The following is a 56486-nucleotide window of genomic DNA, read 5'->3' on the forward strand; positions in this document are numbered from 1 at the left end:
ACATGTCCGCGCGCTCGTCGGGGTTGATCCCGTGGTTGAGCGTCGTCAGGGTGCTGCCGTGGCCGATGAGCGCACCGTCCCCAACGGTGATGCCGCCGGTGTCCTGGAAGCGGCAGCCGATGTTGATGAAGACGTCCTTGCCCAGGGTGAGGTTCTTGCCGAACTCGCTGTAGAACGGCGGGAAGACAGCGACTGACTCGTGCACGGTCTTTCCGGTGAGTCGAGCCAGCAGGGCGCGCACCTCCTCGGGGGTGCGGTATCCGGTGTTGATCTCGGCCACGGTCCGCAGCGCCTCCTGGGCGGCGCCGTGCATGAACTGGTGTTGTTCGGAGCCGGCTTCGATCAGCGCGCCGCGGTTCACGTGGTCCAGGAAGTCCTGCAGCTCCATCGTCCGGATCCTGCCACTCAGCGCTCGTCGTGGTGCCGCGGTGCCTCAGTGATCACTGGGACGGGGACTTCTGGGGCGTGCCGGGTGGCCCTGTCCACAGCGGGCGGAGTCATCCACAGGTCACAGCCGCACCACAGGGCTCGCGGGGGAGTCCGCCCACGCTGACTGTCATGACCACCACGGCCCCACGGATCCTCGCTCTGCTGTCCGCCGAGTCGCTGCAGGAGGAGGCGCTGCGCCTGGCTGCCGCCGCGGGCTGCGAGCTGGAGCTCTGCCTGGACCCCGGCGGGGCGCGGCTGTCCTGGGGCAGCGCGCCGCTGGTGCTGCTCGACGACCGGGCGGCACAGGGCTGCGTCGTGACCGGGCTGCCGCGCCGACCCGGGGTGGTGGTGCTGGGCGAGGGACCGGTGGGCGACGAGCCCTGGCGCAGCGCCGTGGCGGTGGGGGCGGAGCACGTGGTGACCCTGCCCGAGGGCGAGCGGTTCCTGGTGCACCTGATGAGCGAGCAGCAGGAGACTTCGGCTGGTGCCGGGCTGGTGGTCGCCGTGCTCGGCGGACGCGGCGGAGCGGGGGCCTCGGTGCTCGCGGCTGCGGTGGCCACCGCAGCGGTGGCGGAGGCTCACCGCTGCCTGCTGGTGGACTGCGACCGCCTGGGCGGCGGGTTGGACCTGGTGCTCGGAGCCGAGGACCGCGCGGGCCTGCGGTGGTCCGGGGTGGCCCTGACCGGCGGCAGGGTGGCGGCCGGTGCGCTGCGGGAGGCGCTGCCCAGCGCCGACGCCCGCGGTCTGCTCACGGTGCTCTCCTGCGGGCGGCAGGAGAGCGTCCCCTCGGCCGAGGCGGTGGCGGCAGTGGTGGACGCCGGGGCGAGGGGTGGCGAGGTGGTGGTGTGCGACCTGCCGAGAGACCCGGGCCCCGTCACCGCCGCAGTGCTCGACCGCGCGGACCTGGCTGTGCTGGTGGTACCGGCCGAGGTGCGGGCGTGCGCCGCAGCCGCCGCCCTGGTGCAGGCGCTGGGGGCGCACGGCGCAGGGCTGCAGCTGGTGGTGCGCGGCCCGGCACCCGGTGGTCTCCGCGCGGTCGACGTCGGGCAGGCCCTGGGGCTGCCGCTGCTGACGACCATGCGCCCGCAGCCGGGGCTGGGTGCAGCGCTGGAGCGGGGCGGGCTCAGCGAGACGCGGCGCTCGCCGCTGTTCAGCGCGGCCCGGCAGGTGCTCGCCGCGCTGGAGACCGCCGGTGGCCGCGGGTGGGCGGCGTGAGCGCGCTGCTGGAGCGCGAGGAGCTCCTGGACCGGGTGCGCCACCGCCTGGCCGAGGTTCCCGGGGAGCTGAGCCCGGCGGTGGTGGCCGCGGCGATCCGCGCAGAGTCCGGTGGGGTGCTTGGGGACACCGACCTGCTCGCCGCGCTGCGGATGCTGCAGACCGAGCTCTCCGGTGCCGGGCCGCTGGAGGGGCTGCTGCACGAGCCTGACGTCGCCGACGTCCTGGTGACCGCGCCGGACGCGGTGTGGGTGGACCGCGGCGCCGGGCTGCGGCGCAGCGAGGTGCGCTTCGCCGACGAGGCTGCCGTCCGCCGCCTGGCCCAGCGGCTGGCGCTGTCGGCCGGGCGCCGGCTGGACGAGGCTCAGCCGTGGGTGGACGGTCGGCTGCCCGACGCGGGCTACGGCGGGGCCGGGGTTCGGCTGCACGCGGTGCTGCCACCCGTCGCCGCCGATGGCACCTGCCTGTCGCTGCGGGTGCTGCGCCCGGCAACCCAGGGCCTGGACGCGTTGGTGGCCGGCGGCGCCGTCAGCGTGGAGGGCGCGCAGCTGCTGGCGGCCATCGTGTCCGCGCGCCTGGCCTTCCTCGTGGTCGGCGGCACCGGCGCCGGCAAGACGACCCTGCTGGCCGCCCTGCTCGCCCGGGTGGACGCCGCCGAGCGCATCGTCTGCGTGGAGGACGCTGCCGAGCTGGCGCCCCAGCACCCGCACGTGGTCCGCCTGGTCGCGCGTGCGCCCAACGTGGAGGGCGTCGGTGAGGTGACCGTGCGCCAGCTGGTGCGCCAAGCCCTGCGGATGCGGCCGGACCGGGTGGTGGTGGGGGAGGTCCGCGGCGCGGAGGTGGTGGACCTGCTCACCGCCCTGAACACCGGGCACGACGGCGGAGCCGGCACGGTGCACGCCAACTCCCCGCAGGAGGTGCCCGCCCGGCTGGAGGCACTGGCCGCGCTGGGCGGGCTGGGGGCCAGCGCGCTGCACAGCCAGCTGGCCGCCGCGGTGCAGGTGGTGCTGCACGTGCACCGCGGCGCCGACGGGGCCAGGGGGTTGACCGGCATCGGCGTGCTCACCCGCTCACCCGGCGGCACCGTCTCGGTGCTGCGGGCGTGGACCCGCGACGACGGCGCCGGCGCGGGCATGGGGCTGCTGGTCGAGCTGCTCGCCCAGCGCGGGGTGCCGCTGTGACCGCCACCCTCGCCCTCGCAGCCGCCCTGCTCGTGCTGCCCGACAGCGGTGCCCGAGCGCGGCTGCGTGGGCTGGGCCACGACGCAGCTGCGGCACGCCGCCTCCCGACGCTGTCGGCGGCCGGGGTGGCTGCGGCCGCTGCGAGCGTCGGCGTGCTGGCGGGCGGACCGCTGCCGGCCGTGGCGGCGCTGCTGCTGGCGGTCACCGCCCACCGGCGCTGGCGGCTGCGCCGACGGTCCCGCGAGGACGCACTGGCCTCTGCCACGCTGGTCGCGGCGCTGGAGGTGCTGGTCGGCGAGCTGCGGGTGGGTGCCCACCCGGCAGCAGCGTGCGCCGCGGCGGCTGCGGAGGTCAGTGGTCCGGTGTCGGTGGTGCTCGCCGAGGCCGCTGCCCGCGCCCGGCTGGGTGCCAGTGCCGCGTCCGGGTTGCGCTCGCGCCGACCCGGGCTGGACGCCGAGCTGGACCGGGTGGCCGCCGCGTGGCGGGTGGCCGACGAGCGCGGGGTGGCGCTGGCCGAGCTGCTCGAGGCGGTGCGCCGCGACCTCGCGGGCCGGTTGCGCTTTCGCAGCCGCACCGAGGCCGGGCTGGCCGGTGCCCGCTCCACGGCCGCGGTGCTCGCGGGTCTGCCGCTGCTGGGCATCGCGCTGGGCCAGGCGATCGGCGCGCACCCCGTGCGGCTGCTGCTGCGCGACACCACCGGCGGACTGCTGCTGGTCACCGGCACGGTGCTGATCTGCGCGGGCCTGGCCTGGACCGGGCGCATCACGGCCAGGGCCGTGCGGTGACGGCCACGGCGGTGCTGCTCGCGCTGGCTCTGCTGGCGGCGCCCACGGTGCCGTCCCGCGCCCGGGTGCAGGCCCTGCTCAGCGCCGCAGACCCGAGCCAGTCGAGTCGGGCTGACGCGGTGGCCCCGGTGTTGGTGGCTGTACTGCTGGGGCTCGCGGCCGTGCTGGGCATCGGCGGTGCTGCCGGAGCGACCTGCGGGGTGCTTCTGGCGACGGGTGGCTACGTGGGGATGCGCCGAGTCAGTCGCGGTCCCGCCACTCCGCCAGACCGGCTGGGTGCGGCGGGTGCCTACGACCTGCTGGCCGCGTGCCTGCACTCCGGGCTGCCGGTGGCCACCGCCGTGCTGGTGGTGGCCCCCTCGGCGCCCCCGGCGATGGCTGCGGCGCTGCGCCAGGCGGGCGAGCTGCTCCGGCTGGGTGCCGACCCGGCAGCGGCCTGGGCCGCGGCGGCGGAGCAGGAGGACACCGAGCCGCTCGCCCGGCTCGCCCGCCGCTCCGGGCGCTCCGGTGCGTCGCTGGCCGGGGGCGTGGCCGAGCTGGCCGAGCTGCAGCGGGCGGCCGCCGAGGACAGCGCGGCCGCGGGGGCCGAACGCGCGGGCGTGCTGGTGGCCGGGCCGCTGGGGCTGTGCTTCCTGCCGGCCTTCGTCTGCCTCGGCGTCGCGCCGGTGGTGGTGGGGCTGGCCGGGCCGCTGCTGCAGGGCGGGCTTGTCTGAGCCACGAGTTGTCCACCGTGGATGGTCCACGGTGCGCAGAAGGGGGACGTGATGACCAGAACCACGCAGGACGTGCGGAAGCAGGATGGCGCAGGAGCGAAGGGCACGGGGGAGACGATCAGCCTCAAGCAGCGGCTGACCACCAGGCTGCTGCTGGCAGCGGCGCAGGACGACGGGATGTCCACGGCCGAGTACGCCATCGGCACCATCGCCGCCGCAGCCTTCGGGGCGGTGCTCTACACCGTGGTCACCGGTGACTCGGTGGTCGGTGCGCTCACCGGCCTGGTGCAGCGAGCGCTGTCCACCAGCGTCTGATGCGAGCCGTCGGTCGGGCCGCCGTCCGCGATGACCGTGGCGGGGTCACGGTGGAGGCAGCCATCGCGCTGTCCTCGCTCACCGTGGTGCTGGTGGCGGGGATGGGCGCGGTGCTCGCGGTGGCGATGCACGTGCAGTGCCTCGACGCTGCGCGGGAGGCGGCCCGGCTGACGGCGCGGGGAGAGGGAGAGCGGGCGGTGTCGGTGGCCGAGCAGGTGGCGCCCCGCGGAGCGGCGGTGTCGGTGCGCACCGAGGGTGACACCGTGGTGGTGCGAGTGGAGGCCACCAGTGCCCTGCTGCCCGCGGTCGACATCTCCGGGGAGGCGGTGGCGGTGCTGGAGCCCTCTGCCGGAGAACCCAGCGCCGCGCCGGTCGGGCCGTGAACGAGCGGGGTTCGGCCACCGTGTGGACGGTGCTGGGCATGGCCACGCTGCTGGTGTTGGTCGGCGTGGTGGTGCAGCTCGGTGCTGCAGTCGGCGCCCGCCACCGTGCGGAGGCCGCTGCCGACCTCGCGGCGCTGGCCGCGGCGAGCCACGTGCTGGAGGGGGAGGCCGCTGCTTGTGGGCGGGCGGCGGTGGTCACCGACGGGATGGACGTGAGCCTGGCGTCGTGCCGCCTGGACGGCTGGGACGCGGTGGTGGAGGTGGACGCCGCCGGACCCGCCTCGCTGGGCTCCGCCCACGGCCGAGCCCGCGCCGGCCCGGTGCAGGGCGAGTGAGCGGGGGCTGGGCGGAGGTGGCTAGGCGGAGATCGCGGCGAGCACGGCGTCGAGCACCCGCACCGCGCCCGCCTTGTCCAGCGGGTCGTTGCCGTTGCCGCACTTGGGCGACTGCACGCAGGACGGGCAGCCGCTGGTGCACTCGCACGCCGCGATCGCGTCCCGGGTGGCCTGCAGCCACCGCGGCAGCTCGGTGTGCCCGCGGTCGGCGAAGCCCGCCCCGCCGGGGTGGCCGTCGTGCACGAACACCGTGGGCAGCCCGGTGTCGGGGTGCAGCGCCGTGGACACCCCGCCGATGTCGCCGCGGTCGCAGGTGGCCACCAGTGGCAGCAGCCCGATGGCGGCGTGCTCGGCGGCGTGGAGCGAGCCCGGCACGTCAGCGGGAGCCACCCCGGCCCGGGCCAGCAGCTCCTCGGTGACGGTGTACATCACCGCGCGGGTGCGCAGCGTGTTCGCCGGCATGTCCAGCTCCACCGACTCCAGCACCTCCCCCGACGGCGCGCGGCGCAGGTAGCCGGTCACCTGGCTGGTCACGTCCACCTCGGTCAGCGCCACCGACACCTCGCCGTGGTTGGTCTGCTCCAGCACCTTGACGATGGCGATGTCGCTGGCCTCCCGGGCCGAGGTGGACCAGTCGGGGTCCTCGGCGTGCACCAGCGCCACCCCGTGCTCCAGGTCCAGGGCGTCCACCACGTACGACTCCCCCTGGTGCAGGTGCACCGCGCCGGGGTGCACCTGGGCCGGGGCCTGCCCGCTCTCCACCGTGCCCAGCATCCGACCGGTGGACTCCTCCACCACCGCCACCAGCAGGCCACCGGAACCACGCAGGTCCAGCTCCTGGTGCGGGTGCTGCCCCGCGGCCAGGTACCAGCCGCGCGGGCGTCGGCGCAGCACGCCCAGCTCGCACAGCTCGGCCAGCAGCTCGGTGGGCGAGCCCCACAGCTGCTCCACCTCGGCGTCGGTCAGCGGCTGCTCCGCGGCGGCGCAGGCCAGGTGCGGGCCCAGGATGTAGGGGTTGGTCGGGTCGGTCACCGCCGCCTCCACCGGGCGGTCCAGCAGCGCCGCGGGGTGGTGCACCAGGTAGGTGTCCAGCGGGTCGTCCCGGGCCACCAGCACCACCAGCGAGCCCTCGCCGCGCCGCCCGGCCCGGCCGGCCTGCTGCCAGAACGACGCCACCGTGCCGGGAAAGCCCGCCACCACCACCGCGTCCAGGCCGGCCACGTCCACCCCCAGCTCCAGCGCGTTGGTGGTGGCCACCCCCAGCAGGGTGCCGTCGTTGAGCGAGCGCTCCAGCTTGCGGCGGTCCTCGGCCAGGTAGCCGGCCCGGTAGGCGGCCACCCGCCCGGCCAGCGCGGGGTCGACCTGTGCCAGCGCGCGCTGCGCGCCCAGGGCGGTCAGCTCCGCCCCCCGGCGGGAGCGCACGAACGTCATGGTGCGGGCGCCCTCCACCACCAGGTCGCTCATGATCCGCGCGGCCTCGGTGCCCGCGGGCCGGCGCACCGGGGCGCCGTTCTCCCCGGTCACCTCGGCCAGCAGCGGCGGCTCCCACAGCGCCACCGTGCGCGGTCCGTGTGGCGAACCGTCCTCGGTCACCGCCACCACCGGTGCGCCCACCAGCCGCGACGCCGCGGGACCTGGGTCGGCGGAGGTGGCGCTGGCCAGGATGAACACCGGCTCGGAGCCGTAGCGCGCGCACAGCCGCTGCAGCCGGCGCAGCACCAGGGCCACGTGCGAGCCGAACACCCCGCGGTAGGAGTGGCACTCGTCCACCACCACGTAGCGCAGCCGGCGCAGGAAGCGCACCCAGCGCTCGTGCCGGGGCAGCACCCCGCGGTGCAGCATGTCCGGGTTGGTGAACACCCAGCGCGAGTGCGCCCGCACCCAGTCGCGCTCGTCCAGCGGGGTGTCGCCGTCGAACATCGCCGCCCGCACCTCCCGGTCGCCCAGCGCCTGCGCCGAGCGCAGCTGGTCCGCGCCCAGGGCCTTGGTGGGAGAGAGGTACAGCGCGGTGGCCCGCGGGTCCTGGGCCAGCGCGGTGAGCACAGGGAGCTGGTAGGCCAGCGACTTGCCCGACGCGGTGCCGGTGGCCACCACCACGTGCTGCCCGGAGTGGGCCAGCGTGGCCGCGGTGCTCTGGTGGGTCCACGGCTGGGCCACCCCTCGCTCGCCGAGCGCGGACACCAGGGCGGGCGTCACCCAGCCGGGCCAGGCGGTGTGGGCAGCCACCCGGGCAGGCAGCTGTGCGACGTGCGTCACAGGTGACTGTGCGCCGGGAACGCCGGCCAGCACCCGGTCGAGCAGCTCGGAGCCGTACGTGCCGGGTGAGCAGGGCAGAGAGGTAGTCATCTGGGTGCGACCCTAGTCCCGCCCGCACCCCTGCACGATCACCCACGAGCGGCGCGGATGGGGTGTGCATCACAGAGATTTGGGGTGATTTCTGCCCGTGGGGTGTCGCCGAGGCGAAGATCGTGGTTCACTTGTACTCGGTCGCAGCTTCTGTGTTCGTGAGGTCTTGAGAAAGCACACGCGCTCGCAGGATCGGTGTTGCGGGTGTGGTGTCTTTCGGGGGGCCCACTCGTTACCGACCCGGTAGGTCGTACGTGCGGCCGACTGAAATCATTTTGCAAGAGGAGATACAGGCATGGCACAGGGAACTGTGAAGTGGTTCAACGCGGAGAAGGGGTTTGGCTTCATCGCCCCCGAGGACGGTTCGGCTGACGTCTTCGTGCACTACTCCGAGATCTCGGGCAGCGGCTTCCGCACCCTCGAGGAGAACCAGCGCGTGGAGTTCGAGGTCGGCCAGGGCACCAAGGGTCCCCAGGCGACGGGCGTCCGCGCCCTCTGAGTTTTCCCACTCAGCTTCACTGAGCCCCCACCGTCCTCGACGGTGGGGGCTCAGTCATTTCTGGGCACGGGCGCCGGCGGGCCCGTCGACCGTGCCGCGTCAGCTCAGCACACAACCGGGGGACATGAACGATGCGGGGCAACACCAGCTGTCGAGGGCAGGGCCGGCGGTGACCGACCAGCTGTCCTTCTTCTCTGCGGACATGGCCGTGCCCGCGGTGAGCGACCTGGCGGGCCTGCTGGTCGCGCACGGGCAGGCGTTCCGCGCTGGGGGGCGCACGCGCGTGTCGGTGGTGCTCGATGCGCCGTGGCGTGCCGTCGCGGTGGCTGAGCTGGTCCGGGAGACCGGACTCACGGCTGAGACGGACGTCTCCGAGCAGGGTGCGCCGCTGGTGCGCACCGGTGGCTCCGACGGGCTGGCCGCGCTGGGCCGGGCCTGGACCAAGGGGGCGGTCAAGGCCGTGCCCCGCGGCTGGGTGCCCGACGGCCGGGCGCTGCGCGCGTGGGCCCTGGCAGCGGGCCGCTGCCAGGACAACGACTACGTCCTGGGGCTGGACCCGCACGCGCCGGACACCCACCAGGCCGCGGCCGCCGCGCTGGCCCGCGCCGGCCTCGCCTCCATCCTGCTGGGCGCCCGTGGGGGTGGCCCGAGCCTGCGGGTGAGCGGGCGGCGACGGGTGCTGCGCCTGAGCGAGATGCTGGGTTCGGCACCGTCGGCAGTGCCCGCCAGCGGGTACTGGCCGGTCGCGAAGCGCTGAGACTCAGAGCGCACCGCACCCGGCCGCCTACTGTGGTTGTGGGCGTCGTGTGCCACTCTGTGCTTGCCGCAGGGCTCGGGCAGTGAGCGCGTGGCACGTCGGGGGCAGCAGGAAGGTGCGGATCTAGTTGGCAACACGCAGCAAGGCGGCAGGCAGCGGCACGCGCCGGTTGGTGATCGTCGAGTCACCCACCAAGGCGCGCAAGATCGCCCCCTACCTGGGTGCTGACTACGTCGTCGAGGCTTCCAGCGGGCACATCCGCGACCTTCCCCGTGGTGCCGCCGACGTTCCCGCCAAGTACAAGGGCGAGGGCTGGGCTCGGCTGGGCGTGGACGTCGACCACGACTTCGCCGCCCTCTACGTCGTCAGCCCGGACAAGAAGAGCAAGGTCGCCGAGCTCAAGCGGCTGCTGGCCGACGTGGACGAGCTCTACCTCGCCACTGACCCCGACCGCGAGGGCGAGGCCATCGCCTGGCACCTGCAGGAGACCCTCAAGCCCAAGGTGCCGGTGCGCCGCATGGTGTTCCACGAGGTCACCGAGAGCGCGATCCGTGAGGCCGCCGCCAACACCCGCGAGCTGGACACCGACCTGGTCGACGCCCAGGAGACCCGCCGCATCCTCGACCGCCTCTACGGCTACGAGGTCAGCCCCGTGCTGTGGAAGAAGGTCATGCCGCGGCTGTCGGCCGGCCGCGTGCAGTCGGTGGCCACCCGCATCATCGTGCAGCGCGAGCGGGAGCGCATGGCGTTCCGCTCCGCCTCGTACTGGGACATCTCCGCCACCATGGACGCCGGCGCCGACGCCACCCCGCAGACCTTCGGCGCGCGGCTGTACAGCGTCGACGGCGCCCGGGTGGCCACCGGCCGCGACTTCGGCCCCGACGGCCAGGTGAAGTCCTCCTCCACCGTCACGGTGCTGGACGAGGCGCACGCCCGCCGCCTGGCCGAGGCGATGCAGGGTGTCGGGCTCACCGTCACGTCCGCCGAGGACAAGCCGTACACGCGCCGTCCCTACGCGCCGTTCATGACCTCCACGCTGCAGCAGGAGGCCGGCCGCAAGCTGCGCTTCTCCAGCGACCGGACCATGCGCATCGCCCAGGGGCTGTACGAGAACGGCTACATCACCTACATGCGCACCGACTCCACCACGCTGTCGGAGTCGGCCATCAGCGCAGCCCGCACCCAGGCCCGCGAGCTCTACGGCGAGGCCTACGTGCACCCGCAGCCGCGCCAGTACACCAAGAAGGTGAAGAACTCCCAGGAGGCGCACGAGGCAATCCGCCCCGCCGGGGAGCGCTTCCAGACCCCGGGCGAGCTGCACTCCACGCTCACCCAGGACGAGTACCGCCTCTACGAGCTGATCTGGCAGCGCACCATCGCCTCCCAGATGGCCGACGTGCGCGGCACCACGCTGAGCCTGCGCATCAGCGGCACCGCCGGCACCGGCGAGGAGTGCGTGTTCGCCGCCTCCGGCCGCACCATCACCTTCGCCGGCTTCCTCAAGGCCTACGTGGAGACGGTGGAGGACAGCTCCGACGCCGCCGCCGACGACGCCGAGTCGCGGCTGCCGCAGCTGACCGAGGGCCACGTGGTGACCGCCGCCGACCTCGAGGCCGACGGCCACACCACCAGCCCCCCGGCGCGCTACACCGAGCCGAGCCTGGTCAAGGCGATGGAGGAGATGGGCATCGGTCGCCCCTCCACCTACGCGGCCATCATCAAGACCATCCAGGACCGCGGCTACGTCTACAAGCGGGGTAGCGCGCTGGTGCCCTCGTGGGTGGCCTTCGCCGTCATCGGGCTGCTGGAGGGGCACTTCGGCAGGTTGGTGGACTACAACTTCACCGCCTCCATGGAGGACGACCTCGACAGCATCGCCGGGGGCCGGGAGAGCCGCATCGACTGGCTCACCTCCTTCTACTTCGGCGGCCAGGACGGCGACGCCGACTCCGTGGCCCGCACCGGTGGGCTGAAGAAGCTGGTGGGGGTGAACCTGGAGGGCATCGACGCCCGCGAGGTCAACTCCATCCGGATGTTCGACGACTCCGAGGGTCGAGCGGTCTACGTCCGGGTGGGGCGCTTCGGCCCGTACCTGGAGCGCACCGTCACCGGGGAGTCCGGTGAGCCGGAGTCGCAGCGGGCCAACTTGCCCGACGACCTCTCGCCCGATGAGCTGACCCTGGAGGTGGCGGAGAAGCTGTTCGCCACGCCGCAGGAGGGCCGCAAGCTCGGCACCGACCCCATCAGCGGGCACGAGATCGTGGCCAAGGAGGGCCGCTTCGGCCCCTACGTCACCGAGCTGCTGCCCGAGCCGCCGGCCGAGGCAGAGGCCCCGGCGGTGGCGGCCGAGGAGCCGGCCGCGACGACCGCGACCAAGACGGCAACCAAGACCGCAGCCAAGAAGACCGCTGCCAAGAAGACGCCGGCCAAGAAGACGGCGAAGAAGGCGGCCGGCCCCAAGCCGCGCACCGCCTCGCTGCTGAAGTCGATGGACCTGTCCACGGTGACGCTGGAGGACGCCCTGCGGCTGCTGTCGCTGCCCCGGGTGGTGGGCGTGGACCCGGACAACGGTGAGGAGATCACCGCGCAGAACGGCCGCTACGGCCCGTACCTCAAGCGCGGCACCGACTCTCGCTCGCTCACCGACGAGGAGCAGATGTTCACCGTCACCCTGGAGGAGGCGCTGAAGATCTACGCCGAGCCCAAGCGGCGGGGACGGCAGGGTGCGGCCAAGCCGCCGCTGCGCGAGCTGGGCAAGGACCCCAACACCGACCAGCCGATGGTGATCAAGGAGGGCCGCTTCGGTCCCTACGTCACCGACGGTGAGACCAACGCCAGCCTGCGCAAGGGCGACGCGGTGGAGAGCCTGACCGACGAGCGGGCCATCGAGCTGCTCGCCGAGCGACGGGCCCGGGGTCCGGCACCCAAGAAGTCACCCGCCAAGAAGGCCCCGGCGAAGAAGGCGGCGGCCAAGAAGGCGCCTGCCAAGAAGGCTGCAGCCAAGAAGGTCGCTGCCGAGAAGTAGCACGGGCACGAGGCAAGAGGTGGAGTTCAGGTGAGCGGAGTCTTCGACCGGCTCGTCGGCCAGCAGGCCGTGGTCGACGGACTGTCAGCTGCTGCCACGGCCGCCCGGTCGGCGACCGCCGCGGCCGGTGGCGACTCGGCCATGACGCACGCCTGGCTGTTCACCGGCCCGCCCGGCTCCGGCCGCTCGGTGGCCGCGCTGTGCTTCGCGGCGGCGCTGGAGTGCACCGCACCGGGCGAGCCCGGCTGCGGGGTGTGCCAGGCCTGCCACACCGTGCAGGCCGGCACCCACGGCGACGTGCGCCGGGTGATCCCCGAGGGCCTCACCATCGGGGTGGCCGAGATGCGGGCCATCGTGCAGATCGCCTCGCGCCGGCCCAGCACCGGGCGCTGGCAGGTGGTGGTGGTGGAGGACGCCGACCGGCTCACCGAGGGTGCGGCCAACGCGCTGCTCAAGGTGGTGGAGGAGCCCCCGCCGCGCACCGTGTTCCTGCTGTGCGCGCCGTCGGTGGACCCGCAGGACATCTCGGTGACGCTGCGCTCGCGCTGCCGGCACGTGGCCCTGCGCACCCCGTCGGCCGACGCCATCGCCCAGGTGCTGCGCGAGCGCGACGGCCTGGAGCCCGAGCGTGCGCAGTGGGCAGCCTCGGTTGGCGGTGGCCACGTGGGCCGCGCCCGGCGCCTGGCCACCGACGGCGACGCCCGCCAGCGCCGCGCCGCGGTGTTGCAGATCCCGCACGCCGCCACCAGCCCGCGCACCGCCTACGCCGCGGCGGAGGACCTGGTGGCGGCCGCCGAGGCGGAGGCCAAGGCCGCCTCTGCCGGCCGCGACGCCGCGGAGACCGAGGAGATGCGCACCGCCCTGGGTGCCGGCGGTACCGGCAAGGGGGCGGTGGGGGCGCTGCGCGGCTCGGCCGGGGTGCTCAAGGACCTGGAGCGCCGGCAGAAGTCCCGGGCCACCCGGGCCCAGCGCGACGCCATGGACCGTGCCCTGGTGGACCTGGCCGGCTACTACCGCGACGCCCTGGCTCGCGCCTGCGGAGCCCAGGTCAGCGCCACCCACCCCGACCAGGCGGACGCGGTGGGCCAGCTGGTGGCCCGGTCGACGCCGGAGGGGCTGCTGCGCTGCCTGGAGGCCGTGCTGGCCTGCCGGGAGGCGCTCGCCGCCAACGTCAAGCCGCGCATCGCGGTGGACGCGATGGTGGCCACACTCGGGTCAGCCGTCCGCTAGGAGCCCGGGTTGGGCCCGCAGCCCGGGGGCTCGCTACACTTGCCGCGCCCTCAGGGGCACGCCGCCTTAGCTCAGTCGGTAGAGCATCTCACTCGTAATGAGAAGGTCGTCGGTTCGATTCCGACAGGCGGCTCCACCATCTCCCTCGGTCACGCTGGTTTCATCGACGGCGAGGTCGGGGGATTATTCATTGAAGGTAACCACGGGGCAGGAACTTTGATGGACCCCGCAGAGCTCGAGATCCCGGTCCGCGGCGGACCGCGTCCCGCGACCACATCGACCAACCCGCACGTGCAGCTTGATCAGAACGCCCCGGTCGGGCTGCAGGACCAGCTACGTGACCACGCCCTGTCACTGCCGGGCGTCAGCCGCGGCGAGAGCCGGGTCTCCGTGCCCGGTACCGTCGCCTTCTTCCTCAACGATCCGGCGGAGCCGCCGGCGCTGCCCGACATCCTGGGCGGTGAATGGGGCCACATTCATCCCCACCTCGATGGCAGCCTGCATCTCCACGTCCCGACCGCCCTGGCCGAGCGGTTGATCGCGGCCGGCTGGGCGGAGTACCACTGCCTGGTCGCCCCAGGCTTCGTGCCGCCGATCGTGATCATGCTCTACGGGCCCCGCGACGAAGAGGAGCTCGCCGTCTGCGCAGCCATTGTCGAGGAGGCCTACCTGGCCGCCGGCGGCCACACCAGCGATCAGGACGGGCGCGCCCTGGGGCTCGACGAAGGCTGACCAGTGCATCCGGCCGCCCTCCGGTCCGGTCCGGAAACTGCTCGATCGCGGCGTCGTCCCCGCCCTGCGCGAGCTCGTCGCGCAGCGGCGCGACGCTGCCACGCAAGACCACTGAGTCGGCACGCTGTGATCATCCCTCGCCGGCTCTCGCCATCCCCTGTTAGTCGCGCCGCACGGCGTCCTCGGTGTGGCGCAGCACCAGCCGCAACGCGGCCTCCAGCTGCTCCCGATCACCGGTGTCCAGCCCGGCCAGCAGGCTCTCGTCCAGCGCCAGGCAGGCCGGCAGCTCCCGCTCCACCAGCGTGCGCCCGGCCTCGGTCAGCTCCAGCAGCACCACCCGGGCGTCGCGGTCACCCCGCGAGCGCCGCACCAGGCCCGCCTCGGCCAGCCGGGTGGTCAGCTTGGTGGTGGAGGCGTTGCTCAGCAGCGTGGCGGCAGTGACCTCGCTGGCCCGCAGCGGACGGTCCGCGCGGGCCAGCGAGCACAGCAGGTCGAGCTCGGTGCGCGAGACGCCGGCCGGGCGCAGCCGACGCTCCTGCGCCTGGTGCCACAGTGCCGCGATGCGCCCCATCCGGGCGATCAGCTCCATCGACGAGGTGTCCAGCGTCGGGCTGGCCTCGGCCCACGCCGCCCGGGCGCGGTCGACGAAGTCCCCGGTGGAGCCGGAGTCGGTAGTCATGGGAGGTCCTGCTTCCAGCACGGCGGCGCGAATACGTTTCAGGGATAGTTTACCGGTGTATTATCAGCGGAGTGCCGGTTCCCGCGTCGATGACCACCGCCCGAGTCCAGCACACCCGGAGCGCCCTGGCGCACGCCTGGTCCCCGCACGCCTGGCGGGACGTGCTCGCTGTCCGCCCCGCCGACGCGGCTATCGTGCCAGCCCTGCGGGTGGCCGTGGCCATGCTGGTGACCCTGTGCGTCGGTGGACTGGTGGGCCAGCAGCAGCTGGCGGCCATCGCCACCCTGGGCTCGCTGTGCTCGGCGTTCTGCCGCTACGAGGCCTACCCCTACCTGGCGCGGCGCCTGGTGCTGGTGGGGCTGCTGCTCGTCGCCAGCACCGCGGTGGGCGGCGGGCTGGGTGCCGTGGAGGCGCCCATCGGCGTGCAGGTGGGGGTGCTCGCCGTGCTGGGCGCGGTGGCGCTGGTGGTGCTCACGGCCTTCCGCATCCTCGGCCCCGGACCGGTGATCATGATGTTCGCCGCCTCGGCCGGAGCCGGCTTCGCCGACAGCGCCGCCGACGTCGGACGGGTCACCCTGGCCACCGGCCTGGGCGTGGCGGTGGGCGCGGCCTGCTGCCTGGTCGGGGCGCTCTGGCTGCCGCTGGGGCCTGCACGCCTGGCCGTGGCCCGAGCGCTCGGTGCCCTCGACCGCCACGCGCCGGGGGCGAGCGTCGAGCCGGTGCGGCAGGCCATCGCTGCTGCTCGCACCACCGTCGCGTGGAGCCCGGCCGGCCCCCGCACCGACCCCCGCCGCCGCGTGCTGTGGGCCCTGCTGGACCAGGCCGAGCAGGTGCTGGCCACCGACGGCCTGGCGGGGCGCCAGCGGCTCACCCGCCACGAGCCGGCCCTGCGGCGGCTGTGGCCGATCCCCCTGGACACCGAGCACCTGGACGCGGACCTGCTCGCCCACGCCGACCAGCTGGGCACCCCGGCCCGCACACCGGGACTGCTCGCCCAGTCGTTGCACCGCCTGTTGGACGCGGAGCTGCTGCGCGGGTCCGTCCGGGTGCTGGCGGGCGCGGCACTGGCCGGGCTGCTCGCGGTGGATCTGGGCCTGGCTCACCCGCTGTGGGCGGGGATGGGGGCGATGGCGGCGCTGCAGGGCCTGACCTACCACAGCACCCTGCAGCGGGGCGTGCAGCGTCTGTCCGGCAACGTGGTCGGCGGGCTGGTCGCGGCTGGTCTGCTGGCGCTGGACCTGGGCTACTGGCCGCTGGCCGCGATCGCCGTGCTGCTGCAGCTGCTGGTGGAGCTGATGGTCGCCCGCAGCTACCTGCTGGTGCAGGTGGGGGTCACGCCGATGGCGCTGCTGCTGGCATCGCTGGGCAGCCCGTTCGGCCCGAGCATGGCGCTGGACCGGGTGGGCGACACCCTGGTGGGCGTGCTCGTCGGCGCGGTGGTGGGCGTGGCGACCATCTCCCTGGCCGACCACCACCACCTCCAGGTGCGCCACCAGTAGCTCAGCCGAACACCCGCTCGCCACCCACCAGAGTCATCCGCACGGCGTCGGCGCGGGGTGCGGCCAGGACCTCGGCCAGCGGGGCGTGCAGCAGCACCAGGTCAGCCGGTACGCCCGGACGGACGCGGCGCGCCGGGCCGCCGGGGTCGTCCAGCGGCCCGAGGTAGCCGGCCAGCGCCTCGGCCGGGGTCAGTCGTTCGGCGGCACCGACCACCGCGCCGGACTCTGCGCGTCGGGTGACCGCCGCGGCCAGCGCCGCCCACGGGTCCAGCGGCCCGTAGGGGGCGTCGCTGGACAGCGCCAGTGGCACCCCGGCGTCGAGCAGCGTGCGGCAGCGGTACAGGTCGGGGAGGTCGCGGGCGTCGACGTGGGCGAGGTAGTCATCGCCGCGGTCGGCGAGGAAGCCCGGTTGGGTGATCACCCGGAGCCCGTGCCGGCGCAGCTCGGTGAGGCTCTCCACCGGCACGAGTGCCGCGTGCTCGACGCGGTCGCCCGGTCTCGCTCCCACCTCCTCGAGCGCCGCGAGCAGGATCAGCAGCGCCTCCCGGGACACGCAGTGCGCCGCGATCGGCCGCCCCTGGCCGTGCACCTCGGTCACCAGCGCAGCCAGCGCGGACGGCTCGGGCAGCCCGGAGTCGGCGAGCACGATCTTGTACGGGCCCACGGTGAGGCGCTCGGTCGCAGCCATCCCGGTCGGGGCGCCCAGCAGCTGCACCCGTTGCGGCAGCTGACCACCCTGCACCGCCTCGGCGATCGCGCGCACCGACTGCTCGGTCAGGTCGGGGGAGGCGTCGGTGACCGCGGTGATGCCCAACCGGGACAGGTCCGCGCCCACGCCCGACAGCGGGGGCGGACCGCTGGCCGGCAGCCGCTCGCGCAGCCAGTCGTCGGCGCGCCACACCCGTCCGGTGGGCCGTCCGGCGGTGTCGCGCTCCACCCCGGGGTGGGTGGCGGTGTCCAGCCCGACGGCGGCGGCGGCCAGGTTGTTGAGCACCCACAGCGCGCCGCTGCGGTGCTGCAGCCGCACCGGGCGCTGCGCGCAGAGGGCGTCCAGGGTGTCGCGGTCGAGGTCGCCGGCCACCCCCTCGTGGTAGCCGACCCCGCGCACCCAGCCGTGGGGGTCACCGGCCGCGGCGTGCAGGGCCCGGGCCAGGCCGGTGGCGTCGGTGCACCGTCCACACCGGACGGACTGCGCGTGGGCGGTCAGGGCGTGCAGGTGCAGGTGGTGGTCGGCCAGCCCGGGCAGCAGGGCACCGGCGCGGACGTCCACCACGAGGCGCCCTGGGGTCGGCTGCAGGCCACGGCCGACCTCGGCCACCACTCCCGCCACCACGTGCACGTCCACCCCGGCCTGGCCGTCCACCTCACAGTCGCGCAGCAGCAGGCTGGTCACGGAGCGGCGATCCCGAGGCCGCGCAGCACCTCGTTGGTGCTCGCCCCGCTGGTCGGCGCGAGCCCGCGTGGCGGCCGGGCCCGCGGCAGCGCCACCGGCACGTCCTCCTCACCCCGCACCACCCAGCCGTGCTCGCCCCGCGCCACTCGTCCCTCCGGTGCCGGCCCGCTCAGGGTGGCCGCGACGACGTCGGCCATCGACACGTCCCACAGCGCCCCGCCGCCGCCCAGTGGGTCGGACATCGCCAGCGCCGCCGCGGTCAGGCCGGTGAGCGGATCGGCCAGGGCGTCACCCACGAACACCGGAAGCCCGGCCGCGTCGTGAGCCACCAGGCCGCTGGACGCCGCCACGTCGTCGCCGAAGCCGACGCGATCACTCGCCCGGCCGGCGGCGGTGATGGAGACCCAGGTGCCGCCGCCGGACACGTGCTCCGTGGCGCTCAACCCGAACCGGGCCAGTGCCCGCGGACGAGAGGACTCGATGACGATGTCGGCCCGTCGCACCAGGGTCTGCAGGGACTGGCGGCCCCCGGCGGTGGCGGGGTCGAGCACCACCGAGGCGTGCCCGCCGTGCAGCAGGCGGTAGAAGTCGGGGTTGCCGCGGCGCGCGCCGTCGGGACGCTGCGGGGTCTCCACCGTGACCACCCGCGCCCCGGCCAGGCCCAGCAGGTGCGCGCACAGCGGTCCCGCCCACAGCGCGCTGAAGTCCACCACCAGCAGCCCGGCCACCGGTCGGGGACGCGCGGGCCAGAGCGGCGCCGCAGCGCGAGGGTGCACCGGTGCGGCCGGCACGCCCAGCAGCTCGGCCCGCTCGGCCAGCTCGGCACCGGCGGTGATGCGCAGCCAGGCCGCCACCGTGGGCCACGGGTCCTCGCCCAGCGTCTCGCCCACCAGCGCACCCAGCAGCAGCGGGTCGCCGGGCCGGGCGCACGAGACGGCCGCCCAGCCGTCGGCGGTGGGCAGCAGCCTGCAGCTGCCGCCCAGCGAGGTTGCGCCCTGGCGCTGGTGGCCAGTGAGGGCGGCGCGCTCGGCGAGCAGCGCGCCCCCGTCCACCTGCACCGTCCCGCAGGTGGCGTCGGCGATCCAGGAGGCGAGCCGGCGGGCGGTGGTGGCGGCGTGGCCGGGTGGCAGCAGCGGCGGCCCGTCCCGGTGCCCGGTGAGCGCGAGGACCCCGCTGGCGGCCCAGTCGCGCACCACTTCTCGGCTGTCCGGTGCAGTCTGGTGTCGACCTGTGGGCAGCGGTCCCGGCACAGCGGCGATGTTACGCTCCGCCACAGGTCAGGCACCGCGAGTCGGCCGGTGAAGGGGGTTCGCGCATGGCGTCCCCGCTGCGACGACTCACCCCGCGCGAGCTGGCCGACGGCGCCGCCGAGTGGCCGCCGCTGCTGGACGGCGCTGGCCTCGTCGACCCCCTGGTGGTCGTCGACCTCGACGTGCCCACCGGCGCCGACACCGCCCGCCGGGCCGCCGAGCGGGCCGGCAGCGTCGACCGGCTGCTGGTGGGGGTGCGCACCCGGGGCCAGGTGCCCCCGGAGCTCGCCGTGCTGACCGAGGCCCTGGACACCACGCTGGCCCCGACGGGCGGACGCACCGTCGTGCCCAGCGCTGACCCCGCCGCCGCGCTGACGCTGCTGCAGGCCGCGGTCACCGTCCACCCCCAGCCGGTGCTGGTGCTCGGCCAGGTGCTGCGGACCTCGGAGCACCTCAGCGTGGACGCCGCGCTGGACGTGGAGTCCTACGCGTACTCCACCCTGCTGGGCGGGCCCGACTTCGCCCACTGGCTGGGCGAGCGCGGACCGCGGCCGCTGCCACCACCGGCCGTGCGGCCGCCGCTGCTGGTGCGCCGCGCCGGCGACACCCTGCACCTGACGCTCAACCGGCCCGAGCGGCGCAACGCCTACGGCGCCCAGCTGCGCGACAGCCTGGTGGAGGCGCTGCGCCTGGCCGTGCACGAGGAGACGCTGCAGGTGGTGCTCGACGGGGCCGGGACCTCCTTCTGCGCGGGCGGTGACCTGGACGAGTTCGGCACGACCCCCGGCCCGGGCACGGCGCACCTGGTGCGCACCCGCGGCGGCGCCGGCCGGCTGCTGCACCGGCTGGCCGAGCGAACCACGGTGCACCTGCACGGCAGCTGCATCGGTGCGGGGATCGAGCTGCCGGCCCTGGCCGGGCGGGTGCTCGCCCACCCCGGCACGGTGTTCCGGCTGCCGGAGGTGGGGATGGGGCTGATCCCAGGGGCCGGTGGAACGGCGAGCCTGCCGCGCCGCATCGGCCGGTGGCGAGCCTTCCACCTGTGCGCCACCGGCGTGGCGCTGGACGCCGCGACCGCGCTCGCCTGGGGGCTGGTGGACGCGCTCACCGGCGATACGGTGGGCTGATGAACGGCGAGATCGACCTGTACCGGCACGTCTACGGCAACGTGACCGCCCCGATCACCGTGGTGGAGTACGGCGACTTCGAGTGCCCGTACTGCGGGGCGGCGGCGCCGGTGCTGCGCGAGCTGGTGGACACCTCCGACGGCGCGGTGCGGCTGGTGTTCCGGCACTTCCCGCTGTTCGAGGTGCACCCCTTCGCGCTCACCGCAGCGCTGGCGGCAGAGGCGTCCGGGGAGCACTTCTGGCAGCTGCACGCGCTGCTCTTCACCCACCAGGACCACCTGCGCGACCCGGACCTGCAGAGCCTGGCCGACAAGGTGGGCGCGGGGCCGGTGACGGGGGAGGCCGCGCAGGCGTTCCAGCCCGCAGTGCAGGCCGACTACGCGGCGGGGATCGCCGACGGCGCGCGGGGCACGCCCACGCTGTTCATCAACGGGCGCATCTACACCGGGCGCACCGAGCTGCGGGCGCTGCAGGCCGCGCTGGTCTGAGGGCTCACGACCGGGCGCGGGCGGTGGGATCCACCCACGGCCCGGACGGCAGCGGCGGTGGGCCGTCGGGGTCGCTCACCTCGCACAGCGGCAGCCGCTCACCCAGCACGCGCAGCACCAGCGAGCCCAGCACCGCCGCCACCAGCGACCCGACGAGCACGCCGATCTTCGCCTCCTGGCGCAGCTGCTGGTCGTCGAAGGCCAGCCCGGTGATGAACAGCGAGATGGTGAACCCGATGCCCGCCAGCATCGCTCCACCCACCAGGTGCCCGTAGCGCACCCGCCCGGCCAGGGTGCCCACCCCCATGCGCAGCACCAGCCCGGCGGTCAGCGAGATGCCCACCGCGTTCCCGGCGACCAGGGCCACCACGATTCCGATGGTCACCCCGGACTGCGCGGCGTCGCGCAGCGCGTCCCAGCTGAGCAGCACCCCGGCGTTGGCCAGCGCGAACAGCGGCAGCACCAGGTACGCGCTCACCGGGTGCAGCGCGTCCTGCAGCCGGTGGTTGGCCGAGACGGTCGCCCGGGCGGCGGCGGTGGCCAGTCGCACCCGCCGCGGATCGGCGTTCTCGAGCACCGCCCGCCCGTAGAACGGCAGGTGCTTGCGGGCCTCGGGCCCGACCGCGGCGGCCGGCACGAGCAGGCCGACCAGCACGCCCGCCAGCGTGGGGTGCACGCCCGACTCGTAGACGGCCAGCCACAGCCCGAGCCCCACCAGCAGGTACGGCGTCAGCTGCCACACCTGCGCCTGGCGCAGCACCACCAGCGCCGCCACCAGGGCCGCGGACACCAGCAGCGCCACCACCGAGACGTGGTCGGTGTAGAACACCGCCATCACCACGATGGCGCCGATGTCGTCCACGATGGCCAGGGTGAGCAGGAACAGCCGCAGCTGGTCGGGGCAGCGCGGGCCGAACAGGGCCAGCACCCCCAGCAGGAACGCGGTGTCGGTGGACATGGGGATGCCCCAGCCGGCCGCGGCGGGACCGCTGGGCTCGAAGGCCAGGTAGATCAGCGCCGGCAGCACCAGGCCACCCAGCGCGCCCACGGCGGGTACCACCACCGTGCGGGCGTCGCGCAGCTCGCCGACGGTCAGCTCCCGGCTGATCTCCAGGCCCACCACCAGGAAGAAGAGGGCCATCGCCCCGTCGTTGACCAGGTGCTCCAGGTCCAGCGCCAACGACCACGACCCCACCTGCAGCGACGTCGCGGTGTGCCAGAAGGAGGCGTAGGTGTGGCCGGGGAGGTTGGCCCACACCAGCGCGGCCATGGTGGCGCCGAGCAGCAGCGCCGCGCTGCCCGACTCGCGGGCCATGAAGCGGCGCACCGACTCCGACAGGTAGGGCAGCGGGACGTTCACCCGTGGCGAGGGACCCGGTCGGCCTGGGCGCGGCAGGAGGCTCTCGGTGCTCACCGTCGGTCTCCCTCACCGTCCGTGGCCGTCATCTGCGGTGGTGTTTCGCCGATCCTGCCACCGGGTTGGCCGGGGCTGCGCTCAGGAGTGGCGGCGGATGGCGGCGCGGGCCGCCGGTGACAGCCGCCACGTGGGGGGCAGCAGCCGGAAGGCGACGCGGACGACGGTGCCGAAGCGGCGCAGCCGGCGCTCGTCCTCGGCGCTCCAGTCCCAGCCGAGCTTGCGTCGAGCCACCGGCGGCAGCGTGCCCCGGGTGACCCAGGCCAGCAGCCGGTTGAGCTTGGGCCCGGCCAGCAGCCACACCAGCCGCGGGATGCGCTCGGTGGGCCGCTCCGGCATCCGGTCGTTGAGGGCCCGGGACCGGCGCACCGTCTCCGAGGCCACCAGCACGTCGGTGACCACGTGGTCCCAGTACCGCTGGAAGTCGGCCCAGGTGGCGGGCACGTCCTGCATCGGCATGCCGTACAGGGCGTACCACTGCACCGACTCGGCGTAGAGCTGCTCCTTCTGCGCCTCGGTCAGCGGGTCGCCGAAGTACTCCGCCCACACGTACTGGGTGTAGAGGAACGTGGCGTGCGCCCAGTAGAAGGGCTCCGGCGCCAGGGCGTGGTAGCGCTGCCCCTCGGCGGTCTCGCCCCTGATCTCGGTGTGGAAGCTGCGCACCCGGCGCGCCACCTCCCCGGTGGGGTCGTACAGCGCCCCGACGATGGGCGCCGACGAGCGGGCCAGCCGCGCGGTCTCGTTGTCGAAGACGTCCGAGTGCTGCACCAGCGCGGTGTCGATCACCGGGTGCATCGCCTGCAGCGCACCGGCCCACAGGGTGAGCAGGGTGGTGCGCCAGTCGCCGAAGCGGTACCAAGTCATCGACTCCGGGCCGAGCGGGCGCGGCTCGGTGCTGGTGGCCGCCACGTCCGTCGCCGCCACGTTCGACACCGCGCTCATGCCACGGCCACCGGGGCGTCGACGCTGACGTGGCGGTAGCTGTCGGCGTCGAAGACCTCCGTGCGGTCGCGGTACTCCGCCACCCGGCCCGGCCAGTTCGCCGTCACCCGGCCGCTGGGGTTGCGGTACCAGCTGTCGCACAGCGTCCACACTCCGCCCTGCACCCGGCCCTGGATCTCCGCGTCGAAGCGCTCCTCCACCTCCGGGCGCACGTCCAGGTAGCCCGGTCCGCCCACCTCCAGCCGGCGCATGGCCTGGCGCAGGTAGCGGGCCTGGCACTCCTGCATGTAGACGATGGAGCCGGCGCCCAGGTTGGTGTTGGGCCCGTACATCAGGAACAGGTTGGGAAAGCCCGGCACGGTCATGCCCAGGTAGGCCCGCGCGCCGTCGCGCCAGTGCTCGCTCAGCTGCTGGCCGTCCAGCCCGGTGATGGTCATCGGGGCGAGGAACTCGGTGGCGGTGAACCCGGTGCCGTAGATGATGGTGTCCACCTCGTGCTCGGCGCCGTCGGCGGTGCGCACCCCCCGCGGGGTGATCTCGGTGATGGCGTCGGTGACCACCTCCACGTTGCGCTGGGTGAGCGCGGGCAGGTAGTTGCTGGAGAACAGCACCCGCTTGCAGCCCACCGGGTAGCCCGGCGTCAGCTTGGCCCGCAGCGTCTTGTCCCGCACCGTCATGCGCAGGTGGGTCAGGCAGGTCTGGCGGATGGCTGCACCCAGGGCGGGCACGGTGGTGAAGCCCAGGGTCATCGCCTCGGCCAGCGCCCACACCGTGCCCCGGCCGAGCAGCTGGGTGGTGGGCAGCCGGCGGAAGGCGGCGTGGTGCGCCCGCGTGTAGGTGCGGTCCGGTCGCGGCAGGACGAACGGCGCCGAGCGCTGGAACAGGCTCAGGTGCGACACGCGGGGCTGGATCTGCGGCACGAGCTGGACGGCGCTGGCGCCGGTGCCAATCACCGCCACCCGATCGCCGGTGAGGTCGCGGCTGTGGTCCCAGCGGGCGGAGTGGAAGGAGTGCCCGGTGAAGGTGTCGATCCCGGGGATGCGGGGCATGGCGGGACGGGAGAGCTGGCCGACGGCGGGGACCAGCACGTCGGCGGAGAAGGTCTCCCCGGTGCTGGTGTGCACCCGCCACTGCCCGGCCGCCGCGTCGAACTCCGCGCTGGTCACCTCCACCCCGAAGTGGGTGCGCTCGCGCACGCCGTGCTTGGTGGCGGTGCGCTGCAGGTAGGCCAGGATGTCCGGCTGCAGCGAGAACCGCTTGGGCCACTCGGGATTGGGGTCGTAGGAGAAGGAGTACAGCGGGGAGGGGATGTCGCAGCCGGCGCCGGGATAGGTGTTCTCCCGCCACACCCCGCCCACGTCGTCGGCCTTCTCCAGGACGGTGTAGTCGTAGCCGGCCGTGCCGATCTCGATGGCCGCCGCGATCCCCCCGAAGCCGGTGCCGATTATCAGCGCGGTGGGCTTTCGGTAGGTCGGCTGTCGCTGGTTCATGCAGTCCTCCTGCGGCGCGCACCCACGGCTCTTCGGCGCCATGCTTGACATCAATCGAGGCAGTGGTGTCGACTAACATGACATCGACATCATCCGCTGTCAACAGTGCGTGATGTCAACATTTGGGAGGACGCGATGGGGCGCACCGACGCGCTGCCGAACGGCACCAGCTACCACCGGGCGGGCCACGGCCCACCGATCGTGCTGATCCACGGCATCGGCAGCCGCTGGCAGGTGTTCGAGCCGATCATCGACGCCCTGGCTGCCGAGCACGAGGTGCTCGCCCTGGACCTGCCCGGCTTCGGAGCCACCCCCGCGGTGGCCGGGGTCGCCTCCACCGTGGATGGCTACGCCGCGTGGGTCGCCCAGCTGCTCGACGAGCTCGGCATCACCCGTCCGCACGTGGTGGGCAGCTCGATGGGTGGCGGCATCGCCATGGAGCTCGGCCGGCGCGGGGTGGCCGGCCAGGTCACCGCCTTTGCGCCGGTCGGGTACTGGACCGGCCCCGGCCGGGTGTGGTGCCAGTCGGTGGTCACCACCATGCGGGTGGTGGGCCGGGCGCTGCGTCCGGTGATCACCCCCGCCGCGCAGATCGCCGCCGGCCGCGCCGCGCTCTTCGGACCGTTCTTCGGCCGCCCGTGGCAGGTCTCGCCGGAGGCCGCCGTGGGTGACCTCGACGGGCTCATCGGCGCCACCCGCTTCACCGAGGCCCGCAAGGGCTTCGCCACCTACGACCTCACGCGTCACCCGCGCCCGGCCGGCGGGCTCGCCGACATCCCGGTGACGGTGGCCTGGGGCACCAGGGACGCGGTGCTGCTGCCGCGCCAGGCCGAGGTGGCCCGGGCGCTGCTGCCGCAGGCCCGGCACGTCACCCTGCGCGGGTGCGGTCACCTGCCCTTCTCCGACGACCCGTCGCTGTGCGCCGACGTGGTGCTCGCCCCGGCCGAGGCGTTCGCCTCACCAGCGCTGCCCTCACCTGCACCAACCAGCACCACCCGATTCGACGATGGAGATGTGGCATGAGCACCGTCAGCGAGCCCACCCAGACGAGCCCCGCCCAGGACAGCCCTGCCCAGGACAGCACCGAGCAGGCCCCCGCGTTCGTGGAGTCCCTCAACCCCGCCACCGACGCCAGCGTGGCCCGCTTCGCCGTGGACGGGCCGGCCGCCGTGGACGCCGCGGTCGCCCGCGCACACGAGGCGGCGCCGTGGTGGCAGGAGCAGGGCTTCGCCGGGCGGCGCCGGCACCTGCTGCGCTGGGCGTCGTGGATGGCGGCGCACCGCGACGAGGCGGTGGACCTGCTGCACCGGGAGAACGGCAAGCCCCGCCCCGACGCCACCATCGAGCTGCTGATGACGCTGGAGCACCTGGACTGGGCGGCCAAGCACGCCGCCAAGGTGCTGGCCGACCAGAGCCACCGCCCGGGGCTGCTGCTGGCGAACTTCTCCGCCACCACCTCCTTCGTGCCCTACGGCGTGGTCGGGGTGATCGGGCCGTGGAACTACCCCATGTACACCCCGTCCGGCTCCATCGCGCTGGCCCTGGCGGCGGGCAACACCGTGGTGTTCAAGCCCAGCGAGCACACCCCCGCGGTGGGCGACTGGTACGTCAAGGCCTTCGCCGCGGCCAACCCCGACGCCCCCGAGGGGGTGCTGTCAGTGGTGCACGGCTTCGGTCCCACCGGAGCGGCACTGGCAGCGTCGGCGGTGAACAAGGTGGCCTTCACCGGCTCCACCGCCACCGGCCGCCGGGTGATGATGGCCGCGGCCCAGAACCTCACCCCGGTGGTGATGGAGCTGGGCGGCAAGGACGCCGCGCTGGTGGCCGCCGACGCCGACGTGCCCGCCGCCGCCGACGCCATCGCCTGGGGCGCCATGGGCAACAGCGGGCAGACCTGCGTCGGCGTGGAGCGGGTGTACGTGCACCGCTCGGTGCGTGACCAGCTGGTGGCCGAGCTGCAGAAGGCCCTGGCGCAGGTGCGCCCGGGCTCCGAGGACGGCGCCAGCTACGGGCCGATGACCATGCCCGCGCAGGTGGACGTGGTCCGCAGCCACGTCGCCGACGCCCTCGAGCGAGGCGGCACGGCCGTGGTGGGTGGGCTGGACTCCGTCGGCGAGCGCTACATCTCCCCGGTGGTCATCCTGGACGCCCCTGAGGACAGCCTCGCGGTGCGGGAGGAGACCTTCGGCCCCACGCTCACCGTCACCACGGTGGACGACATGGACGAGGCGGTGCGCCTGGCCAACGACTCCCAGTACGGGCTGGGTGGGGCGGTGTTCTCCCAGGCGCGCGGCGCCGAGCTGGCCCGGCGCCTGGACACCGGCGTGGTGTCGGTGAACTCGGTGATCGGCTTTGCCGGCATCCCGTCGCTGCCGCTGGGCGGCACCGGGGCCAGCGGCTTCGGGCGGATCCACGGTCCCGAGGGTCTGCGCGAGTTCTCCCGCACCAAGGGCATTGCTTCCCAGCGCTTTCCGCTGCCCGGGGTGAAGCTGCTGAGCTTCGGGCGGGCCAAGGCCATCACCGCGCTGCTGCCTCGCGTCATCGGGCTGCGCCACGTGCGCCGCTCCTGAGCTCGCCCGTCCTGCCCCGCTGCGTCCTGCCCTGGCCCGACCCGTTCGCCGACCATGAGGAGCTCGTCCGTGTCCGACACCTTTGACTACGTCGTGGTGGGCTCGGGGTCGGCTGGCGCCGTCGTCGCCGCCCGGCTCAGCGAGGACCCCGCCACCTCGGTGCTGCTGCTGGAGGCGGGCCCGCGGGACAACGTCACCGCGGTGAGCATCCCTGCGGCCTTCCCCCAGCTGTTCCGCACCGAGCGCGACTGGGACTACTGGACCGAGCCGCAGCCGGGCCTGGCCGGGCGCCGGCTGTACTGGCCGCGCGGGAAGATGCTCGGCGGCAGCTCGTCGATGAACGCCATGATGTGGGTGCGCGGCTTCGCCGCCGACTACGACGGCTGGGCGGAGCAGGCCGGACCGGGCTGGTCCTACGAGTCGGTGCGCGGCTACTTCGAGCGCATCGAGGACGTGAACAACCTGCCGGGCGAGGGCCACGGCGTGGGTGGGCCGATGCCCGTCAGCACGCAGCGCTCCACCAACCCGCTGACCACCGCCTTCCTGCTCGCCGCGGGCGAGGCGGGCCACCGGGTGGACGACCGGGCCAACCGGGACATCCCGGAGGGCTTCACCGCCACCGAGGTCACCCAGCGCCGCGGGCAGCGCTGCAGCACCGCCGTGGCCTACCTCAAGCCGGCCCGCAGCCGCCCCAACCTCACGGTGCGCACCGGCGCGCACGTCACCCGGGTGAACCTCACCGGCCGGCGCGCCACCGGCGTCACCTACGTGCTCGACGGCGTGCACCGCCGCGCGCAGGTGCGCCGCGAGGTGGTGCTCTCCGGTGGGTCGATCAACACCCCGCAGCTGCTCATGCTCTCCGGCATCGGCCCAGCCGAGCACCTGCGCTCGCACGGCATCGAGGTGGTGCGCGACGCCGCCGAGGTGGGCCAGAACCTGGCCGACCACCTGTGCGCGGCCCTGGTGGTCGGCTCGCAGGGGCCGGAGTCGATGTTCACCGCCACCGAGGCCAAGCACCTGCTGACCTACTTCACCCGGCGCCGCGGGATGCTCACCTCCAACGTCGGCGAGGCCTACGGCTTCGTCCGCAGCCGCCCCGAGCTGGCGCTGCCCGACCTGGAGATGCTCTTCGCCCCAGCCCCGTTCGTCGGGCAGGGCCTCACCGAGCCCACCGCGCACGGGATGACCGTCGGCCCGATCCTGCTGAGCCCGCACAGCCGGGGCGAGATCACCCTGGCCTCGGCCGACCCGTTCGCCGCCGCCAAGATCGACCCGCGCTACCTGTCCGACCCCGAGGGGCTGGACCGGCAGGCGCTGCTCACCGGGCTGGGCCTGGCCGAGGAGCTGCTGAGCATGCCCGCCCTGGCCCGGCACTGCACCGGCGAGTACCTGCAGCCCCCCGGCGGTGACCCCGCGGAGCGGCTGGTGACTGCTGCGGAGCGCTACACCCAGACGCTGTATCACCCGGTGGGCACGTGCCGGATGGGCAGCGACGAGCAGTCGGTGGTCGATCCCGAGCTGCGGGTGCGCGGCATCGACGGCCTGCGGGTGGCCGACGCCTCGGTGATGCCGGAGATCATCCGCGGCCACACCAACGCGCCGGCCATCATGATCGGGGAGCGGGCCGCGGACCTGCTGCGTGGCCGGGTGAGCACGCCGAGCGCCACCACCCCGGCCACCGCGACCGTCTCGGCGTGACCTCGCCGACACCCCCACCGCCACGGCTGCTGGGACCGCCGGCCGGACCAGGTGCCGGTGGGAGGATGGGCTGATGGACTCGGTGCGGGAGGCGGCGGTGGAACCCGGCCCCAAGCGGCCGTGGCGCGGGCAGCAGCCCGAGCAGCGCCAGGCGGAGCGCCGCGCCAAGCTGCTCGAGGCCGGCCTGCAGATCCTGGGCACCGAGGGCGCGGCCGCGGTGACCATGCGTGGGGTGTGCCGCGAGGCCGAGCTCACCGAGCGCTACTTCTACGAGAGCTTCCGCAACCGTGAGCAGCTGCTGGTGGCGGTGCTGGACATGGTGGCGCTGCGGGCCCGGGACGCGGTGCTGCAGACGCTGTCGGCGGGAGCGAGCAACCGGGCCGAGCTGATCCGCGAGCTGGTGCGGGTGTTCACCCGCTACGTCCGCGACGACCCCCGGCGGGCCCGGGTGATGTTCGTGGAGTCGCTGGCCGCCCCGGAGCTGATCCGTCGTGGCGCGGAGCTGGTCAGCGAGTTCACCGCCCCCATCGCCGCGGTGGCGGCCAGCTTCGGCACCGAGCGCGGCCGGGTGGACGAGCTGGACGTGGAGCTGGACGCGCTGGCCACCTTCGGGGCGGTGGCCTACCTCTACCAGCGGTGGCTGCGCGACGGCTTCACCATCTCCACCGAGCGCATGGTGGAGCACGTCTCGCTGGTGGTGGAGCAGCTCGCCGGCGTCAGCTCCACCGGCTTCTGACCCGGCACCCCGCGGCCGGCAGCAGCGAAGTTACCGGCGGGTAACCTCGGGTCGTCCCCACCCCGGACGACCACTGAGGAAGGCCCCCGTGAGCGAGCTGCTGTTCAACCCGAGCACCTACGACCCGACGCACCTGGACGTCGAGTCCCGGCGCCTGCTGCGGGCCACCATCGACTGGTTCGAGGCGCGGGGCAAGGACCAGCTGATCGCCGACGACCTCAGCGGCGTCTGGTACACGGAGTTCCTGGACTTCGTGCGGCGGGAGAAGCTCTTCGCCACCTTCCAGACCCCGGCCGCCGAGGCCGACGGGCACCCGGACAAGCGCTGGGACGCCACCCGCAACGCCGCCCTCAGCGAGGTGCTGGGCTTCTACGGCCTGCAGTACTGGTACGCCTGGCAGGTCACCGTCCTCGGCCTCGGCCCCATCTGGATGAGCGAGAACGCCGACGCCCGCCGCCGGGCCGCCGCCCTGCTCGACGACGGCGCGGTGTTCGCCTTCGGGCTGTCGGAGAAGTCCCACGGCGCCGACGTCTACTCCACCGACATGGTGCTCACCCCTCAGCCCGACGGGGGCTTCACCGCCAGTGGCGAGAAGTACTACATCGGCAACGGCAACGTCGCCGGGATGGTGTCGGTGTTCGGCCGTCGCGCCGACGTCGAGGGCCCCGACGGCTACGTGTTCTTCGCGGTGGACAGCCAGCACCCCGCCTTCCACCTGGTCAAGAACGTGGTCCCGTCCCAGATGTTCGTCAGCGCCTTCGAGCTGCGCGACTACCCGGTGCGCGAGGTCGACGTGCTGCACACCGGGCCGGAGGCCTTCAGCGCGGCGCTGAACACCGTCAACGTCGGCAAGTTCAACCTCTGCACCGCCTCCATCGGCATCAGCGAGCACGCCTTCTACGAGGCGATCACGCACGCGCACAACCGCGTCCTCTACGGCCACCCGGTCACCGACTTCCCGCACGTGCGGGCCGGCTTCGTCGACGCCTACGCCCGCACCGTGGCCATGAAGCTGTTCAGCGACCGCGCCGTGGACTACTTCCGCACCGCCACCCCCGAGGACCGCCGCTACCTGCTGTTCAACCCGATCACCAAGATGAAGGTGACCAGCGAGGGCGAGCGGGTGATCGACCTGCTGTGGGACGTCATCGCGGCCAAGGGCTTCGAGAAGGACACCTACTTCAGGATGGCCACCCGCGACATCCGCGCGCTGCCCAAGCTGGAGGGCACCGTGCAGGTGAACCTGGCGCTGGTGCTGAAGTTCATGCCCAGCTACCTGCGCAACCCGCAGGACTACCCGCCGGTGCCGCAGCGCCACGACGCCGGTGACGACGCGTTCTTCTTCCGCCAGGGTCCCGCCAGGGGGCTGGGCAAGGTCACCTTCCACGACTGGCGCACCGCCTACCAGGGCTTTGCCGAGGTGCCCAACGTCGCGGTGTTCACCGAGCAGGCCGACGGCCTGGTCCGCTTCCTGACCGAGTGCGCCCCGGACGCCGAGCAGGCCAAGGACCTGGACTTCCAGCTGGTGGTGGGCCAGCTGTTCACCCTGGTGGTCTACGGCCAGCTGGTGCTGGAGCAGGCCGAGCTGGCCGGCCTGGACCGCGACGTGCTGGACCAGGTCTTCGACGTGCTGGTGCGCGACTTCTCCGCCTGCGCGGTGCAGCTGCACGGCAAGGCGTCGTCCACGGAGGCGCAGCAGCGCTGGGCGCTGGCGCACGTGCGCAAGCCCGCCACCGACACCGCCCGCTTCGACCGCGTGTGGCAGCAGGTGGCCGCCCTCTCCGGCACCTACGAGATGAACGAGTAGCTGATCAACGGCTAGCCCTGCGCGGGCGCCGGTCCGGCGGTACGGTCACGCCACTGAGTCGGACCGGCGTTGGGGGACAGCCATGATCGGCGGAGTCAAGCAGGTCGACAACGAGACCATCGCCGAGGTGCTGCGCATCCGCGGGGGTGTCGACCAGTCCGCCCGAGAACCTCAGGACCCCGGCAGCGGCCCGCACCCGTGGCTGGCGCTGCTGGACGGCTTCGCCCACCAGGACGTGATCGACGCGGTGTGGATGCACTACAGCCACGAGTCCCGCGCGGTGTGGCCGGCCGACGTCATCGCCCGGGTGGAGGCGCTGGCCGCCGAGCGGGTGCAGGCGGCGGAGTCGCTCAAGGACCTGGCGCTGCAGGAGCGCTCGGACTGGACCGACGAGCAGCGCGCGGCCTGGATGGTGGTGTGGGACGAGGCGCTGGGCCGCGGGGAGTCGGTGGAGAACGCGGTGGCGCTGGCCGACGAGGCGGCCCCGGACGTGGTGGGTGAGGAGCAGGCCGAGAGCGAGGTGTCGGCCGACCGCGCCGGCTCCGAGAGCGCCTGACGCCGACCTGCCTGGCTAGCCCTCGGCCACCGCGCCGGAGCTCAGCAGCACCTGCACCTGCTCCTCGGACAAGCCGCTGCCCAGCAGCACCGCACGGGTGTCGGCGCCGACCACCGGCTGCGGTGTCGGGGTGTCCAGCGAGGTGGCGGAAAATCGCGGGGCCGGCGAGGGCTGGGTGATGCCGTCGGCGGTGAAGAAGGTGTTGCGGGCCACGTTGTGCGGGTGCTGCGGGGCCTCGGCCATCGACAGCACCGGCACCACGCAGGCGTCGCTGCCGGCGAAGACCTCCTCCCAGTGCGCGCGGGGCTGCGCGGCGAAGGCCGCGGTGAGCCGGGCCCGCAGCTCGGGCCAGCCGGCGCGGTCGTGCTGCGGGGCGGGCAGCTCGCCCAGGCCGAGGCGGGCAACCAGCTCGGCGAAGAACTGCGGCTCGATCGGCCCCACCGACACGTGCTCGCCGTCGGCGGTCTCGTAGACGTCGTAGAACGGGCTGCCGGTGTCCAGCAGGTTGGTCCCGCGCGGGCCCCACGCGCCGCGGGAGTGCCCGCCCATGATGGGCGCCAGCAGCAGCGCCGAGCCGTCCACCATGGCCGCGTCCACCACCTGCCCCTCGCCCCCGCGGGCCACCGCCAGCAGCGCGGCCAGCACGCCGGTGGCCAGCAGCATCGCGCCACCGCCGTAGTCGCCCACCAGGTTCAGCGGCGGCACCGGGGCCTGTCCGGCGCGGCCGATGGCCGACAGCGCGCCGGACAGCGAGATGTAGCTGATGTCGTGCCCGGCGGTGTGGGCGAGCGGGCCGTCCTGGCCCCAGCCGGTCATCCGGCCGAACACCAGCCTGGGGTTGCGGACCAGGCACTCCTGCGGCCCCAGGCCCAGGCGCTCCATCACCCCGGGCCGAAAGCCCTCGATCAGCGCGTCCGCGCTCTCCACCAGCCGCAGCACCGTGGCCGGGCCGTCCGGGTGCTTGAGGTCGACCGCGACGGAGCGCCGACCGCGCCCGGTCACCTCCTCGTCGGTGGGTCGGCTACCCGCTGCGCTGGCACGGTGCAGGCAGATGACGTCGGCGCCCAGGTCGGCCAGCACCATCCCGGCGAACGGGGCCGGGCCGATGCCCGCCATCTCGAGCACGGTGTAGCCGGACAGTGGTCCCACGGGGGGCTCCTCAGGTCGACCGGTGCGCCAGGTGGACGCCGTGCGCCGATCCTGGCAGCGGGAGCCGGGTGTGTCCGGCCTGCTCCCGCCTGACGGTCAGGCCCGCGCGGCCCGGCCGGAGCCCCGCAGGAAGCTCAGGGCGTAACTGGCGGTGGCCAGGGCCAGGATGCTGAAGCTCGGCGGCAGCGACGGGAAGGCGTAGCTGAGCACCAGCCCGCCCACCATGGAGCCCACCGCGATGACCGGGGCCAGCGCCAGCGCCACCCACGGCCGGTCGGTGAGCCGCAGGGCCGCGCCGGCCGGGGCCGCGAGCAGACCCAGCAGCAGCAGCGCCCCCACGGCCTGGGTGGCCTCGGCGGCGGTCAGGCCCACCACCACCAGGAAGCCCACGCCCAGCGCTCGCACCGGCACCCGTCGCGCCGCGGCCACCGCGGGATCGAGGCTGGCGAACAGCAGGGGGCGGGCGATGAGCAGGGTGAGCACCAGCAGCCCCCCGGCCACCCCGGCCGCGGTCCACGCGCTGGCGGCGCTGAGGCCGAAGATCGACCCGAACAGCACGCTCACCCCGGCGGCCCCGCCCACCGCGGAGCGCTCGCTGGCGGTGTAGAGGGACAGGGCCAGCACGCCGATGCCCAGGATCCAGGCGAACACCGTGCCGGTGACCACGTCGTCGGCTCGGCCGCGGTTGCCCAGCACGCCGAGCAGCGCACCCACCGCGACGGTGGCCACCACCAGGCCCAGCCGCAGGTCCACCCCGAGCGCCAGGGCCAGCGCCGCCCCGGTGAAGGCCACGTGGCTGAGGGCGTCGCCGGTGAAGACCTGGTTGCGCAGCACCATGAAGAACCCGACCACTCCGGACAGCGCGGCGATGGGGATGCCGGCCAGCAGCGCGTGCCGCACGAACGGCTGGGCCAGCATGCCGCCCTCGGCGGCCAGCACGGTGGCGCTCACCGGTCGTCCCCGGCGAGGGCGCCCCGCGCCCAGGTGCCGCCGGCGACCAGCAGGTACCCGGCGAAAGCGATGGAGGTGATGAAGAAGCCGATGGGGTAGTCCAGGTAGTACGCGACGAACAGCGAGGCCCAGGTGGTGAGCACCCCGATCAGCACGGCCAGGCCGGCGCTGACCACCGGGCGAGCGGTGATCAGCTGGGCGGTGGCGGCGGGCGCCACCAGCAGCGCGAACACCAGCAGGCTGCCGGTGATCTGGGCGGCCGCGCCCGCGGCCACGCCGAGCAGGACCAGGAAGCCCGCGCCCAGGGCCCGCACCGGCACCCCGCGCGCGGCGGCCACGTCCGGGTCGACCGAGGCGAACAGCAGCGGCCGGGCGATGGCGGCGAGGATGGCCACCGCCACCACGGCGATCACGGCCAGCACCTGCACCTGCGCCGCGGTGATGCCCAGGAAGCTGCCGAACAGCAGGTTGTTCACCCCGCCCAGCTGGCCGCCGTGCAGGCTGAGGAAGAGGAAGCCGCAGGCCAGCGCGAAGGCCTGCACGGTGCCGGTGACCGCGGACTCCTCGCTGTAGCCGCCGGAGCGCGAGCCCGGGATGGCGGCGATCACCAGGGCCGCCGCCACGGCGAAGGTGAGCAGGCCGTAGGTGGCGCTGACACCCAGCAGCACCGCGCCCGCGGCACCGGGGAACCCCACCACGGCCAGGGTGTGGCCGGCGAAGCTCTGCCGGCGCAGCACCATGAACCAGCCGACCAGCCCGGCCAGCACCGCGACGATGGTGCCGGCGCGGAAGGCGTTGACCATGAACGGGAACTGGAACATCTGGCGGACGTCCTCCACCAGGTTCCAGGTGAGCACCGGCTGCATCAGTGGCGGTGTCCGGCCGGGTCGGAGTGCCGCGGCGCGTGCAGCGACGGCGCCTGGGGCTCACCCACCACCACCAGCCCACCGTCGGAGGTGGTCAGCACCTCCACCTGGGTGCCGTACAGCCGGGTGAGGGTGTCGCTGGTGATCACCTCGTGGGCGGGGCCGGCGGCGGCGCCGTGCTGAGCGAGGTACACCACCTGGTCGAGGTAGCTCAGGATCGGGTTGACGTCGTGGGCGACCATCACCACCGCCACGTCGTGCTCGTGGCAGATGCGGGAGATCAGGGCCGCCACCGACGCCTGGTTGGGCAGGTCGAGGGAGTCCAGCGGCTCGTCCAGCAGCAGCAGCCGGGGGCGCGAGACCAGTGCCTGGGCGATGAGCAGGCGCTGCTGCTCACCACCGGACAGCCGGCCGATGGGGCGGTCGGCGTAGTCCTGCGCCCCCACCATCTCCACCACGTGGCGCACCCGCTCCTCCGCGGCGCGCGCGGCGGCGCTGAAGCGGCGGCGACCCGGCAGCGGGAAGCCCCACCGGCTGCCGTCCAGGCCCAGGCGCACCACGTCGGTGCCGCGCACCCGTAGGCTGCGGTCGAAGCTGCGCCGCTGCGGGAGGTAGCCGATCTGCCGGTTCGCCCCGGGCGGGGACTGGCCGAGCACGCTGACCTCGCCGGCGGACAGGCGGACCTGCCCGAGCGCGGCCTTGACCAGGGTGGACTTGCCGACGCCGTTGGGGCCCAGCACCGCGACGAACTCCCCGGCGGCGACGGTGACGTCCAGGCCGTCCCACAGCGTGGTGGCGCCGCGGCGCACCGCAGCGCCGCGCAGCTGCAGCACCGGGTCCGCAGTGGCAGTGGCGCCGCTCGTCATCGTGCGCTGCTGGCCGACAGCGCGTCGCGCAGCGCCACGAGCTGGTCGGTCTGCCACTGCTGCCAGCTCTGCGTGCCCGCGGGCGGGGTCTCGGTGACGGTGGTGACCGGGATGCCCTGGGCGCGGGCGGCGTCCACCTGCTGCTGCACGTCGGGGGAGGCGTTCTGGGCGTTGTAGACGTAGGCCTTGATGGCGCCGCTGCGGATCTGCTGGTCCGCGGTGGTCTTGTCCGCCACCGTCGGCTCGTCGCCGTGGCTCACCGCGCTGAGGAAGCCGGGCGGGGTGACGAGGTCGAGGCCGAGGGAGGGCACGAGCATCTCCAGGACGCTCTCCGAGCCACCCACCGGGGTGCCGCCGAAGGTGGTGCGGATCTCGGTGGCCACCTTGTCGTACTCCGCCATCGCGGTGGTGCTGAAGGCCTGCAGCTGGGTGTCGAAGTAGCCGGCCTGGTCGGGGCTGATCTTCTTGTAGGCGGCGGTGATGCTCTCCGCGACCTTGGCCACGTCGGCGGGGTTGTACCAGCGGTGCGGGTTGGCATCGTCGGGCAGCGCCAGCACCGAGCCCACGTTGAGGTTGGCCCGGTTGGGGGCGGGGTTGGCTGCGGCCAGGTCGTCGGCCCAGCCGTCGTAGCCGAGTCCGTTGACCACGGTCAGGTCGGCGGTGGCGATGGCGCGGGCGTCGGAGGCGGTGGCCTCGTAGTCGTGCGGGTCGGCGCCGGGGGAGCTGACGATGCTGTGCACGTCCACCTTGTCGCCACCGAGCTGGTCGGCCAGCAGGCCCCAGAAGTTCTCCGCGGCCACCACGGTGATCGTCTTGCCGGGCTCGCTGCCGGAGGCGCCCGGGGTGGAGGGGCTGGTGGCGCACCCGGTGAGGACCAGCACGGTCCCGACGAGGGCGGCGCACGCGGCCCGGTGGATCTTTCGCACGGTTTGCTCCTGCACTGGCGGCACGTCGACACCAGGTGTCTGAGACACCTGCCTTATTGGTGATGACAACGATACCCGATAAGGATCTGTTCCCGGCGCCTGGCAAGCCGTCCTCGCCACGCCCTCAGATCGTGACGGTGGCGCCGGTGGCCGCGGTGGTGTCGCTCGGCGACTGCTTCCGTCGTGCGCGGCGATCGAAGTACGTCGCGGCCACCATCGCCCCCACCACGCCGACCACGGCGTAGCCGAAGAGCACCCCCAGCGGTTGCGCCATCTCGGTTCCGTGGAAGTAGGCGATGTTGCGGACGCCGCTGGTGGCGGCGCCGGGCGTGAGCCACGGGCCGATCGCGGCCCAGAACGGGGGGATCAGCTGGGTGCCGTAGGCGCCGCCGGCGCTGGGGTTGCCCAGCACCACGAACAGCCCGATGACCAGCCCGATGCCCACGAAGTCCAGCGCCGCCTCGAGGAAGAGGGTGAAGGCGAAGGTGGCGAAGACCACCAGGGCGCCGAGCGCAGCCAGTGACCAGAAGTGCCCGGAGTACACACCGAGCACCGGCTCCACGATGATGGCGGTGCCGATGCCCGACAGCACGGCGTAGCCGACGGCGACGAGCAGCCGCCGCGCTGCCGTCCGAGGGGCGCGGGAGCTGCCGGCGACCAGCTCCATCACGGTGGCCAGCAGGTAACCGCCCACCACCCAGCCGACGGCGATGTAGAAGTCGGAGAGGCCGCGGTTGTCCCCGGAGCTGATGGGCACCAGGTCGTCCACGGTGACGGTGCGCTGCTGGGCGGCGGCGAACTGCGTCACCACGGTCTCCACGGCGTCGGCCACCGAGGTGCTGGCGGCGCTGGCCACGAGCAGGGTGTCCCTGCCGTCCGGCCCCAGGACCAGTGCCGACTCCACGTCGCGGTTGGCCACCATCGAGCGGGCCTGCTCCACGCTGGTGGTGGTGCTCGGGCTCAGCGGGTGCCCGGGCAGCGACCCCAGCGCCGCGACGGTCTGCTCCGCCGCCGGAGCCGGGCCCACCACGGCGATGTCCACGTCCCGCGGTGCTGGGTCGTGGAACGCACCCACGTAGCTGAGGATGAAGCCGAGCTGCAGGATCAGCACGCCCAGCACCACCAGGCCGCCGAGGACGATCGCCGTGCGCCCGGTGTCCCGGGTCGGTGCCAGCTCGAGCTCGGCCGTCGCCGAGCGGTCGCCGTGGTCAGTCGCCATGTCGGTCTCCCCCGCCTCGCCACCGCTCGCCCGGGGCGCTCGCTCGAGGGTGTTGCACTCACCAGAACGCAGGGGCTCTGCACCAAACGTACAAGCCAGTGCGGTGGGCGACCCGGCGCAAGCCGGGCCGCGACGCGTCACCCAACGGTGCTGCGTTGTGCCGCAACCAAGGTCGCCCCAACCGGTGGGGCGGGCGGGAAGGACGGTGCTGGGTGGACGCTCGCCGGTGGACGTGGGGCTCCGTGCCCCCAATACAGTGTCCGCATGACTGAGAGCGCCTGGAAGTCCGTAACCGTCGACCGCACCGGGAGCGTCGCGCAGGTGACCCTGGTCGGGCCGGGCAAGCACAACGCGATGGGCCCGGACTTCTGGGCCGAGATGCCGCAGGTGTTCGCCGAGCTCGACGCCGACCCCGAGGTGCGCGCCGTGGTGGTCGCCGGCTCCGGGCGCAACTTCTCCTACGGGCTCGACCTGGCAGCGATGGGGGAGACGCTCGGCCCGGTGATGAGCGGGGAGAACCTGCTCGCCGGCCCGCGCACCGCGCTCTACGACGACATCAAGAAGATGCAGAAGGCGCTGAACGCCGTCGCCGACTGCCGCAAGCCGGTGATCGCCGCCGTGCAGGGCCGCTGCATCGGGGGCGGCGTCGACCTCATCGCCGCCTGCGACGTCCGCTACGCCAGCGCCGACGCGTCCTTCAGCATCCGCGAGGTGAAGGTGGCCATCGTGGCCGACATGGGCAGCCTGCAGCGGCTGCCAGCGATCATCGGCGACGGCCACCTGCGCGAGCTGGCGCTGACCGGTCGCGACATCGACGCCGCCCGCGCCGAGCGCATCGGCCTGGTCAACGACGTGCTCCCTGACGCCGAGGCCGTGCTCGCCGCCGCGCACGCCACCGCCAAGGAGATCGCGGGAAACCCGCCGCTGGTGGTGCACGGCATCAAGGACGTGCTGGACCAGGAGCGCGCCGCCCGGGTCGCCTCGGGGCTGCGCTACGTGGCCGCGTGGAACTCCGCGTTCCTCGCCTCGGAGGACCTCGGCGAGGCGATCCAGGCCGTCTTCGCCCAGCGCGCGCCCGAGTTCAAGGGCAAGTAGGGGCGTCTGCAAGTACGCCCTACCTGCCCCCGCGGGGTCTGCAACCGCTACCAACCGCCGTCCCGGCTCGAGCTGGGGCGGCGGTTGGGCGTTGGTGGGCGAGCTGGACGTGGACGTGGTGCTGATGGACCTGCAGTTCGCCGCCGCGACTGCCCGCGGGCTCATCCGCCGGTAGGTGCATCTGCAAGTACCACCAAGCGCGCCCCGCACCGTCTGCAGCTGCTACCAACCCGCCCCGGCCCGGGACGAGCGGGGGGCGTCAGCCGGGCTTGACCACCATCAGCACCACGATGGCGACGAGCAGCAGCGAGACGATCCCCGAGCTCATCGCGATGCGGCCGTAGTCCGGGCTGCCGCCACGCGGTGCCGTGGCCTCGCTGCCGGCGGTGGCTGCCACGCCCGCGGGCTGCAGGGTGTCGGCGGCCTTCTGCAGCGCCGGAACCACCATCACCAGGCTGAGCACCAGGGCGATCACGTAGAGGATGATCGAGATGAGGATCCACGGAGTGGTGAACGAGAGGTCGTAGTCGACCACCGACACCAGCCCGAACCCGAAGATGACCACCAGCACCGAGGCCAGCGTCATGATGTTGGTCGACTGCGCCAGCGACCGCACCTGCGCGGCATCTCCGTTGCGGACCGCGCGCAGCGCGGTGTGCGGCAGGATCGCCATGGGGCCGACGATGAAGACGCCGGTGACGACGTGCAGGACGTTCAGGACATCTTCCATGGGCTCAGCCTAGAGCGCGCCTGCCCGCGGCCCCAACGGTCGGCGTGTCTGCCCACCTAGGACACCTGACCACCTTGCACGGTCGCCGATCCGCACGCACCCTTGCGTCGGACAGCTGCTGTAGTCCGCGGTCCCGGAAGGGGATCCATGCCCACCACCCAGGCGACACCGGCGGCGTCCGGACCGGGCTCGCCGGAGACCGGGGTCTTCACCCACCGTCAGATCCTCACCATCCTGTCCGGCCTGGTGCTGGGCATGTTCCTGGCCGCGCTGGACCAGACCATCGTCTCCACCGCGGTGCGCACCATCGCCGACGACCTGCAGGGCTACTCGGTGCTGGCCTGGGTCACCACCGCCTACCTCGTCACGTCCACCATCACGACGCCGCTGTACGGCAAGCTCTCCGACCTGCACGGGCGCAAGCCCTTCTTCATGCTGGCCATCACGATCTTCGTGGTGGGGTCGATGCTCTGCGGCATCGCCACGTCGATGTACGAGCTGGCCGCCTTCCGCGCGGTGCAGGGAGTGGGTGCCGGCGGGCTGATGTCCATGGCCCTGGCCATCATCGGCGACATCGTGCCGCCGCGGGAGCGGGCGCGGTACCAGGGGTACTTCCTGGCCGTGTTCGCCACCGCCAGCGTGCTCGGCCCGGTGCTCGGCGGGGTGCTGGCCGGGCAGCCGTCGCTGCTCGGCGTCACCGGCTGGCGCTGGGTGTTCTACCTCAACGTGCCGCTGGGCGTGCTGGCTCTGCTGGTGGTGTGGCGGGTGCTCAACCTGCCGGTGCACCACCGCGAGGCCAAGGTCGACTGGTGGGGAGCGACGCTGCTGAGCGTCGGGGTGGTTCCGCTGCTGGTGGTCGCCGAGCAGGGCCGCACCTGGGGCTGGTCGTCCCCGGCTGCGCTGTGCTGCTACGTGGTGGGGGTGCTGGGGGTGGCTGCCTTCGTGCTGGCCGAGGTCCGGATGGGCGACGAGGCGCTGATCCCCCTGCGCTTCTTCCGCAACCGGCTGTTCTCGCTGTGCATCGCCGTCAGCGTGATCGCCGGAGCGGGGATGTTCGGCGGGATCTCGCTCATCCCGCAGTACCTGCAGGTGGTCAAGGGCTCCTCGCCCACGCTGGCCGGCTACCAGGTGCTGCCGATGGTCGGCGCCATGATGCTCGCCTCCATCGTCTCCGGGCAGCTGATCTCGCGGACCGGGCGCTACAAGATCTTCCCGCTGGTGGGCACGGCACTGATGAGCGCGGGCATGTTCGCCCTGCACCTCGTGCGCGCGGACACCCCGCTCTGGCTGACCATGACCATGATGGCCACCTTCGGACTGGGACTGGGCTGCATGATGCAACCGCTGACGCTGGCGATCCAGAACGCCATGCCGCCCAGGGACATGGGGGTGTCCACCTCGGCGGCCACCTTCTTCCGCCAGATCGGCGCGACGCTGGGGGTCGCGGTGTTCCTGTCCCTGCTGTTCTCCCAGCTCACGCCCGCGACGTCGGCAGCGCTGACCACCGCCTCGACCGACCCCGGCTTCCGCAGCGTGGTGCAGGCGGCGGCGCAGGGCGCGGACCCCGCACAGGCACACCTCGCCCAGGGCATGGCGGCCGGTGACCCCGCGGTGGCCGGGGCGGCCCTGGTGGACACCTCGTTCATCCAGCGCCTCGACCCGGTGCTGGCCGAACCGTTCAAGGTCGGCTTCTCGGCTGCGATGGACCACGTGTTCCTGGCCGTCAGCGCGCTGATGATCGTCGGCTTCGTGCTGGTCTGGTTCGTCAAGGAGGTGCCGCTGCGCACCATGTCCGGCCTCGCCGCCCAGCAGGCCGAGCGGGACGCGGCCGCCGCGGCGCCGCAGAGCGGGAGCAGCACCGCCTGAGCAGGCACCAGGCTCCAGCAAGCCCCAGGCACGCCGAAGGGGCTGGGCAGCCGGTGATCGGCGTGCCCAGCCCCTCGACGGGCGGTGCGGCGGGCGTGGAGCCGCGCCGGCTCAGTGCCGGCTAGTGCCCCGGGTTGTCCTTCTGGCGCTGGAACGACGCCGCGATCTCCTTCTCGGCGTCGGCCCGACCGACCCAGTCGGCCCCCTCGACGCTCTTGCCCGGCTCCAGGTCCTTGTAGACCTCGAAGAAGTGCTTGATCTCCAGGCGGTAGAAGCTCGACACGTCGTCGATGTCCTGCATGTAGGAGAACCGCGGGTCGGTGGCGGGGACGCAGAGCACCTTGTCGTCGCCGCCGGCCTCGTCGGTCATCCGGAACATGGCGACCGCGCGGCAGCGGATCAGGCAGCCGGGGAACGTGGGCTCCGGCAGCAGGACGAGGGCGTCCAGCGGGTCGCCGTCCTCGCCGAGGGTGTCGTCGATGAACCCGTAGTCAGCCGGGTACTGGGTGGCCGTGAAGAGCGTGCGGTCCAACCGGATCCGCCCGGACTCGTGGTCCATCTCGTACTTGTTGCGCTGACCCTTGGGGATCTCAATGGTGACGTCGAATTCCACGCGCCCTCGCTTAGTGAGTGGGTTGACTGGGATGTGACTTCTCGACGCTAGTCTGACGTACCAGGGTCGCCGAACGGTGAAGCAGGTCGGCAAACGGCGCGGCCCAGGTGTGAGAGGTGGGTTCGTGCGGCGTAGACGGGCGCTCCGGCAAGCCGCCGGACTGGTCCTCGTGGTGCTGGTGGTGGTGATCGCCGTCCTGGTGGTCGTGCGCACCTCCGACCGGGACTCCAGCACGGCTTCGGCGGCGGGCACCAGTGCCCCGCCGGCGCCGGTCCAGGTCAGCCCGCAGATCAAGCCTGCGTCCTCCGACGCCCCGATCCCCACCCCAGCCGGGCTGGCCGCCACGCTCGCCCCGCTGGTCACCGATCCCTCGCTGGGCACGCTGACCGGGCGGGTGGACGACGCCGAGACCGGCGCCGTGCTGTGGCAGTCCAGCCCCGACGTGCCGCAGCTGCCCGCCTCCACCTCCAAGGTGCTGACCGTGGCCGGCGCGCTGCTGGCGCTGGGCCCGGACCACACCGTGCAGACCCGGGTGATGAGCTCTGCGGTGCCCGGCCAGGTGGTGCTGGTGGGCGGCGGTGACGTCACCCTCACCGCAGCCCCGGTGGGCACCCAGGGGTACTACCCGCAGGCGGCGCACCTGGACGACCTGGTCAACCAGGTGCGCGCCAAGGGCATCCAGGTGTCCTCGGTGGTGGTGGACACCAGCGCGTACGCCGGCCCGCCGCTGGCCACCGGCTGGATCGGCGCCGACGTCGGCGAGGGCTACATCGCGCCGATGGAGCCGCTGATGCTGGAGGGGGGCCGGCTCGACCCGAGCAAGGAGGAGTCGCCGCGCTCGGCGACCCCCGCCCTGGACACCGCCCGGGTCTTCGCCCAGCGGCTGGGCGTGCCCGCGCAGGCGGTGACCGCCGGGGTGGCCGCACCCGGGGCACAGGAGCTGGCCGTGGTCAGCTCGGCGCCGCTGCGGATCCGCATCCAGCAGCTCACCGAGCGGTCCGACAACGTGGTCGCCGAGGCGCTGGGCCGGGAGGTCGCCGCCGCCAAGGGCCAGCCCCAGTCCTTCGTGGGGGCGGCATCGGCCGTGGCCACGACGCTGTCCGAGGTGGGCGTCAACACCAACAGCCTGATCATGCAGGACACCAGTGGCCTCTCCATCCTCAACCGTGCGCCGGCGCGGGTGCTGGCCGACGTGGTGCGGATGGCCGCGGGCAACGGCCCGCACGCGGACGCGCTGCGCCCGATCCTCGCCTCCCTGCCCGTGGCCGGGGTGAGCGGCACGCTGACCGACCGCTACGGCGGCCCCGTCGCCAAGGCCGGCGCCGGGTGGGTGCGGGCCAAGACGGGCACACTGACGGGGGTGAACTCCCTCGCTGGAACCGTCACCGACGTCGACGGCCGGGTGCTGACCTTCGCCCTGATCGCCAACGGCGCGGCCACCGCGGACACCCGCCCCGCCCTCGACGCCATCGCGGCCACCCTGCGGACCTGCGGCTGCCGATGACTGCCCAGGCCCCGGTGGTGGACTGGCGGCTCGCGGGCCGCACGGCCCAGCGGCTGGTCCGCCCCGGCCCGGTCGTCAGCCCCCAGCAGGCCACCGAGGTCGTCGCGGAGCTGCACGACGCCGCCGGCCGTGCCGAGCTCCCGGTGCGTGCGGTCACCGGCCTGGCCGACGGCGTGCCCGTGCCCGCCGCCCAGGTCCTGGACCGGCCGCGCTGGGCCGCCGCGGCCGCCACCTCGATGGGCGCGCTGACCGGTACCGCCGTGCGTCCGGGCGGCCCGGGCCCCGGGTTGTCCGGACGCACCGCGGGCCTGCAGGTGGGGGTGGTGCTGTCGTACCTGGCCTCGGCCGTGCTCGGCCAGTACGACCCGTTCGCCCCGGCCACCGGCACCGACGACGACTCGGCCGGCGGCGGCTCCCTGCTCCTGGTGGCGCCCAACGTGGTGGCCACCGAGCGCGCCCTGCAGGTCGACCCCGCCGACTTCCGGCTGTGGGTGTGCCTGCACGAGGTGACCCACCGGGTCCAGTTCACCGCCACCCCGTGGCTGGTGGACCACATGGCCGCCACCGTCACCACCCTGACCACGGGCCTGGACGCACCACTGGGCGAGCTGGCCGGCCGGCTCAGCGGAGTGCTGCGCTCGGTGGCGCGGGAGGGCACCGGCCCGGACGGGGTGGTGGGGCTGCTCGGCGCGCTGCAGGCGCCACCCCAGCGGGAGGCCCTGCAGAAGCTGATGGCCCTGGGCACCCTGCTGGAGGGCCACGCCGACCACGTGATGGACGCCGTCGGGCCCGCGGTGGTGCCCTCGGTGCGCCACATCCGTGCTGGCTTCGACCGGCGTCGCGCCCGCCCGGCCAACCCGGTGCAGCGGGTGCTCCGCGCGCTGCTCGGCATCGACGCCAAGATCGCCCAGTACGAGCGGGGCAAGGTCTTCGTCGAGCACGTGGTGGGCCGCGAGGGCATGGCCGGGTTCAACCAGGTGTGGTCCAGCGCCGCCGCACTGCCGGTGGACGCCGAGATCACCGACCCGCAGCGCTGGATCAACCGGGTGCTGGCGTGAGCGGGCCGGACCCGGCCGTCGCGGAGACCCGGGTGGCGGTGCGCCGCTGGCTGGCCGAGCACGCCCCGCAGGTCCCGGTGGTGGTGGCCTGCTCCGGCGGCGCCGACTCCCTGGCGCTCACCGCCGCCGCCGTGCACGAGGCGCCACGGGTGAGCGTGCTGGTGGTCGACCACCAGCTGCAGCCGGACAGCGCCCGCACCGCCGCCACCGCCGCGGCACAGGCGCGCGCCCTGGGTGCCGCCGAGGTGCAGGTGCGCACCGTGGAAGTGGTGGGCACCGGCGGGCTCGAGGCCGCCGCCCGCCGCGCGCGCTACCAGGCGCTGCGCACCGCCGGCTCGCCCGTGCTGCTGGGGCACACCCTCGACGACCAGGCCGAGACCGTGCTGCTGGGGCTGGGCCGTGGCTCGGGGCCGCGCTCGGTGGCCGGCATGCGGCCCTGGGACGCGCCATGGGGTCGCCCGCTGCTGGGCGTGCACCGTGGCGTCACCCTGGCGGCGTGCCAGGCGCTGGGGCTGCACCCGCACCACGACCCGCACAACGACGACCCCGGCTTCACCCGCGTGCGGCTGCGCCACGAGGTGCTGCCGCTGCTGGAGGACGTGCTCGCCGGCGGCGTGGCCGAGGCGCTGGGGCGCACCGCCACCCAGCTGCGCGAGGACTGCGACGCCCTCGACGCCCTGGCTGCCGAGCTGGCCACCCAGGCGCTGCGCGGGCCCGAGCTCGACGCCGAGGTGCTCACCCCCGCCCCGGCCGCCCTCCGTCGCCGGGTGCTGCGGCAGTGGCTCACCGCACACGGCGCCACCGCGCTCACCGACCGCCAGCTGCGCTGGGCCGACGAGCTGCTGGGCGCGTGGCGCGGGCAGGGCGGGGTCTCCGTCGGTGGCCACTTGGTGGTGTCGCGCCGGCATGGCAGGCTCTCGGTGCAGTCCCAGCCGGCGCGGTCGGAGACGGTTCGCGCCCCCCGGCAGGGCGGATCCGCGCCGATCGCAGGCGAAGAACCTGCAGCCCAACAAGTCTCACACGAACAGCCAAGGAGTCGACGCGGTGTATGAGGGCGATATCTCTTCGGTGCTGATCTCCGAGGAGCGCATCCGCGAGCGGACCCACGAGCTCGCCGCGGCCATTGCCGCCAACGAGCCGGCGGACGCCGCTGACGACCTGGTGCTGGTGGGGGTGCTCAAGGGTGCCGTGATGTTCATGACAGACCTCGCCCGCATCCTGCCGGTGCCGGTGCAGCTGGAGTTCATGGCCGTCAGCTCCTACGGCTCGGCCACCTCGTCCTCGGGCGTGGTGCGCATCCTCAAGGACCTCGACCGCGACATCACCGGCCGCCGGGTGCTCATCGTGGAGGACATCATCGACTCTGGGCTGACGCTGTCGTGGCTGCTGCGCAACCTCGCCTCGCGCAACCCCGCCTCGCTGCAGGTGTGCACCCTGCTGCGCAAGCCCGACGCGGTGCGCGCCGCGGTCGACGTCGCGCACGTCGGCTTCGAGATCCCCAACGAGTTCGTCGTGGGCTACGGCCTGGACTACGCCGAGCGCTACCGCGACCTTCCCTACATCGGCACCCTGGACCCCAAGGTGTACAGCGACTGAAATGTCAGGTTCCCGCCATCAAGGTAGCCTGGGAATCTCTCTGGATGTCTCCGGAGATCCTGGCTCCTGGAAGGACGAGGCCGCACCGGCCGCAGCTGTATGACACGTAAGCCTTTGTACCGCACCCTGGCCATCGTTGCCGGTGTCCTGCTGGTCATCTTCGCGTTCAGCTACTTCGGCGACAACACCCGGGGCTACAAGTCGGTGGACACCTCGGTGGCGCTGCAGCAGCTCGCCGACGGCAACGCCGAGTCCGCCCAGATCGACGACCGCGAGCAGCAGCTGCGGCTGACCCTGAAGCAGCCCGTCGACGGCGACGAGAAGATCATCACCAAGTACCCCTCGGGTGCGGCGGAGGAGATCTTCAACGACGTCCAGGACGCCCGGCTCGCCAGCTACTCCACCACGGTCACCCAGCAGAGCTTCCTGGTCTCGATCCTGTCGTTCATGCTGCCGATCCTGCTGATCATGGGTCTGCTGTTCTTCGTCATGAACCGCATGCAGGGCGGCGGCCGCGGCGGCGTGATGGGCTTTGGCAAGTCCAAGGCCAAGCAGCTGAGCAAGGACACTCCCAAGACCACCTTCGCCGACGTCGCCGGTGCCGACGAGGCGGTGGAGGAGCTCTACGAGATCAAGGACTTCCTGCAGAACCCGGGCCGCTACCAGGCCCTGGGCGCCAAGATCCCCAAGGGCGTGCTGCTCTACGGTCCGCCCGGAACCGGCAAGACGCTGCTGGCTCGGGCCGTCGCCGGCGAGGCGGGCGTGCCCTTCTTCACCATCTCCGGCTCGGACTTCGTGGAGATGTTCGTCGGTGTCGGTGCCTCCCGGGTGCGTGACCTGTTCGAGCAGGCCAAGCAGAACAGCCCCTGCATCATCTTCGTGGACGAGATCGACGCGGTCGGCCGCCAGCGCGGCGCCGGCATGGGCGGCGGCCACGACGAGCGGGAGCAGACCCTGAACCAGCTGCTGGTGGAGATGGACGGCTTCGGTGCCCGCACCGGCGTCATCCTCATCGCCGCCACCAACCGGCCCGACATCCTCGACCCCGCGCTGCTGCGCCCGGGTCGCTTCGACCGGCAGATCCCGGTGGCCGCACCCGACCTGGCCGGGCGCCGCGCGATCCTCAAGGTGCACTCCGCGGGCAAGCCGATCGCCGGCGACGCCGACCTGGACGGCCTGGCCAAGCGCACCGTGGGCATGTCCGGCGCCGACCTGGCCAACGTCCTCAACGAGGCGGCCCTGCTCACCGCGCGCGAGAACGGCAACGTCATCACCGGCGCCGCGCTGGAGGAGTCGGTCGACCGCGTCATCGGCGGGCCCCGCCGCAAGAGCCGCATCATCAGCGAGCACGAGAAGAAGATCACCGCCTACCACGAGGGTGGTCACGCGCTGGCCGCGTGGGCGATGCCGGACATCGAGCCGGTGTACAAGGTGACGATCCTGGCCCGCGGGCGCACCGGCGGCCACGCCCTGGCCGTGCCCGAGGACGACAAGGGCCTGATGACCCGCTCGGAGATGCTGGCTCGGCTGGTGATGGCCATGGGTGGCCGCGCCGCCGAGGAGCTGGTCTTCCACGAGCCCACCACCGGGGCGTCGTCGGACATCGACCAGGCCACCAAGATCGCCCGCGCCATGGTCACCGAGTACGGCATGAGCTCGCGCCTCGGCGCGGTGCGCTACGGCCAGGAGCAGGGCGACCCCTTCCTGGGCCGCACCATGGGCACCCAGAGCGACTACTCCCTCGAGGTCGCCCACGAGATCGACGAGGAGGTGCGGGCGCTCATCGAGGCCGCGCACACCGAGGCGTGGGAGATCCTGAACACCTACCGCGACGTGCTCGACGAGCTGGCCGCAGAGCTGCTGGAGACCGAGACGCTCAACCGCAAGGACCTGCAGCGGGTCTTCGCCGACGTGCAGAAGCGTCCGCGGATCACCGCGTTCAACGACTTCGGTGGACGCACCCCCTCGGACAAGCCGCCGGTGAAGACTCCGGGCGAGCTGGCGATGGAGCGCGGCGAGCCGTGGCCGCCGGCCCCGCCGGAGCCGTACTTCCGCAAGCAGACGGAGCCGGTGGGTGCCGGCAGCTACGGCCAGCAGAGCAACCAGGGTGGCTACCCCAACCAGGGCAGCCAGACCGGCCAGTGGGGGCAGGGCAACCAGGGCTCCTACGGCAACCAGGGCGCTCCCGGAAACCAGGGTTCCTACGGCAGCTCGCCCGGCGGCTACAGCTCGCCGCCGCGCAGCGGCTCCCGCCCGGACTACGGCGCCCCTCCCGGGTGGTCGGCCCCCGGCTGGCCCCCGCAGCGAGGCAACGACCGTCCCCAGCCGAACGGGCCGTGGCAGGGCGACGCCCAGCAGCCGGCGACCCCGGGCTACGGGAACCAGGGTCATGGCGGCCAGGGTTACGGCGAGCAGGGTTACGGCGACCAGGGTTACGGCGACCAGGGGCAGGGCCGGCAGGACAACGGCCAGCCCGCCGGCAACGGCTACTACGATGCCCCCGAGGGCAACGGGGGGCAGGGCGACGCCGGCGACGGTGGGGGAGCCCAGCACCGCCGCGACTGATGGTCGTGGTGCTGGTCCGGGGGACCGTTGCTGACAGCCGATCGAACTTGGAGGCCCGACGTGCCCACCCCTGTCCCTGCCGAGTCGCCTGCCGTGCCGGTGAGGGGGCCCGCGGTGCCGGGGAGTGACACCTTCGACCACGTCCGCGCGGCCAACGCGGTGCGCGAGCTGCTGCTCGCGGTGGGGGAGGACCCCGACCGCGCCGGGCTCAAGGAGACGCCGGAACGGGTGGCCCGCGCGTACCGGGAGATGTTCGCCGGCCTCTACACCGACCCCGACGAGGTGCTGGCCACCACCTTCGACGAGGGCCACGACGAGCTGGTGCTGGTCAAGGACATCCCGATGTACTCCACCTGCGAGCACCACCTGGTGCCCTTCCACGGGGTGGCCCACGTCGGCTACATCCCCGGCCACCACGGCCGCGTCACCGGCCTGTCCAAGCTGGCGCGCGTGGTGGACCTCTACGCCAAGCGGCCCCAGGTGCAGGAGCGGCTCACCGGTCAGGTGGCCGACGCGCTGATGCGCCGCCTCGACCCGCGTGGGGTGATCGTGGTGATGGAGGCCGAGCACCTGTGCATGGCCATGCGCGGCATCCGGAAGCCCGGTTCCACCACCACCACCTCGGCGGTGCGCGGGCAGTTCAAGACCTCGGCGCCCTCCCGCGCGGAGGCGCTGTCGCTGATCCGCGGCCGATGACCTTCGCCACGAGCACCGCCGGGCAGCGCTGCCAGGTGATGGGCATCCTCAACGTCACCTCCGACTCGTTCTCCGACGGTGGCCGCTACCTCGACCGGGGTGCGGCGATCGCGCACGGCGTGGAGCTGCGCCGTGCCGGTGCGGACGTGGTCGACGTCGGCGGGGAGTCCACCCGGCCCGGTGCGCAGCGGGTGGACGCCGCGGCCGAGACCGAGCGGGTGGTTCCCGTGGTGGCGGCGCTGTGCGCCGAGGGTGTGCCGGTGAGCGTGGACACCATGCGCGCCAGCGTCGCCGCGGCCGCCGTCGCCGCGGGCGCCACCATCATCAACGACGTCTCCGGCGGCAAGGCCGACCCGGACATGGCCCGGGTGGTGGCCGAGACCGGCGCCACCTGGGTGCTGATGCACTGGCGGGCGCACAGCGACACCATGGCCCAGCTGGCCACCTACGACGACGTGGTGGCCGACGTGCGGACCGAGCTGATGGCCCGGGTGGAGGAGGCGGTGCGGGCCGGGGTGGACCCCAGCCGGCTGGTCATCGACCCCGGCCTGGGCTTCGCCAAGACCGGCGACCACAACTGGGCGCTGCTGCGCGCGCTGCCCGACCTCGTCGCCACCGGGCTGCCCGTGCTGGTCGGCGCCTCTCGCAAGCGGTTCCTCGGCGCGCTGCTGGCCGACGCCGACGGCACCCCGCGCCCGGCCGCCGGCCGGGAGGTGGCCACCGCGGTGCTCAGCGCGCTGGCGGCCACCCACGGCGCCTGGGGCGTGCGGGTGCACGACGTGCTCGCCTCGGTGGACGCGGTGGCCGTGGCCGGCGCCTGGCAACGAGGCTCGGCCACCGCATGAGCGCTCCCGGCGCCGACGGCGACCGCATCGAGCTGACCGGCCTGCGGGTGCGGGGAAACCACGGCGTGTTCGCCCACGAGAAGCGCGACGGCCAGGACTTCCTGGTCGACCTCACCGTGTGGGCCGACCTCGCCCCGGCTGCGCGCACCGACGACCTGGCCGACACCCTCGACTACGGCGCGCTGGCCCAGCAGGCAGCGAGCGTGGTGGCCGGGCCCAGCCGCGACCTCATCGAGACGGTCGCCCACGAGATCGCCGAGGCGGTGCTGGCCGGCGACCCGCGGGTGCGCGGGGTGCAGGTGCGCCTGCACAAGCCGTCGGCGCCCATCCCGCTGACGTTCGCCGACGTGGCTGTGGTGGTGCACCGCACCCGCGGGCCGGTGCAGCCGTGAGCACCGCGGTGCTGTCCATCGGCTCCAACCTCGGCGACCGGCTCGCTCACCTGCAGCTGGTGCTGGACGAGCTCGGCCCCGCCGTCACCGCCTGTTCCTCGGTGTACGTCACCGCTCCGTGGGGCGGGGTGGAGCAGGTGGACTTCCTCAACGCCGTGCTGCTGGTCTCCGACGCCGGCACCGACTGCTGGGGCTGGCTCCGGCGGGGCCAGCAGCTGGAGGCCCGCGCACACCGCGAGCGGGTGCAGCACTGGGGCCCGCGCAGCCTGGACGTCGACGTGCTGGACTGCGACGGGTTGCACAGCGACGACCCCCGGCTGCTGCTGCCCCACCCACGTGCCCACGAGCGGGCCTTCGTGCTGCTGCCCTGGCTGGAGGTCGACCCTGCCGCGGTGCTCACCGGCCGTGGCCCGGTCGCCGACCTGCTGGCCGCCCTGCCCGCCGGCGAGCGCGCCGGGGTGCACCGCAGCGACGACCAGCGGCTGGTGCGAGCGTGAGGTTCACCCGCTGGCAAGACCTGTTGACCATCCTGGTGGTGGCCGCGCTGGCGAGCTGGCTGCTGGTGCGCACCAGCTACGGCTCCATCCCCCCGCTGCCCCGCTTCGCCGGGCTCACCCTGCTGGCGCTGGCCGTCGCCGAGCTGGTGCTGGCCTTTGTGCTGCGCTCGCGCATCCAGCGCCGGGGCGAGCGCCGCGACGACGCCCGGCTGCTCGACCCGCTGATGGCCGCCCGCTCGGTGGCGCTGGCCAAGGCGTCGTCCCTGGTGGGGTCGCTGATGGCCGGGCTGTGGGGCGGGCTGTTGCTCTACACCGCGCAGAACCGCGCCGTGCTCACCGCGGCGGCCCAGGACCTGCCCGGCGCAGCCATCGGCGTGGTCAGCTCGCTGCTGCTGGTGGCCGCGGCGCTGTGGCTGGAGCAGTGCTGCCGGACGCCGCACGACGACGAGCCGGCCCGCCCCGACGACCGCGACGACTGACCGGCCCAAGCCCGCTGCCAGCCACTTCTCAAGCCCAAATCGCTTCTCCCACAGGTATCGTCACGCGCATGACGCAGCTCGCCGACCGCGCACACCCCCGTGCCGCAGCCGGCGCCCCGGCTCGCACCCCCGCCCAGCTCGCGCTGGGAGCGGCGCTCGTGCTCGCCGTGGCCGGCAGTGCGCTGCTGGTGTTCTCCAGCTCGGCCCCGCTGCTGCGGCTGGCGGTCGTGGTGCTGGCCTGGGTGGCCATGCTGTGCGGCATCGCCCTCACCCGGTACCGCCGGGAGGCGGCGCTGAGCGACGCGCGAGCAGACGAGCAGCAGAAGATCTACGAGCTGGAGCTGGCCCGCGAGCTGAACGCCCGCCAGGAGCAGCAGCTGGTGCTGCAGCGCACCTTGCGCGCGGAGATCAGCGAGCAGGTGCGGGCGGAGGCCACCGACGAGCTGGCTGAGCTGCGCGCGGAGATCAGGGCGCTGCGCGAGACGCTCTCGGCGCTGTTCGACGGCCAGATGCTGGTGGAGCGGGTGTCGCTGCACGCGGAGTCCACCCGAGTGCTCTCCCGCGGCGACACCACACTGCTCACCACCGGACCGGCGACGCTGGAGGCCCACGGCGTCGGCATCGACGACAACGTGGTGGACGTCGAGCCCACCGAGTACTCCGAGCCGACCGAGCCGGGGTGGTCCGCCGAGCCAGCCGCAGACCTGGACACGGCAGACCTGGACCCCGCAGACCTGGACACCGCAGACCTGGACACCAGCGCGGAGCCTGCCACCGACGAGCCCACCACCGCGGAGCCCTCCACCGACGAGCCGGACGGGGCGCACTCGGCGGGCCGGTCGGTCACCGAGCTGATCGCGGCCTATGGCGGGTCCGTCCCCGGTGGCCGTCGCCGTCGCCGCACCGGCGACTGAGCACCAGCCGCCACCGCTACTTGTCGATGTCGCCGACCACCACGGCGAACGAGGCCAGCGCGACCGGCAGCTGCTCCAGCGACGTCCCGGGCAGCAGGCACGACAGCGCCTGGACGTTGTTGAACGACGCGGTGCGCAGCCGCAGCCGCCAGGGAGTGCGCTCGCCGCGCGACACCAGGTGCACCCCGGCGATGCCCAGCGGCGCCTCGCCCCACACGTACACCGAGCCCTCCGGCGGGGCGATGGTGCTGGGCAGGCGCACGTTCACCGGCCCGTCCGGCACGTCGATCAGGCACTGGCGGGCCAGCTGCACCGCCAGGGTCACCTCGTCCAGCTGGCAGGCCACCCGCGCCAGGGCGTCGCCGGTGGTGCGGGTGATGGTGCGCAGCGGGGCGAGCTGGTCGTAGCCGGGCGCGGGGTCGTCGCGGCGCAGGTCCACGTCCAGGCCGCTGGCCCGCCCCACCGGACCGCTCACGCCCAGTGCGGTGGCGTCGGCCAGGCTCAGCACCCCCGCCCCGGTGTGCCTGCCCACGAACTCCGCGTCCTCGACGGTGCACGCGCTGATGGCTGCGGCGGCGGTGGTCACCGTGTCCAGCGCGGCGGCGACGTGGTCGAACCAGGCGGCGGGCACGTCCTCGCGCAGCCCACCCACCCGGTTGGCCATGAAGTGGATGCGCCCGCCGGAGGCTTCCTCCAGCACGCGCTGCAGGGCCTCGCGCCCTGCCACCGCGGCGTCGGTGCCGGCGGTGTTGGTGACGGGTGCGGCGGGGTCGCGGGTCAGCGGGGTCAGGAAGCCCAGGTGGGCCATGGCGCGGGTGAGCTCGCACAGCAGCACACGCAGCTGCACCGCCCGCGGCGGCGGCGTCATGCCGGTCATCTGCTCCACGGCGTGCGCCACCAGCAGCTCGTTGGCGAAGGCCGCCCACCAGTCGTGTCGGTTGGCCAGCGCCATCACCTGCCGGTAGTCGCGCACCTCGTACAGCTTCTCCGCACCACGGTGCAGGTGGCCCACCAGCGGCACCGCTTCGCGCACCACCGCGTCCGGACCCACGCGCAGGCGCAACCGGTAGGCGCCGTGTGCGGCCGGGTGCAGCGGTCCGAGGTCCACCACCTGGTCCACCCCGAGGTGCTCGGTCGCGGAGCCGATGCCGACGGTGAGGGTGCGGTCCACATCCGCGATCGTGCCCCAGGCTAGAGCCGCAGGTCCACGTGGGTGGGGTGCAGCACCCAGCCGAAACCGCCAAGCCCGTCGGGGTCGGTGAGCTCGGCCAGCTGCCCGGCCCGCACGGCCTGCTGCAGCCACGGCTGCCCCGGCGGCGTCCCCCCGGCCAGCGTCCCCCCGGCCAGCGACCCCAGCGCCTCGGCCTGGGTGGTGGTGCTGCCGGGGGCGAGCGCGGCCACCGCGTCCAGCGCGACGTGGGCGGTGAGGTCGCAGGTGCCGTCGGGCACCGGCCGCACCTGCCGCCCCGCGCGGTAGGCCGACAGCGTCCCCGCGGCCGGGCGGGTGCCGCGCACGTGCCCGTAGTCCACCGCCAGCGCCGCCCCGGCGCGCAATCGCCGCCGCACCTGCCCCCACGCCCGCTCCCGCGGCAGGCCCACCTCGGCGCGCTCGCCGTCGGCCAGCGGCCACCAGCGCCGCAGCCAGGCCAGCTCGGGGGCGGCCACCGGTGGGCCGAGCCGCTCCTGGCCGTCGGGGGCGACCGCCAGCCGGTGCACCACCGCGCCGTGGCGCTGCACCACCGGGCAGGCCAGCGCGTCCAGCCACTCGTGCGCCACCACCAGGCCGGTGATGGTCGCGGGCAGGGTCGAGCGCCACGGCAGCGCCCACCCCGGCGGCGCCGCGCGCAGGTCCACCGCCACCGGGCGCAGCCGGCGACGCAGGTCCGGCTCGGCCAGCTCCCACACCGCGGCCAGCAGCTGCCCACCACCGGCGCCGAGATCCACCACGTCCAGGCGGGCCGGGCGCTGCAGGGCGTGGTCGGTGCGCCGCAGCAGCTCCAGCATTGCCTCGGCCAGCACCGTGCCCACGTGCACCGAGGTCCGGAAGTGCGCCTCGGGCGGGCCGGCGGCGTGCACGAAACCGGCGGGCCCGTACAGCGCCTGCTCCCACGCCTGCTCCCAGTCGGTCCAGCGCGGGGTGGGGGGCACGAGATCAACTCTGCCCCAGTGAGTCGAGTCACCTCGGGCCGCCACGACGCGGCGGGTGGGCCTACGCTTTGCCCCGACGACGTCCGGTACCTGCTCAGCAGGACTGGAACGACAGAGAGGACAACGGTGAGTTCAGCCGAATTCACTGGTGCGCACCGCCGCGCCCAGGGTCGGCCCCGCCTCGCGGTGGGGGTCGTGTCAGCCGGCCGGGTGGGCACTGCCCTCGGTGCCGCTCTCGAGCTCTCCGGACACCGCGTCGTCGCCGCCTCCGCCATCTCCGAGCAGTCGCTGCGCCGCGCCGAGCAGCGCCTGCCCAGCGCCGAGGTCACCACGCCGGACGAGGTGGCCGCCCGCGCCGACCTGCTGGTGCTGGCCGTGCCCGACGTCGAGCTGCCTGGCCTGGTCCGCGGCCTGGCCGCCACCGGCTCGGTGCGCCCGGGCCAGATCGTGGTGCACACCGCCGGCGCCCGTGGGGTGGACGTGCTCGCCCCGCTCGCCGCACTGGGGGCGCTGCCGCTGGCCCTGCACCCCGCGATGACCTTCACCGGCCGCGACGAGGACACCGCCCGCCTGGCCAGCTGCTGCTTCGGCGTCACCGCCGCCGACGACGCGGGCTGGACGGTGGCCGAGGCGCTGGTGCTGGAGGTGGGGGCGGAGCCGGTGCGCATCGCCGAGACCGACCGCCCGCTCTACCACGCCGCCCTGGCCCACGGCGCCAACCACCTGGTCACCCTGGTGCGTGACGCGGTCAGCGTGCTGGAGTCCATCACCGCCGGCAACACCACCCCAGCCGAGCGCGTGCTGGCCCCGCTGCTGTCTGCCGCGCTGGACAACGCCCTGCGCCACGGCGACCGCGCGCTCACCGGCCCGGTCGCCCGCGGCGACGCCGAGGCGGTGGCCACCCACCTGGCCGTGCTGACCGACGCCGACGCCGGCGTGGGCGCGGCCTACCGTGCCCTGTCCCGGCGCACCGCCCAGCGGGCGCGCGAGGACGGCCTGATCAGCGCCACCGCGGCGCGCGCAATCCTGGAGGAGCTGGCATGACGCTCGACCTGACGGCGACCACCGTCTACCACGACCCGGCCGAGCTCCGGCGGGTCACCCGAGCGCTGCGGGGGACCGGCCGCCAGCTGGTCCTGGTGCCCACCATGGGCGCGCTGCACGCCGGTCACCTGGAGCTGGTGCGCGAGGCCAGGTGCGTGCCCGCGGCGGTGGTGGTGGTCTCCATCTTCGTCAACCCGCTGCAGTTCGGGCCCGGCGAGGACCTCGACGCCTACCCGCGCACCCTGGACCGCGACGTGGAGCTGCTCCGCGAGGCCGGCGTCCAGCTGGTGTTCGCGCCGTCGGCCGCACAGATGTACCCGCACGGAGGCGCTCGCACCACCGTGGTGCCCGGCCCGCTGGGCGTCGAGCTCGAGGGCGTCTCGCGGCCCACCCACTTCGCCGGCATGCTCACCGTGGTCAACAAGCTGTTCAACATCGTTGGTCCCCACGTCGCCCTCTTCGGGGAGAAGGACTACCAGCAGCTCACCCTGATCCGGCAGATGGTGCGCGACCTGGACATGGACGTCCGCGTCGTCGGGGTGCCCACCATCCGCGAGCCCGACGGGCTGGCCCTGTCCTCGCGCAACGCCTACCTCACCGCCGACCAGCGGCGTGCGGCCACGGTGCTGTCGGCCGCGCTGGTGGCCGGCGCGCACGCCGCCCGAGACGGGGCGGCCCAAGCTGTTGCCACAGCACGTGCCGTGCTCGACACTGAACCGGACATATCGGTCGACTACCTGGAGGTCCGGGACCCGCACCTCGGACCGCCGCCCGAGCACGGAGCCGGTCGGCTGCTGGTGGCAGCCCGGGTGGGCTCCACCCGCCTCATCGACAACGTCGGAGTGGCGTTGGGCAACGAACACCATGCGAACC

54 protein-coding genes and 1 tRNA gene (2 of these 55 only partly in view) are annotated in these 56486 nt (G+C 73.8%); 37 read left to right on the top strand and 18 right to left on the bottom strand.

Annotated elements, in window-relative coordinates; genetic code table 11:
- Positions 1–388 carry the 5' portion of a DapH/DapD/GlmU-related protein gene (locus tag ELX43_RS18125; protein ID WP_127781802.1) on the bottom strand. Its footprint begins 200 nt before the window's first position, so 388 of the gene's 588 nt are visible here — the first part of the coding sequence; its start codon is at positions 386–388; the stop codon falls past the left edge of the window.
- Between the two features lie 170 nt (positions 389–558).
- On the opposite strand from ELX43_RS18125, the gene ssd reads away from it, so the two are divergent.
- The 7 genes from ssd to ELX43_RS01385 all read left to right on the top strand — a co-directional run bounded on the left by ssd (position 559) and on the right by ELX43_RS01385 (position 5356).
- A complete protein-coding gene (gene ssd / locus ELX43_RS01355; protein ID WP_127781803.1) occupies positions 559–1644 on the top strand; it encodes a septum site-determining protein Ssd in 1086 nt (361 codons plus the stop codon).
- A complete protein-coding gene (locus tag ELX43_RS01360) occupies positions 1632–2825 on the top strand; it encodes a TadA family conjugal transfer-associated ATPase (protein WP_127781804.1) in 1194 nt (397 codons plus the stop codon). Before ssd ends, ELX43_RS01360 begins: the two co-directional genes overlap by 13 nt.
- On the top strand, positions 2822–3610 hold the full coding sequence (locus ELX43_RS01365; protein WP_127781805.1) for a type II secretion system F family protein: 789 nt from the start codon (positions 2822–2824) through the stop codon (positions 3608–3610). The genes ELX43_RS01360 and ELX43_RS01365 overlap by 4 nt, the downstream gene beginning before the upstream one ends.
- Positions 3607–4323, top strand: a complete 717-nt coding sequence (locus tag ELX43_RS01370) for a type II secretion system F family protein (RefSeq protein ID WP_346773860.1) — start codon at positions 3607–3609, stop codon at positions 4321–4323. The genes ELX43_RS01365 and ELX43_RS01370 overlap by 4 nt, the downstream gene beginning before the upstream one ends.
- A gap of 117 nt (positions 4324–4440) precedes the next feature.
- Complete coding sequence (locus ELX43_RS01375) at positions 4441–4638, top strand: DUF4244 domain-containing protein (protein WP_127784577.1); 198 nt, start codon at positions 4441–4443, stop codon at positions 4636–4638.
- Positions 4638–5021, top strand: coding sequence for a TadE family type IV pilus minor pilin (locus ELX43_RS01380; RefSeq protein ID WP_127781806.1), 384 nt, complete (start codon positions 4638–4640; stop codon positions 5019–5021). Before ELX43_RS01375 ends, ELX43_RS01380 begins: the two co-directional genes overlap by 1 nt.
- A complete protein-coding gene (locus tag ELX43_RS01385; protein WP_127781807.1) occupies positions 5018–5356 on the top strand; it encodes an Rv3654c family TadE-like protein in 339 nt (112 codons plus the stop codon). Before ELX43_RS01380 ends, ELX43_RS01385 begins: the two co-directional genes overlap by 4 nt.
- A 21-nt stretch (positions 5357–5377) precedes the next feature.
- Here the strand turns inward: ELX43_RS01385 and ELX43_RS01390 are convergent, their stop codons facing one another.
- A complete protein-coding gene (locus ELX43_RS01390) occupies positions 5378–7702 on the bottom strand; it encodes a DEAD/DEAH box helicase (RefSeq protein ID WP_127781808.1) in 2325 nt (774 codons plus the stop codon).
- 295 nt (positions 7703–7997) lie between these two features.
- Here ELX43_RS01390 and ELX43_RS01395 point away from each other — a divergent pair, with 295 nt between their 5' ends.
- From ELX43_RS01395 to ELX43_RS01420, 6 genes are all read left to right on the top strand, one after another.
- On the top strand, positions 7998–8201 hold the full coding sequence (locus tag ELX43_RS01395) for a cold-shock protein (RefSeq protein ID WP_127781809.1): 204 nt from the start codon (positions 7998–8000) through the stop codon (positions 8199–8201).
- Positions 8202–8403: 202 nt separating this feature from the next.
- Positions 8404–8958 carry a hypothetical protein gene (locus ELX43_RS01400; RefSeq protein WP_241249840.1) on the top strand — a complete coding sequence of 185 codons (555 nt, stop codon included), beginning with the start codon at positions 8404–8406 and terminating at the stop codon, positions 8956–8958.
- A gap of 127 nt (positions 8959–9085) precedes the next feature.
- Positions 9086–11983, top strand: coding sequence for a type I DNA topoisomerase (topA, locus tag ELX43_RS01405; protein ID WP_127781811.1), 2898 nt, complete (start codon positions 9086–9088; stop codon positions 11981–11983).
- 30 nt (positions 11984–12013) lie between these two features.
- Positions 12014–13213: a DNA polymerase III subunit delta' gene (locus ELX43_RS01410; RefSeq protein WP_127781812.1), complete on the top strand. Its 1200-nt coding sequence runs from the start codon at positions 12014–12016 to the stop codon at positions 13211–13213.
- 60 nt (positions 13214–13273) lie between these two features.
- Positions 13274–13349 (top strand) — tRNA-Thr (locus tag ELX43_RS01415).
- Between the two features lie 83 nt (positions 13350–13432).
- On the top strand, positions 13433–13945 hold the full coding sequence (locus ELX43_RS01420) for a luciferase family protein (RefSeq protein WP_127781813.1): 513 nt from the start codon (positions 13433–13435) through the stop codon (positions 13943–13945).
- A 160-nt stretch (positions 13946–14105) separates the two neighbouring features.
- On the opposite strand, the gene ELX43_RS01425 is transcribed toward ELX43_RS01420, so the two are convergent.
- Positions 14106–14624 (bottom strand): MarR family transcriptional regulator, encoded by a 519-nt coding sequence (locus ELX43_RS01425; RefSeq protein WP_127781814.1) that lies wholly within the window; start codon positions 14622–14624, stop codon positions 14106–14108.
- Positions 14625–14695: 71 nt separating this feature from the next.
- On the opposite strand from ELX43_RS01425, the gene ELX43_RS01430 reads away from it, so the two are divergent.
- On the top strand, positions 14696–16123 hold the full coding sequence (locus ELX43_RS01430) for an FUSC family protein (protein ID WP_127781815.1): 1428 nt from the start codon (positions 14696–14698) through the stop codon (positions 16121–16123).
- Between the two features lies 1 nt (position 16124).
- On the opposite strand, the gene ELX43_RS01435 is transcribed toward ELX43_RS01430, so the two are convergent.
- Together ELX43_RS01435 and ELX43_RS01440 are read right to left on the bottom strand one after the other, a co-directional pair.
- Positions 16125–17516, bottom strand: coding sequence for an amidohydrolase family protein (locus ELX43_RS01435; RefSeq protein WP_127781816.1), 1392 nt, complete (start codon positions 17514–17516; stop codon positions 16125–16127).
- Complete coding sequence (locus tag ELX43_RS01440) at positions 17513–18709, bottom strand: CoA transferase (protein WP_127781817.1); 1197 nt, start codon at positions 18707–18709, stop codon at positions 17513–17515. The genes ELX43_RS01435 and ELX43_RS01440 overlap by 4 nt, the downstream gene beginning before the upstream one ends.
- A 122-nt stretch (positions 18710–18831) precedes the next feature.
- Between ELX43_RS01440 and ELX43_RS01445 the strand changes: the two genes are divergently transcribed.
- Together ELX43_RS01445 and ELX43_RS01450 are read left to right on the top strand one after the other, a co-directional pair.
- Positions 18832–19893 (top strand): enoyl-CoA hydratase/isomerase family protein, encoded by a 1062-nt coding sequence (locus ELX43_RS01445; protein ID WP_127781818.1) that lies wholly within the window; start codon positions 18832–18834, stop codon positions 19891–19893.
- The gene (locus ELX43_RS01450) at positions 19893–20381 is read left to right on the top strand and encodes a thioredoxin domain-containing protein (protein WP_127781819.1); all 489 of its coding nucleotides are present in this window, start codon (positions 19893–19895) and stop codon (positions 20379–20381) included. The genes ELX43_RS01445 and ELX43_RS01450 overlap by 1 nt, the downstream gene beginning before the upstream one ends.
- 4 nt (positions 20382–20385) lie before the next feature.
- On the opposite strand, the gene nhaA is transcribed toward ELX43_RS01450, so the two are convergent.
- The 3 genes from nhaA to ELX43_RS18130 all read right to left on the bottom strand — a co-directional run bounded on the left by nhaA (position 20386) and on the right by ELX43_RS18130 (position 24227).
- Positions 20386–21795: a Na+/H+ antiporter NhaA gene (gene nhaA / locus ELX43_RS01455; protein WP_241249583.1), complete on the bottom strand. Its 1410-nt coding sequence runs from the start codon at positions 21793–21795 to the stop codon at positions 20386–20388.
- Positions 21796–21876: 81 nt separating this feature from the next.
- Positions 21877–22737, bottom strand: a complete 861-nt coding sequence (locus ELX43_RS01460) for an oxygenase MpaB family protein (RefSeq protein WP_127781820.1) — start codon at positions 22735–22737, stop codon at positions 21877–21879.
- The gene (locus ELX43_RS18130) at positions 22734–24227 is read right to left on the bottom strand and encodes an NAD(P)/FAD-dependent oxidoreductase (protein WP_127781821.1); all 1494 of its coding nucleotides are present in this window, start codon (positions 24225–24227) and stop codon (positions 22734–22736) included. Before ELX43_RS18130 ends, ELX43_RS01460 begins: the two co-directional genes overlap by 4 nt.
- Positions 24228–24362: 135 nt before the next feature.
- Here ELX43_RS18130 and ELX43_RS01470 point away from each other — a divergent pair, with 135 nt between their 5' ends.
- The 6 genes from ELX43_RS01470 (at position 24363) to ELX43_RS01495 (ending at position 31594) form a co-directional block, all read left to right on the top strand.
- Positions 24363–25250: an alpha/beta hydrolase gene (locus ELX43_RS01470; RefSeq protein ID WP_127781822.1), complete on the top strand. Its 888-nt coding sequence runs from the start codon at positions 24363–24365 to the stop codon at positions 25248–25250.
- Complete coding sequence (locus ELX43_RS01475; protein ID WP_127781823.1) at positions 25247–26797, top strand: aldehyde dehydrogenase family protein; 1551 nt, start codon at positions 25247–25249, stop codon at positions 26795–26797. The genes ELX43_RS01470 and ELX43_RS01475 overlap by 4 nt, the downstream gene beginning before the upstream one ends.
- Before the next feature lie 69 nt (positions 26798–26866).
- Positions 26867–28495, top strand: coding sequence for a GMC family oxidoreductase N-terminal domain-containing protein (locus tag ELX43_RS01480; protein ID WP_241249585.1), 1629 nt, complete (start codon positions 26867–26869; stop codon positions 28493–28495).
- 73 nt (positions 28496–28568) lie between these two features.
- Complete coding sequence (locus ELX43_RS01485) at positions 28569–29231, top strand: TetR/AcrR family transcriptional regulator (protein ID WP_127781825.1); 663 nt, start codon at positions 28569–28571, stop codon at positions 29229–29231.
- An 88-nt stretch (positions 29232–29319) separates the two neighbouring features.
- Complete coding sequence (locus ELX43_RS01490) at positions 29320–31038, top strand: acyl-CoA dehydrogenase (protein WP_206518069.1); 1719 nt, start codon at positions 29320–29322, stop codon at positions 31036–31038.
- A gap of 82 nt (positions 31039–31120) precedes the next feature.
- Entirely contained in the window at positions 31121–31594 is a 474-nt protein-coding gene (locus ELX43_RS01495) for a hypothetical protein (protein ID WP_127781826.1), read from the top strand.
- 15 nt (positions 31595–31609) lie between these two features.
- Here ELX43_RS01495 and ELX43_RS01500 read toward each other — a convergent pair whose 3' ends face one another.
- From ELX43_RS01500 to ELX43_RS01525, 6 genes are all read right to left on the bottom strand, one after another.
- Positions 31610–32743, bottom strand: coding sequence for a CaiB/BaiF CoA-transferase family protein (locus ELX43_RS01500; RefSeq protein ID WP_127781827.1), 1134 nt, complete (start codon positions 32741–32743; stop codon positions 31610–31612).
- Between the two features lie 96 nt (positions 32744–32839).
- Positions 32840–33694: a metal ABC transporter permease gene (locus tag ELX43_RS01505; protein WP_241249587.1), complete on the bottom strand. Its 855-nt coding sequence runs from the start codon at positions 33692–33694 to the stop codon at positions 32840–32842.
- Entirely contained in the window at positions 33691–34560 is an 870-nt protein-coding gene (locus ELX43_RS01510; RefSeq protein ID WP_127781828.1) for a metal ABC transporter permease, read from the bottom strand. Before ELX43_RS01510 ends, ELX43_RS01505 begins: the two co-directional genes overlap by 4 nt.
- On the bottom strand, positions 34560–35426 hold the full coding sequence (locus ELX43_RS01515) for a metal ABC transporter ATP-binding protein (RefSeq protein ID WP_127781829.1): 867 nt from the start codon (positions 35424–35426) through the stop codon (positions 34560–34562). The genes ELX43_RS01510 and ELX43_RS01515 overlap by 1 nt, the downstream gene beginning before the upstream one ends.
- Complete coding sequence (locus ELX43_RS01520; RefSeq protein WP_127781830.1) at positions 35423–36352, bottom strand: zinc ABC transporter substrate-binding protein; 930 nt, start codon at positions 36350–36352, stop codon at positions 35423–35425. Before ELX43_RS01520 ends, ELX43_RS01515 begins: the two co-directional genes overlap by 4 nt.
- Before the next feature lie 124 nt (positions 36353–36476).
- On the bottom strand, positions 36477–37571 hold the full coding sequence (locus ELX43_RS01525; RefSeq protein ID WP_127781831.1) for a DUF3533 domain-containing protein: 1095 nt from the start codon (positions 37569–37571) through the stop codon (positions 36477–36479).
- A gap of 264 nt (positions 37572–37835) precedes the next feature.
- Here ELX43_RS01525 and ELX43_RS01530 point away from each other — a divergent pair, with 264 nt between their 5' ends.
- Complete coding sequence (locus tag ELX43_RS01530; protein WP_127781832.1) at positions 37836–38666, top strand: crotonase/enoyl-CoA hydratase family protein; 831 nt, start codon at positions 37836–37838, stop codon at positions 38664–38666.
- 259 nt (positions 38667–38925) lie between these two features.
- On the opposite strand, the gene ELX43_RS01535 is transcribed toward ELX43_RS01530, so the two are convergent.
- On the bottom strand, positions 38926–39396 hold the full coding sequence (locus ELX43_RS01535; protein WP_127781833.1) for a DUF2269 family protein: 471 nt from the start codon (positions 39394–39396) through the stop codon (positions 38926–38928).
- Between the two features lie 147 nt (positions 39397–39543).
- Between ELX43_RS01535 and ELX43_RS01540 the strand changes: the two genes are divergently transcribed.
- Positions 39544–41262 carry an MDR family MFS transporter gene (locus ELX43_RS01540; protein WP_127781834.1) on the top strand — a complete coding sequence of 573 codons (1719 nt, stop codon included), beginning with the start codon at positions 39544–39546 and terminating at the stop codon, positions 41260–41262.
- Positions 41263–41383: 121 nt separating this feature from the next.
- Here the strand turns inward: ELX43_RS01540 and ELX43_RS01545 are convergent, their stop codons facing one another.
- A complete protein-coding gene (locus ELX43_RS01545; RefSeq protein WP_127781835.1) occupies positions 41384–41875 on the bottom strand; it encodes an inorganic diphosphatase in 492 nt (163 codons plus the stop codon).
- Positions 41876–41999: 124 nt separating this feature from the next.
- Between ELX43_RS01545 and dacB the strand changes: the two genes are divergently transcribed.
- The 11 genes from dacB to ELX43_RS01600 all read left to right on the top strand — a co-directional run bounded on the left by dacB (position 42000) and on the right by ELX43_RS01600 (position 52421).
- Positions 42000–43379, top strand: coding sequence for a D-alanyl-D-alanine carboxypeptidase/D-alanyl-D-alanine-endopeptidase (gene dacB / locus ELX43_RS01550; RefSeq protein ID WP_241249601.1), 1380 nt, complete (start codon positions 42000–42002; stop codon positions 43377–43379).
- On the top strand, positions 43376–44437 hold the full coding sequence (locus ELX43_RS01555; RefSeq protein ID WP_127781836.1) for a zinc-dependent metalloprotease: 1062 nt from the start codon (positions 43376–43378) through the stop codon (positions 44435–44437). Before dacB ends, ELX43_RS01555 begins: the two co-directional genes overlap by 4 nt.
- Before the next feature lie 32 nt (positions 44438–44469).
- Positions 44470–45489: a tRNA lysidine(34) synthetase TilS gene (gene tilS, locus ELX43_RS01560; protein WP_241249841.1), complete on the top strand. Its 1020-nt coding sequence runs from the start codon at positions 44470–44472 to the stop codon at positions 45487–45489.
- The gene (hpt, locus tag ELX43_RS01565) at positions 45482–46033 is read left to right on the top strand and encodes a hypoxanthine phosphoribosyltransferase (RefSeq protein WP_127781838.1); all 552 of its coding nucleotides are present in this window, start codon (positions 45482–45484) and stop codon (positions 46031–46033) included. The genes tilS and hpt overlap by 8 nt, the downstream gene beginning before the upstream one ends.
- A gap of 99 nt (positions 46034–46132) precedes the next feature.
- Complete coding sequence (gene ftsH / locus ELX43_RS01570) at positions 46133–48598, top strand: ATP-dependent zinc metalloprotease FtsH (protein ID WP_127781839.1); 2466 nt, start codon at positions 46133–46135, stop codon at positions 48596–48598.
- Between the two features lie 114 nt (positions 48599–48712).
- Positions 48713–49294 (top strand): GTP cyclohydrolase I FolE, encoded by a 582-nt coding sequence (gene folE, locus ELX43_RS01575; RefSeq protein ID WP_241249613.1) that lies wholly within the window; start codon positions 48713–48715, stop codon positions 49292–49294.
- The gene (gene folP / locus ELX43_RS01580) at positions 49291–50139 is read left to right on the top strand and encodes a dihydropteroate synthase (RefSeq protein ID WP_206518070.1); all 849 of its coding nucleotides are present in this window, start codon (positions 49291–49293) and stop codon (positions 50137–50139) included. Before folE ends, folP begins: the two co-directional genes overlap by 4 nt.
- Positions 50136–50531: a dihydroneopterin aldolase gene (folB, locus tag ELX43_RS01585; protein WP_127781840.1), complete on the top strand. Its 396-nt coding sequence runs from the start codon at positions 50136–50138 to the stop codon at positions 50529–50531. The genes folP and folB overlap by 4 nt, the downstream gene beginning before the upstream one ends.
- Positions 50528–51028 carry a 2-amino-4-hydroxy-6-hydroxymethyldihydropteridine diphosphokinase gene (folK, locus tag ELX43_RS01590; RefSeq protein WP_127781841.1) on the top strand — a complete coding sequence of 167 codons (501 nt, stop codon included), beginning with the start codon at positions 50528–50530 and terminating at the stop codon, positions 51026–51028. The genes folB and folK overlap by 4 nt, the downstream gene beginning before the upstream one ends.
- Entirely contained in the window at positions 51025–51507 is a 483-nt protein-coding gene (locus ELX43_RS01595) for a DUF3180 domain-containing protein (RefSeq protein WP_127781842.1), read from the top strand. The genes folK and ELX43_RS01595 overlap by 4 nt, the downstream gene beginning before the upstream one ends.
- Before the next feature lie 68 nt (positions 51508–51575).
- Entirely contained in the window at positions 51576–52421 is an 846-nt protein-coding gene (locus ELX43_RS01600) for a DUF6779 domain-containing protein (protein ID WP_127781843.1), read from the top strand.
- Positions 52422–52437: 16 nt separating this feature from the next.
- On the opposite strand, the gene ELX43_RS01605 is transcribed toward ELX43_RS01600, so the two are convergent.
- Entirely contained in the window at positions 52438–53592 is a 1155-nt protein-coding gene (locus tag ELX43_RS01605) for an NADH-quinone oxidoreductase subunit D (protein ID WP_206518071.1), read from the bottom strand.
- Between the two features lie 20 nt (positions 53593–53612).
- Positions 53613–54569, bottom strand: a complete 957-nt coding sequence (locus ELX43_RS01610) for an SAM-dependent methyltransferase (protein ID WP_127781844.1) — start codon at positions 54567–54569, stop codon at positions 53613–53615.
- 126 nt (positions 54570–54695) lie between these two features.
- Between ELX43_RS01610 and ELX43_RS01615 the strand changes: the two genes are divergently transcribed.
- Positions 54696–55613, top strand: a complete 918-nt coding sequence (locus ELX43_RS01615) for a DUF2520 domain-containing protein (RefSeq protein WP_127781845.1) — start codon at positions 54696–54698, stop codon at positions 55611–55613.
- A protein-coding gene (gene panC, locus ELX43_RS01620) for a pantoate--beta-alanine ligase (protein WP_127781846.1) crosses the window boundary here: on the top strand, positions 55610–56486 show its 5' portion. The gene runs 8 nt beyond the window's last position; only the first 877 of its 885 coding nucleotides appear in the window; the start codon lies at positions 55610–55612; the stop codon falls past the right edge of the window. Before ELX43_RS01615 ends, panC begins: the two co-directional genes overlap by 4 nt.

It is taken from the genome of Rhodococcus sp. X156 (assembly GCF_004006015.1).
In the GTDB taxonomy this organism is placed as follows: domain Bacteria; phylum Actinomycetota; class Actinomycetes; order Mycobacteriales; family Mycobacteriaceae; genus X156.

Coding starts and splice junctions, on each gene's coding strand:
- ELX43_RS01470 (WP_127781822.1), top strand. CDS start 24,363: ATGGGGCGCACCGACGCGCTGCCGAACGGCACCAGCTACCACCGGGCG.
- ELX43_RS01380 (WP_127781806.1), top strand. CDS start 4,638: ATGCGAGCCGTCGGTCGGGCCGCCGTCCGCGATGACCGTGGCGGGGTC.
- ftsH (WP_127781839.1), top strand. CDS start 46,133: ATGACACGTAAGCCTTTGTACCGCACCCTGGCCATCGTTGCCGGTGTC.
- ELX43_RS18130 (WP_127781821.1), bottom strand. CDS start 24,227: ATGAACCAGCGACAGCCGACCTACCGAAAGCCCACCGCGCTGATAATC.
- folP (WP_206518070.1), top strand. CDS start 49,291: ATGACCTTCGCCACGAGCACCGCCGGGCAGCGCTGCCAGGTGATGGGC.
- ELX43_RS01420 (WP_127781813.1), top strand. CDS start 13,433: ATGGACCCCGCAGAGCTCGAGATCCCGGTCCGCGGCGGACCGCGTCCC.
- folB (WP_127781840.1), top strand. CDS start 50,136: ATGAGCGCTCCCGGCGCCGACGGCGACCGCATCGAGCTGACCGGCCTG.
- ELX43_RS01485 (WP_127781825.1), top strand. CDS start 28,569: ATGGACTCGGTGCGGGAGGCGGCGGTGGAACCCGGCCCCAAGCGGCCG.
- ELX43_RS01400 (WP_241249840.1), top strand. CDS start 8,404: ATGGCCGTGCCCGCGGTGAGCGACCTGGCGGGCCTGCTGGTCGCGCAC.
- ssd (WP_127781803.1), top strand. CDS start 559: ATGACCACCACGGCCCCACGGATCCTCGCTCTGCTGTCCGCCGAGTCG.
- ELX43_RS01450 (WP_127781819.1), top strand. CDS start 19,893: ATGAACGGCGAGATCGACCTGTACCGGCACGTCTACGGCAACGTGACC.
- ELX43_RS01600 (WP_127781843.1), top strand. CDS start 51,576: ATGACGCAGCTCGCCGACCGCGCACACCCCCGTGCCGCAGCCGGCGCC.
- ELX43_RS01510 (WP_127781828.1), bottom strand. CDS start 34,560: ATGCAGCCGGTGCTCACCTGGAACCTGGTGGAGGACGTCCGCCAGATG.
- ELX43_RS01445 (WP_127781818.1), top strand. CDS start 18,832: ATGGCGTCCCCGCTGCGACGACTCACCCCGCGCGAGCTGGCCGACGGC.
- ELX43_RS01525 (WP_127781831.1), bottom strand. CDS start 37,571: ATGGCGACTGACCACGGCGACCGCTCGGCGACGGCCGAGCTCGAGCTG.
- ELX43_RS01535 (WP_127781833.1), bottom strand. CDS start 39,396: ATGGAAGATGTCCTGAACGTCCTGCACGTCGTCACCGGCGTCTTCATC.
- ELX43_RS01540 (WP_127781834.1), top strand. CDS start 39,544: ATGCCCACCACCCAGGCGACACCGGCGGCGTCCGGACCGGGCTCGCCG.
- ELX43_RS01475 (WP_127781823.1), top strand. CDS start 25,247: ATGAGCACCGTCAGCGAGCCCACCCAGACGAGCCCCGCCCAGGACAGC.
- ELX43_RS01395 (WP_127781809.1), top strand. CDS start 7,998: ATGGCACAGGGAACTGTGAAGTGGTTCAACGCGGAGAAGGGGTTTGGC.
- ELX43_RS01425 (WP_127781814.1), bottom strand. CDS start 14,624: ATGACTACCGACTCCGGCTCCACCGGGGACTTCGTCGACCGCGCCCGG.
- ELX43_RS01460 (WP_127781820.1), bottom strand. CDS start 22,737: ATGAGCGCGGTGTCGAACGTGGCGGCGACGGACGTGGCGGCCACCAGC.
- ELX43_RS01515 (WP_127781829.1), bottom strand. CDS start 35,426: ATGACGAGCGGCGCCACTGCCACTGCGGACCCGGTGCTGCAGCTGCGC.
- ELX43_RS01530 (WP_127781832.1), top strand. CDS start 37,836: ATGACTGAGAGCGCCTGGAAGTCCGTAACCGTCGACCGCACCGGGAGC.
- ELX43_RS01390 (WP_127781808.1), bottom strand. CDS start 7,702: ATGACTACCTCTCTGCCCTGCTCACCCGGCACGTACGGCTCCGAGCTG.
- ELX43_RS01555 (WP_127781836.1), top strand. CDS start 43,376: ATGACTGCCCAGGCCCCGGTGGTGGACTGGCGGCTCGCGGGCCGCACG.
- ELX43_RS01495 (WP_127781826.1), top strand. CDS start 31,121: ATGATCGGCGGAGTCAAGCAGGTCGACAACGAGACCATCGCCGAGGTG.